This is a genomic window from Bacillus taeanensis, assembly GCF_003318295.1.
Taxonomy (GTDB): domain Bacteria; phylum Bacillota; class Bacilli; order Bacillales; family UBA6769; genus Maribacillus; species Maribacillus taeanensis.
In genome coordinates, this window is the sequence record NZ_QOCW01000003.1 from 57,672 (window position 1) to 115,342 (window position 57,671).

Sequence of the window (57,671 nt, forward strand, 5' to 3'; positions counted from 1 at the left end):
CATCTTCTGCAGACGTTCTGCTTCTTTTAACGAAATCTCTAAAAATTCTTCTGCTTCTTCCTCTGTTACAATTCCTTCTTTCACCGCTTGAATTAAACCGCTAATAGAGGCAACCGGCGTTTTTAACTCATGAGTAACACCCGCTAATAATTCTGTTCTCAGTCCTTCAAGCTGTTGAAGTCTTCCCGCCATTTCTTTAAAAGAATCAACAAGTTCATAAATTTCCTTTTCTGCTATATCCTCTGCTAAATCAACTTCATAGTTTCCTTCGCGAATTTGCTTTGCGGCTGCTGCAACATCTTGAATCGGTCCGGCAAGCTTTTTAGAAAATAAATAAATAACACCCCAGCCGAGCAGCGCTAAACTTAGCAGCAAAACCGTTAATAAGCCGTATTCATAGTTTACTTTAGTTAAGTCCTTTTTGCTCTGCGCTATAGATACCCAGCCAATTACTTCATCATTATATTCAATCGGAGATAATACAACATAAAGAGTTTCTCTGTTTCCGAGCTTTACCTTTTGAACCGTTTCTTCATTATTACTCGGAACTATTGGAACAAGCTCATTCTTTCCAGACATCTCAAACGCTGGTTTTTGAAAAACAATTGTGCCGCTTCTATCCAAAATTTGAATAATTGAATGCTCACTTGAAAGCAAAAAACGCTCCCGTTCTTTAATAATTCGCGGAAGTGTCTCGCGATACTGCATCCCGCCCTGTTCATTGACAATGCGATCTGCCACTTCTGCCGCAAAAAAACGCGTTAAATCAAGCCGATTTTCGAGTGTTGTTTGCCGAATCCAGAGCACTGATAAAATCGCAATAATCGCTAAACCAATACAAAGCGTTAACACATAGCGGCGCGTCCAATAGCGCAAGAGAGGTACTCGTTGTTTCTCATTAATACGCACAGAACTTATACCCCAATCCTCTTAATGTTTTAATTTCCCCTTCTGTTTCCGACCAGTTATAAAGAGATTTACGAAGCCGTTTAATTGCTAAATCAACTGCGCGATCACTGCCATCATAGTCCATTCCCCATACATGTTCAATAAGCTGCTCTCTCGTAAATGTTTGATTAGGATTCTGACCTAAAAATAAAAGCAGCGCTAAATCTCTCGGTGTGATATTAAGTTCAATTCCATTTAAAAAAGCTGAATGTGATTTTAGATCAAGCTTTAAACTTCCGTAATGTTTCACTTCTTTGTTATCAATCACTCCGATCGAACGGCGCAGTACGGCATTTACTCTTGCGACCACTTCCGCTCCAACAAATGGTTTTGTCATATAATCATCTGCGCCTTCGTTTAATCCTATTAATTTGTGATTGACGTCACCAAGCGCAGTCAGCATAATAACGGGACAAGAGCTTTTTTCACGAATATATTTTAAAATGCTCCATCCATCACGATCCGGAAGCATCACATCTAACAAAACAAGAGCCGGCTGAACGATTTCAAATTTTCCAACTGCTTCGCTGCCGTTATACGCGTGCTCAACTAAAAAATCTGCTTTTTTAAGGTATGCACCAAGTACACGGGCAATCGCCATTTCATCCTCTACAATTAAAATTTTCTTCAAACTATACGCCCCCCTCTCTTTCCAATTATACAACAACAAAAATCCTCAGTTCATAACCGAGGATTTTCATTTCAATTATAATGCTGTATCTGTTACTGTTTCTTCTTGTTCTACCTGTTCGCCTTCACTGCCTGAATCAAAATCTCCATCATGCTTGCCGCCAGGTCCGCCAAACCCTTTACCGCCGTGTCCATGTCCTCTGTCATGCCCAAAGCCTTTGCCTCCAAAACCAAATCCTTCATCTTTATTTGGGAATAAACCCAGCTCTTCTGCTTCATCCGCATAATTTGTACGGATTTCTTCCATTAATTCTTTTGCTGTTTTATCTGTTGTATCAATTCCTAACTGTTCAGCAGCATTAAATATCTTTGCTTCCTTTACTTCTTTACTTAACTCACGAAGATCTTTATCTGTTGTATCAATTCCAAGCTCTGCCGCTTCTTTTTGAACTTTTGTTTCCATTACTTCTCTTTGCAGGTCTCTTATCTCTTTATCCGCTGTTTCAATGCCTAGTTCTTCAGCCGCTTGAATTACCTTCGCTTCTCTTACTTCTTCTGCAAGATCTTGTAAATCCTTACCTTCTGTTTCAATCCCGAGCTCATCTGCAGCATTTTTAATTTTCGTTTCCATAATTTCTTCCTGAAGATCGCTCACATCTTTATCAGTTGTATCAATTCCTAGTTCTTCTGCTTCTTGTAACACTTTCGCTTCTCTTACTTCTTCTGCAATCTCTCTTACATCTTTACCGTCTGTTTCAATTCCAAATTCTTTGGCATGATCATAAATATGCTGTTCAAAATTGCTGTAAGATGGTTTTTCTGTTGTTCCCTCTTCAGATTCCGCTGCGAATGTTACTAGTCCGCCGCCTAATGCTCCAAGTGAAATCGCTCCTGCTAATGCAAATGTTAGTACCTTTTTATTCATTTTCATGTAAAATTCCTCCTTAAGGATTTTAATGTTTTTTGGTTGTCCTTCTTACAAGTCTTATATTAAAGAGGAAATGTGTCAGGAGAATGTCAGGAGCAAAAAAATATATTTCCCTTGTTAATTTAAGTGCTTTTAGTTTGAAAATAGCTATAAAGCGCAAACGGACTATATAAAATTAAAAATGTAAGAAGTGTCACCACCTCTAACGGCACAATATACCACGGCCAGGGACCAAGATAATCTAAGATCGAACCTGTACTGGGCTTTTCCATAATATAAAGATAATTTCCATCTAATAATAAATTGATACCAAACACGATAATTATATAAGCATTTAACAAGAAAAAGGTTTTCCAAAGCGATTTTAACGTTGGTTTCATCTCTTCCACAACTACCATAAACACACAAGCAGCAGCAATCCCCCCATGCGAAATATAAAAATGGACATAACGAAAATGAGGAAAAGAATACATGCCTAAATCTGGAGTGAGCATCGCCTGCAGCGCACTTCCAAGTCCAGCAAAATACATCAGCTCAAACAAAAAATAACTTTTTGAAACAAGCATAATCGTTGAAAGAATAAGCGAAATACTGCTGAGATGAAGCGGTAAAGCGGATGTGATTTGCCACGTTTCTGCATAAAGCAGCCAACTATGAAGACTAATTTCAGAGAGGATTAAAAGAAGGGCTAAAGAATAACGAAACAATCTATTAGGGAGCTGATTCTTCAGATGTTGTCTAAATAAAAACATCAATAGAAAAAGTATAATAACCGTAACTAGTGTAAAAACATGAGCTGTTGAAAATAATTGAAATGGACGTCCTTCATATGCTGGAATAAAAAACTCATTCATAAAATTCCTCCACCTTTAAGTTCATATGTTTAGTTTAATCTTTGAAAATAGAAACATACCTAGAGAAATATCCAGTTTTATTCCTAGTTTTTACACTAAATAAAAAAACTCAAACCTTCTCCTTTAGTAAAGGGAGCGGTTTGAGCAGTTCGATGTCGAAAGTAACTCTTCACAAGCTCATTCGATTGTATTTCTATTATAACTTGTGATGTTTTTTACTTCCCAAGCTCTTCTTTCTTGATTACATCTTCAAGTGCCTGAAGTGCTTCTTCAGCGTCAGATCCTTCTGCCGCAATTGTAATTTCAGCATCACTCGGAATTCCTAATGACATTACACCCATAATTGACTTTAAGTTAACAGACTTTTCTTTGTACTGAAGTGTAATATCTGATGCAAATTGACTTGCTTGATTAACAAGCTGTGTTGCCGGACGTGCGTGAATACCAGCATCAGCTGTAATATAAAATGTTTTTTGTGCCATAATCGTTTTCCCCCTTCATTATGTAAGTGACTGACTCTATGTTTTTGAGTCAATCCCTTCGTTTCCTTTACGCTTGTACTTTATTTTTTAAGGTTTCATACTGCTTTACAATAAGCGCTGTAAGCGGATGATCTTCCGTTAAACCGCTGTACTTTTTAAGCGCTCCAATGACATCTTGTGCTGCAATCGTTTCCTGTACTTCAACAGCTTCAGGGTCACCTTCATAATTATAAAGAAGCGCTGCTGCTATCGCAAGAGCAAGGTATGTTGGCTCTTCTTTTAACATCTCAACAATTTGTACAGCCGGACCGGCTAAGCGATCATTCTTCCCAAGCTTACGAATTGGCGCACGGCCAACGCGTGTGACTTCATCTGAAATATAAGGATTTTCAAAGCGTTTTAAAATTTTGTTTATATAAGCTGTATGTTCCTGTAAGTTAAAGTCGTATTTTGCAACGAGCAGTGCACCCGTTTCATGAAGCGCTCGTTCCACACTTTCACGAATTTCAGAAGTATCCATTGCTTCTTTAATGGTTTTCACACCAAATTGATAGCCTACATAAGCGGTTACCGCATGACCGGTGTTTACAGTGAAAAGTTTGCGTTCAATGTAAGGTGTTAAGTCCTTTACGTATGTTACACCTTCAACTGGCGGCTTTTCACCGATAATCTTTGACTCATCAACAACCCACTCATAAAACGGTTCAACCGAAACCATCAATTTGTCTTCATTTTTTTGATCAGGGACAATGCGGTCAACGGCTGAATCCGGGAAACCGAACTGTTTATCAAATGCCGGCTTTTCCTCATCAGATAGCTTTTCATAAACACTGTTCTTCAGCATCGTACTGCCACCAATCGCGTTTTCACATGCGATTACATTTAACGGCTTCTCTGTTTCATTGGCACGTTTACGTAAACCTCCTGCAATAAGATCCGCAATGAATTTTAAAACGTTTGGACCAACCGCTGTTGTGACAAGATCTGCTTTTGCAATCATTTCTACCACTTTTTCAGGATTCGTTTGACTGTTAATTCCCTGCACGCCTTCAATATAAAGTTCTTCTTTTGATTCATCGGCAAGCACAACGCGATAAGCTTTTTTCTCATTTAACGCATCAATTAACTCACTGTTAATATCAACAAAATAAACGTCATAACCAGATTGACTTAACAAGCTGCCAATAAAGCCGCGTCCAATGTTGCCTGCTCCAAAATGAACAGCTAACATCTTAATTCACCTCTTCAAAGAAAGAGAGAAGTTCACTTTTGGATGATGCATTAATAATTTGGTTTACTTTGTCTTCATCTGCGCATACAAGGGCAATTTTGGAAAGAATCTCTAAATGCTCACCGTCTTTACCTGCAATCCCAATGACAAGCTTTACAATTCCGCCGCCAAAATCAACACCGTCTGGAATTTGGACAATCGAAAGACCTGAGGATTTTACAGCTTTTTTTGCATCTTCTGTTCCGTGTGGAATTGCGACAAAGTTACCCATATAGGTGGATGTTAGTTCTTCGCGTTCCATCATTTTGTCAATATAGGCTTCTTCAACATATCCTTGATCGACTAAAAGATTTCCTGCGATTTTAATTGCTTCTTCCTTTGTTGCTGCATGTGCGTTTAATAAAACATTTTCTGTTGATAAGATTTGTTTTTCCATTTTTTAACCTCTCCTTATTTCTTTTAATTTTTCGTTAAAATAATTTTCAAAATTGACGCTTAAATAGGATGCAATTAATTCAGCGTTTTGTGATTCAAACAATGAAATGCTTGCATCACTTTCAATAATTAATGAACTAATTAAACTTAACAGCTCTAATCCTTTTTGCGGCATCTCCTCAGGTGAAAGGAGGAGAAGGATGTTTTTCACTTCTACAATCGAGCCGTCCATCGCTTTTGCTTCAAGCGGAGTTTCAAGTGAATAAATCGTAAAGGATGGCTCATGAATGCATTTATTTCTTGTATGGAAAAGTGCAAGAGATGTATTGGGAATCCCCAGCCCACCTAACTTTTCACGCTCCATTAAGGCATCGACTACTTTATTTGGCTGTTCAATAATTCTTTTTCGAAACAACTCATAACACGCATCTGTTAACGTATTCTCAAATGTATCCTTATTGTGAAGAGCTTTATAATGAAATCCTTCTAAAATCTTTAAAATATAATAAGAATATTCATGAATAGATTGAAATGATTGGATTACTTTTTTATGGTTTTTAAACTCGCTTGCTGGTTCCCCTTTAAGCGCTCGATCAACAAACTGTTTTTTCTCAACATTTTGTTTAATATAAGCATGAATCTTTCCAACTTCTTCTTCTGTTAAAAATGGATTTACTAAAATATACTCTCTCTCAAAATTAGAAAGCGGGATAGTAGAAAGAACCATATCATAGTCATCAAGATTAAGCTGTTTTAATTCAAATAAGGACGCATTATGGAGCGTTTTAATCATTGGAATTTCTTTTTGAATTCGACTTGCCAGCATTTTGGATGAGCCAATGCCGCTTGAACAAATCACTAAGGCACTTAAATGACTTTCACGCTTTTCTCTTTCAAGCGATGAACCAAAATGCATGACTAAATAACCTATTTCTGCATCGGGAACATCAAGCGTATCAAAAATTCCAGCTACACCTTCTTTAATAATTTGAAAGAGCTCTCCATAATCCTTTTGAATCTTTTCCAGCAGTGGGTTGTGAATACGCATTTGCTGCCTCATTCGGTAAATTGCTGGTTTTAAATGAGCTACCAAACCTTGAAAAAGTGATTGATCATCTCCTAAATCTTGGCCAACTCGCTCACTTACATACTGCATTAACTTTCTCGCTTTTACCGCAACTTGAAAGCTCGAATCTTCTAAAAGCAGTTCATTGTCATGGCGAAGCTTGGCACCTCTTAAATGCATGGTAATATAACCTATTTCTGCGTCAGGAATTTCAATATTAAATACTTTTTTTAACTTAACAATAATTTTCTCTGCCACTTCGTATTCTTTTGTTTCCTGAAGGTTTTCTAAATAACTTTCATCAAATTCAATTTTTTCGCCCTGCAAAATACGCTCAATCGCAAGCGATAAATGAACAACTAAGCCAATATAAGCGCTATCTGCAATCGAGTATGGAAGTTCATTATTTGCTTCTTCAATTGCTTTTTCCACAATAACCAGCTTTTCTTTTTCAACAAGACCTAAAAGTCGTTCAGAAATTGTGTTAATTTGCTGGGTTGACTTCTTTTGAATGTTTTCCCGAATAACCGTTAAAAATTCTGATTCATCAAAATTTGATGAAATTAAACTGCTCATCGCACGACGCTTTGCCTGTTCTGAACCCGTAACCTCTACCCCATAACCACGCCTTCGGATAAGCGACAAATCAAAAGACTCGAACCAATCATTTAATTTCGTTAAATCATTGCTTACTGTTGCAACGGTAACATTTAAGTCATTCGCAAGCGCAATTAGCTTGATCGGCTCTGCAGCTTCAAGCAAGGTACATAAAATTAACGTTTGCCGCTCTTCCGGTGTATATTCTGAGTGTGAAAGATTGTATAAAAAAAGCTCTAAGTCTTTTTTCTTTTCATCTTCCCCTACAATTTGAATACCAACACCTGATTGCTTTTTTAATTCAAGCTCATAATCATGAAGTAAATCTTCTACACCTTTTAAATCTCGATGAACCGTTCGTTCACTCACTTCGATGTCTTGGGCGATTTCTTTTACAGTAATTCCATCTTTTCTTGAAATTAATCGTTCAAGAATTTGACGTTCTCTTGCAGAAATATACATGCTTGCTAATCACCTCAATGAACTGCCCATTTAAGAGCAGCTCTCAAATGGCTTACTTTAAACGATCAATTAATTCGTCATATTTTGGACTTGCTAAGAAATTGTCTACTGAAATATGGTTTGCATTCGGTAGTTTTGCTTTTGCGCGATCTGTTAAATCTTTATGTGTAAAAACAATGTCTGCATCATTTGGCAAATTGTTAATCGATGTGTTTGCTACTTCGATATCTAGTCCTGCTTTTTTGACTTTATCTCTTAGAATTGATGCTCCCATTGCACTTGAGCCCATTCCGGCATCACACGCAAATATGATTTTATTCACCTCTTCTTTTTTAATATCCTTTGAAGCTTCCTGCTCTTCTGAAACACCTTCTGCTTTTAATTCGCCAATAAGTTCATCATATTTAGGACTTGCCAGGAAATTATCAACAGAAATATGCTCTACATTTGGCAGCTTTGCCTTTGCACGATCTGTTAAATCTTTATGTGTAATGACAATGTCTGCATCATTTGGCAAATTGTTAATCGATGTATTTGCTACTTCGATATCTAGTCCTGCTTTTTTGACTTTATCTCTTAGAATTGATGCTCCCATTGCACTGGAACCCATTCCCGCATCACATGCAAAAATAATTTTATTAACATTTGCGCGAGCTGTCTTTTCTTTGTTTTCTACTTTAGTTTCTTCAGCCTTTGTTCCTAGAGCGGCTGCAGCACTGCTTTTTTTGCCTTTCATTTCCTGCATTTTTGCTGCTGCTTCTGATAAATCTTCCTCTTCTGCTTTACTCGCTTTTAAAATCACGGAGGCTACTGCAAATGAGACAGCTGTTGCCACGACTACTCCTGCAAGCACCGCAAAGTATCCACCACGTGGTGTCATTGCAACTAATGCAAAAATACTTCCTGGTGACGGAGGCGCTACTAATCCAGCTCCTAATAAGCTAAATGTAAACACTCCGCTCATACCGCCGGCGATTACTGCTAAAAGAAGAAACGGCTTCATTAAGATGTAAGGAAAGTAAATTTCATGAATCCCGCCAAAGAAGTGGATGATGGCCGCACCTGATGATGACTGTTTTGCCATTCCTTTACCAAAAAACATATATGCAAGTAAAATTCCTAAACCTGGCCCAGGATTTGATTCTAATAAGAACAAAATCGATTTTCCAGTTTCTGCTGCTTGTTCAATTCCTAATGGACTTAAAATTCCGTGGTTAATGGCATTGTTTAAAAAGAGTATTTTCGCTGGTTCAATAAACAAACTTGCAAGAGGTAAAAGCCCTTCATCAACAATCACTTCTACACCTGCCGCAAGTGCCTTGTTTAGCCCGAGGACTACAGGACCAATTGCAAGATATGCAAGAAGTGTTAAAATGCCCGCAATGATTCCTGCTGAAAAGTTATTCACAAGCATTTCAAAGCCTTGACGAACTTTTCCGTGAATTGCTTGGTCAAACTTTTTAATCGCATAACCGCCGAGCGGTCCCATAATCATGGCTCCTAAAAACATCGGAATATCTGCTCCGACAATCACTCCCATTGTGGCAGTGGCACCTACAACCCCGCCGCGGGCATCATATAAGATCTTACCGCCTGTAAAACCAATTAATAATGGCAGTAAGTACGTAATCATCGGTCCAACTAGTGCTGCTAAACTTTCATTTGGCAGCCAGCCTGTTGGAATAAATAAAGCTGTAATAATTCCCCATGCGATAAATGCTCCGATATTCGGCATAATCATACCGCTTAAATAACTACCAAAACGCTGTATTTTCACTTTAAATCCTGCGCTGCTATTTTCCGCCATTGATATTTCCTCCTTTAATATTCATTTAAAACAAGATCTCCTATTCCATGATCCATTGTTGACATGTTTGAAATAATAATTTCTACACCCTTATGATAAAGCGTTAACAATGACGATTCAATGAAAGGAAAATGCAATTTCGTCAATGAAGTTGTTGACATCATTTAAATAAAGATCTTATTTATAAATTACCCTTAAAGAATATTCATTACTCAAATAAAAAGGGATTGTATGTTTCTTTTTCCAGAGGGGGATAGTATATAGAAAGATAAGAAGAAAATTCAAGGAGACGTTCTTATGGACTATAAGTTATTTAAAGCAATTAATCGTCTAGCTGGTCGTCATAACACGTTAGATACAATCATGATTACTATTACATATGGAGCTCGTTTTCTGTACATTTTTTTAACAGTGTTAATGTGGCTTCGCAGCAATACATACAAGAAGATTACCTTATATGGAGCAATATCGGTTGGGGCTGCTCTATTATTAAATCATTTAATTAGATTGTTTTACTTCAAACCACGTCCATTCGTAAAGCACCGCGTGCGTTATCTAACTCCTTCAAAAAAAGATTCTTCATTTCCGAGTAAACATACGATACTTGCATTTGCTTTAGCTACTTCTGTTTTACTTCAAAAAAGAATAGTTGGTACTGTGATGTGGATATTAGCTTTACTAACGGGGTTCTCTCGGATTTGGGTTGGTCACCATTATCCAGTTGATATTATCGGCAGCGCCTTTTTAGGAAGCGTTATTAGTATCATTATTGAAAAATCTGCACGTTCTTTTACTTCTTTTTTCAATTGGATTATCTATCACTATTATTTTTTTTGTTATTTAATCCGAAGAAAATCTACCAATCCTTAGGGAAGTATTTTATTGACTAAGAATTTTTTGCGTTAGATAATATTCCCTTTTTTAACTAAAGAATTATTTAAGCTGTTATGATAAAAGTAATTTATAATAAGGGGGATATTGAATGAAGGAAACCTTAAAAATTGAAGGTTCAAAAACAGTTCTTGATTCAATAAGGATTCCTGCGTTTCAGCTCACCATTCCAATGATCTTACAATTTGTCTTAAATACTTCACTCATTATGCTGGCCGCAGTATTATCCGTTTTAATGACAAAAGAAGTTTTGTATTTTATAGAGTTCGTGATTATCTCTGAAGAAACGAACTTTCATCATTTCCTCGAAAAAATCCTTGTCTTTTTCCTTTATTTTGAGTTTATTTCGATGATCGTGAAATACTTTCGAGAGGACTATCACTTTCCGATGCGCTACTTTCTCTACATTGGCATTACCGCTATGATTCGCTTAATCATTGTCCATCATCAAGATCCGTTAAACACGTTATTATACTCCTGTGTCATTTTAATCTTAATTTTAAGCTACTATATTATTAATAAAACTCCTTCAAAAAGAACTCAACCTAATCATCATTAACCTTTACATGGTGGTATTTGGAATTATAGTAATAAACGAAAGAGAAAGTTGAAGAAATAGAAGTTCAAGAGAAAAATACATCAGGAGCAGTTGTTTGCTCCTGATTAAATTTTATTTTTATTAGAATTTATATGCCGTACAACAATAGGACTCTCCACATTAAGTGAACGCTGTTTAGATGTTAAATACGCATAAAGCGCTCCTACGAAAAAACCTCCTCCAATAATATTACCTGCTGTCACAGGAATAATATTATGAATCACTCCGGCAACATTAATTGTATCAGCATGTGGAATGGCTAATGCTAATGTAAAAAGTGATAAATTGGCGATGCTGTGCTCATATCCTGAGATAAAAAAGGTAAACACGAGCAGCATGATTATCATAACCTTTGCTGCATCTCCTTTGGCCTGCATCGGAATCCAAATTGCTAAACAAACAAGCCAGTTACATAAAATCGCCCGGAAAAACAGCTCAGATGCCGGTAAACTCATTTTTATTGAAACAATATTTAAAAGTAAATGATCATAGCTGATTGAATCAAATAATCCTGTCAATGAAATTAACACTGAAAAAAAGACAACTCCAAGTAAATTTCCAGCGTAACATGTGACCCAATTCATTAGGGCATCTTTCCAAGTTGTTTCTTTCTTTAGAGAAGCAATCGTAAAATACATCGTATTACCTGTAAAAAGTTCAGCCCCTCCATAAATAATTAAAATAAGGGCAAGTCCAAAGAAAATACCGTTTAATAAGGAGGTTGCTGGTGAATGAACTTCATAAAAGAACTGACCAATTCGAAAACAGAGCACAATGGCAAAGCCAATATAAATCCCTGAGAGCGCTGCACGGATGATATATTGCAGTGGATTTACATGAAGCAGCTCTTTCTTCTTTAGTGCCATTTGACATACCTTTGTAATCGATTCCTTTTCCACTTTTCATCACCTTTTTTCTATTTAAAATGCTCTTTTACGAGTTTCTTTTAAGACTTTGGCAGAATGTTTGAATTGATTAAGTTCAGTTTCCTGTAATTCAAGCTCCATCACCTGCTTAATACCGTCCTTATTAACGATAGCAGGTACACCAATGTACACATCGTCTACCCCATATTTTCCTTCAAGAAGAACAGATACGGTTAAGATTGAATTTTCATCTCCTAAAATAGCTTTTGTTACGCGTACAAGCCCCATTGCAATTCCATAGTATGTTGCACCTTTACCATTAATAATGTAATAGGCAGCATCACGTGTATTTACGAAGATATTTTTCATATCAGGATGCTCAGCCACCTCTTGCAAACTATTTACATTTAAGAACTTTTGAACTGGTACGCTGCCGATTTTAGTATGACTCCAAACAGGCAGTTCTGTATCACCATGTTCTCCCATAATATAGGCATGTACATTACGCGGATCTACTTTGAAATAATCACTTAACAAGTAACGGAAGCGCGCTGAATCTAAGATTGTTCCTGAACCAATAACTCGTTCTTTTGGCAGTCCAGATACTTTCCAAGTAACATAAGAAAGAATGTCAACTGGGTTTGTTGCCACTAACATGATTCCATCAAATCCGCTTTCCATAATGCTTCCAACGATTTTCTTGAATATCTTTACGTTTTTATCCACTAAATCTAAGCGCGTTTCACCAGGAGCTTGATTAGCACCAGCAGTAATGATCACTAAATCAGCATCTTTACATTCTTCATAACCGCCAGCCCATATCTTCATCGGAGATGCAAACGGCATACCATGATTTAAGTCGCGGATTTCACCTTCTGCTTTTTCTTTATTTATATCAATTAACACTAATTCATTTGCAATTCCCTCGTTCACCATAGCGAATGCATAACTTGATCCTACAAACCCTGCACCAACAACCGCTACTTTTCTGCGAATATTCTTCATAATCTCCTCACCTTTCTCTCACTTGTGATTATTTTCACAATTACAATATACTTGATAAGAAAAAGGAATGATGTGATAAAAATCACTTTCTAATCGCTTACAAAAAAGTTTTTCTTTTCCCAGCTGTTACTCAGTTGACAAGTAAAAACTTCCACTTCTTCGGTTAAGCATAAAAATACCACAGCCCTTTTATAAAAGGACTGCGGTATTTTTTGGATTTGTTTTAATGTGCGGATTTGATTTCTTTTATCATTGTTATATGTGGGATTCCAGCTTCTATAAATACGTCAGAAATTGTTTCATAACCTAACTTTTGATAAAATCCTTCGGCATGTGTTTGACCGTGAAGTTTCAATTTAGTGAGACCTTTTTCTTTTGCAGCCTCTTCAATTTTGTTCATAATGAGTTTGCCGCTTCCTCCTTTACGATGAGTAGAGAGCACACAAATTCGTTCCACTTTACCAACACCATCAACTACACGCAAGCGGCCTGCCCCAACTGCTTTCTCTCCATCATAAAGCAAAAAATGTGTAGACTTGTCTTCAAATTCATCAATTTCTTCTTCTGCTGGTACTTTTTGTTCATCCACAAAGACAGCTACTCTAATATCGAACGCCTTTTTTAATTCTTCTTCACTTTGTACAACTTTTGCTTCCAATTTTCCTAACCACCTTTTACTACTTCCTACTTGCTGCAGTGTTTAGCAGGAATGTGTATGTTATTAACACTTCTCAAACATATTATACTGAAATAATGGAACATTTAACAATGAATAGCACAATCCATTTAGAAAGCAAATCATAATATTTTTTATTATGAAGCATACAAAAAAGCTCTGTTTTGAACACTCAAAACAGAGCTTTTTCCAAGTGAGGGGGCAGCTCACGCTTAAAGATTACGCTTTTCATATTAAAATGGGGATAGCAGCTGACAGTAATAGTTAATCCCCATTAATGAGTGAATCAAACATTTTTCTTTGTACTTTTTTGTTTTCCCTTTAAAAAATCTAAAATAACACGGGCCGCAATTCGACTGGTCATATCACGAAAATCAACGGTTGGATCAATCTCTACAATTTCAAGTCCTATAACTTTTTCTTGCTGTGCCAAATATTCTACCGCCTCAAACAGTGTCACTGCATCCATCCCCCCTGGACCAATTGCAGGGCAACCTGGTGCCTGCGATTGATCTAATACATCCATATCAACTGATAGATAAATCGCATCTACCTCATCTTTAACTTTATTTAGCGCTTCTTCCATAAGGGCTTGAATATGACGTTGACGCACTGTTTTCATCGTATAAACCGTTACACCTTGTTCCTCAACATATTTACGATAAACAAGACTGTTTGCATAATCACGAATTCCTACTTGAACAAGATGTTTTCCCTCAATAACGTTAGACTCCAATAAACTACGAAATGGGGTACCGTTTGATGGTCCGCCGTCTTCTAAATTACGAACATCATGATGGGCATCAAATTGGAAAACCGCTACTTTTCCTTTTGCTTTATGAAAGGCTTGTATTGTTGGATAACTAATTGAGTTATCACCACCTAGAATGATTGGTAGAAAATGATTATTATCTGCATACAATTGCTCTAATGTTTCATAAACACGTTTTTGTGACAGCACTTGATCCGTGACATGCATTGTAATATCACCAAGATCATCAATGTTCCAGTTCCCTAAATCAAGATCGTCTTCTATTGAATAGGTTGTAAAGGCGCCAAGGGCTTTACGAATTGTCCCTGGAGCAAAGGCTGCACCCGAATGACTGATAGATGTTTTGGAAAGGGGTACGCCGATTAAACCAACATCATGTATTTTTTTTTCATCCCAAGGTTTAACTAAATCAGCCGCTTTTGTAACATAACGATCAATAAATGGCGTGTTTGCTGATTTAAGATAACGATATGTTTTCACAAACCTCACCTCTTTTTGCCACAATTTCTCCTTTCTTTAACACCGTATTCATATGATTCACTCCATAATGATAAGGAAGATACATATAATTTAGCGCATCCCAAATGACAACATCCGCATTTCTTCCGACTGCAAGCTGACCTGCCGACTCGCCACGATTAATCGCATAAGCTGCATTTATCGTAACAGCATTCCAAATCTCTTCTGGTGTCATCTTTAAGTGAAGCGCGGCCAGCGTCATAATAAACTGAAGATTTTCTGTTGGAGAGCTGCCTGGGTTAAAGTCTGTTGCAAGTGAAACGGCAGCCCCTGATTCAATCATCTTGCGTGCTCTTGCTGTAGATTTACCGAGGTAAAACGTTGTACCAGGCAGAAGCACAGCAATGGTACTACTGTTTGCAAGCTTCCTTATTCCTTCATCTGATGCTCCTACTAAATGATCAGCAGACACAGCTTCAAGCTCAACAGCAAGTTCTGTGCTGCCAAGCGGATCAATTTCGTCGGCATGAATTTTAAGATCAAAGCCTTTGTCTTTCGCTTTTTGTAAATAGTTTCGTGATTGCCCCACAGTAAATACACCGGTCTCTGTAAAGATATCAACAAACTCTGCAAGCTCTTCTTCGCTAATCTTGTCTAATAACGCAAGCATTTCCTCTAAAAAATCGTCTGAACAATGTTGATAGGATCTTGGAATTGCATGGGCGCCAAGAAATGTTGAAACAATATCCATTGTATGATTTTGGCTAAGACGTTTTACAACTCGCAGCTGCTTTAATTCTGTTTCCTTCTCTAAGCCGTAGCCGCTTTTCGCTTCAATTGTGGTAATTCCATAGGATAACATTCGATCAAGATGAAAAGCTGCCTTTTTATAAAGCTCTTCTTCTGATGCTTTTTTTGTCGCTTCAACTGTTGATAGAATTCCTCCACCTCTTTTTAAAATTTCAAGATACGGAATACCTTGCTGTTTAAGTGCTAATTCATGTTCACGAGAGCCGCCGAATACAAGATGTGTATGGGGATCAACAAGTCCTGGTGTTACAAGCTTTCCTTTACAGTCAATGGTACGAGCTGCATTTAAGTGAACAGCCTCTTCACGTTTACCGACAAAAATAACTTTTCCATCTTTAATACCAAGCGCCGCCCCTTCAATCATCGGCAATGTTTTCATGTCACTACCTCGTCTTGGACCATCCGCTTCCATCGTTAACAGCTGACCGATATTTGTTAGCAATAGATCAATAGATTGCATCCTCATTCCCCTTTCAAGGATAGAAAAACCTGCACGGCCCATTTTTTCGATGAACCGTATCCAATTGTTTTATGTTTTACTTGTCATCCATTGGAATAATTACGCCGCGCTCTTTGGCAACTTCTTTCGCTCGTTCATATCCTGCATCTGCATGACGGATAATTCCCATTCCAGGATCTGTCGTTAGTACACGATCAAGGCGCTCTTTTGCTAGATCGGTACCGTCTGCAACAACAACCATTCCCGCGTGAAGAGAATACCCCATCCCAACACCGCCACCGTGATGAACAGAAACCCAACTTGCTCCTCCTGCGGTATTAATAAGCGCATTTAAAATCGCCCAGTCTCCTACTGCGTCACTGCCGTCTTTCATTGCTTCTGTTTCACGATTTGGAGAAGCAACAGAGCCGCAGTCTAAATGATCACGTCCTATCACAATTGGTGCTTTTAGTTCACCGTTTTTCACAAGTTCATTAATCGCAAGCCCCATTTTTTTACGCTCACCGTAACCTAACCAGCAAATGCGAGACGGCAGTCCTTGAAAAGTCACTTGTTCCTGCGCCATGTCAATCCAGCGGCATAATGCTTCATTTTTTGGAAACAACTCTTTAATAAGCGCATCTGTACGGTAAATATCTGCCGGATCCCCTGACAATGCTGCCCAGCGGAAAGGTCCTTTTCCTTCACAAAATAGCGGCCGAATATAGGCTGGAACAAACCCCGGAAAATCAAATGCGTTTTCTAATCCTTCATCTTTTGCAACTTGACGAATGTTATTGCCATAATCAAACACAACAGCACCACGTTTTTGAAAGGCAAGCATTGCTTCGACATGCTTTTTCATGCTCAAATTAGCGAGCTTCACATAACGATTCGGGTTTTCTTTACGAAGTTCAGCAGCTTCAGTAAGTGTCATTCCCTCTGGAACATAACCGTGAAGCGGGTCATGCGCTGACGTTTGATCAGTTACAATATCAATATGAATATCGCGTCTTAACAATTCATGATGGACTTCTGATGCATTCCCAACAAGGCCAATCGAAAGCGTTTCACCCTTTTCTTTTGCCTCCAATGCCCAGTGAACTGCTTCCTCTAATGAATATGTCAGACGGTCGCAATACTTCGTCTCTATACGCTTTTCAATTCTTGATGCATCAACATCAACAGCTATGACAATCCCACCATTCATCGTTACCGCCAAAGGTTGAGCACCGCCCATGCCGCCAAGACCAGCTGTTAACGTAATTGTTCCTCTTAAACTGTTATGAAAATGCTTTTTCGCAAGTGCGGCAAATGTTTCATATGTTCCTTGTAAAATTCCTTGTGTTCCTATATAGATCCAGCTTCCTGCTGTCATTTGCCCATACATCATTAATCCTTTTTTCTCAAGCTCATGGAATTTTTCCCATGTTGCCCATTTTGGAACAAGCACAGAATTTGATAACAATACTCTCGGCGCATGACGGTGACTTTTAAAGCGACCAACAGGTTTTCCTGACTGAATAAGAAGTGTTTCATCATCTTCAAGCATACGCAGTTGGGTGATAATTGCATCAAATGCTTCCCAGTTTCTCGCCGCCTTTCCAATACCTCCATATACAACTAAATCTTCTGGCTTTTCGGCAACTTCCGGATCTAAATTGTTATAAAGCATTCTTAATACCGCTTCCTGTTCCCAACCTTTACACTCAAGTTCTAACCCTTTTTTAGCGCGAATCGTTCGTTTTGTTTCTTTCATTTTTTACTCCTCCTTTAGCTTTATAATGTTGGATGTGTTTGATCCGTTATCATTACTTCATTTTCTTTTAACCACTTATTCATTGCTTCAATATCTTTTGAAAAAACACGGTCCTCTTTAATAAACGCCACAATTTTACGGCCTTCCTCGAGCATTTTTTTTGTTAAAGAAGCCATGTTTTCTTTCCCTCTTATTTCGGCTGCCTGCATCGCACAAATCGCTTCAATTGCAAGGACAAGTCTTACGTTTCGAATTATTTGGTACGCATGCCGTGCCCCGATTGTTCCCATACTAACGTGATCCTCTTGATTAGCTGATGACGGGATCGAATCTACACTCGCTGGATGAGCAAGTGTTTTATTTTCAGAGACGAGTGAAGCAGCGCAATACTGCATAATCATTGCTCCTGACTGAAGCCCTGGCTCTGCGCTTAAAAACGGCGGCAAGTCATTTAACTGTGGATTAACAAGCCGTTCAATACGGCGCTCTGAAATATTAGCAAGCTCAGCCACTGCAATTTTCAAGAAATCCATTGCAAGTGCAATCGGCTGACCATGAAAATTTCCGCCTGAAATCACTTTTTTACCGTTTTCAAAAATAAGCGGGTTATCAGTTGCTGCATTCATTTCAATTTCAAGCTTTTCTTTCACATAGTTAAGGGCCTGCCATGATGCCCCGTGCACTTGTGGAATGCATCTTAATGAATAGGCATCTTGAACACGCAGTTCACCCTGTTTTGTCATCAGCTTACTTCCTTTTACGTACTCTCTAACACGCCTTGCCACCTCAACTTGTTCTTTATAGCCGCGGGCAAGGTGAACATCTTCATCAAATGCATCAATAATACCGCGTAAACCTTCGAGCGTAATAGAGGCAATAATTTCTGCCTGATATGCGATCTTTTCGGCTTCCAGATAAGCAACAGCCCCCATTGCAGTCATCGCTTGCGTTCCATTAATAAGCGCTAAACCCTCTTTTGCCGTTAATGTCACCGGAAAGATCCCCTCTTTTGTAAGAGCTTGTAACGACGGCATACGCTCTCCTTTGTAAAACACTTCCCCTTCTCCGATTAAAACAAGTGCAAGATGTGATAATGGTGCTAAATCGCCGCTTGCACCTAGTGAGCCTTGCTGAGGAATAACAGGATGAATCCCCGCATTTGCAAGCTTTAATAAGTTTTCAATAAGAAGCGGTCTTACTCCTGAAAAACCTTTTAACAGTGCGTTTGCACGAAGGACAATCATCGCTCTTGAAACAATTTCAGGAAACGGTTCGCCCACCCCGCAGGCATGGGAATGAATTAAATGAAGCTGGAGTGCTTCTACATCATCTTTATTAATAAGCACATCACTAAATTTGCCAAAGCCTGTTGTAATTCCGTAAACAACTTCTCCCTTTTGAACAATTTGCTCCACCGCTTTTCGACTTGCTGCTGCTTTTTGCATACTCCCAAGTGAAGCTTTAACATGCTCTTTATCGTATAAAATTCGCTTAAGTTCCATTAATGTCAATGTTTCCCCTGTTAATGTCACCATCTTTAAACACCTTCCTTTTTTACCTTATTTATAAAATGTAGAAGATTCATAGATGTCTAGTTTTAATGCCTAATTTTCAGATTTTCAGAAAAAAATAATCATTTTTGCTTTTCCCAACTAAAGCGACAAATAAAAAAGGGGCTGCACCTAGAAATCATAACGATTTCAAGATACAGCCCCCTTCTAACTAACTACTAAACTATGGGCCTAGTTTTTATTTAAATGTGATTAATTCCTAAACCTATTGCTTCATGCTCAGAGCCGCGTACCGGAGCACCAATTGTGCCATATAATGAAACAGCAAGCCATTCGCCTTCCTCCTCATTTTCATAAGGATTGCCGCGAAGTACTGCAAATTTCAAACCTACTGTTCGCTGTACACTTCCTAACTGTACCTGCCCTCTCGTTACACCATGAAGCGCTTCCATAATAGCATGATACAATGCATGAGATTCCCTGTAAACGCCACCATTAATAATCCCGTGACGTTTTGCCGCTGTTTCAATTGCAGCCACCACTTTATTTGATTCCATCGATCCGACCTTTCCGACACAGCTTTTCCAGTTAAGCTCACGGAGTACATCTTCTTCACTTTCTAACACGAGAAGAATAGCATGCCGGCCAATACGACGTTCTGTACACAATGACATACCTGCACGCTCTTTTCTAATAACTATAATTTCTAACTTCACTAGTAACTACCAATATTGTAAGCGCTTAAAAAATAATTGTCAATATTTTTATAAAAATTAAATGATCTATTATCACCGTAAAAAAATAGCGAACTGTCCCTTTTTCTTTAGACAGCTCACTATTTTTTACGATGATTTTTATGACTGTTCTGATTGAAGTTCAAAAAAACACTCCTTTGCAGCTCGTCTGTTTAGCTTAAGCGATGTTGTGCTTTCATATGCGCAAAGCGAATGTAGCGTTGGGCGATTTTGATTTCTTTGTTTACAACTTCTGTTAAATTATAAGAATCAACGATCGCATAAACAGCAATGATAAAAAAGAGAGAGGCCCAACCGCCAACAATAGAAGTTAATAATGGAATAAAAAGTGCAATACCAATTAATATAGATCCTTTTGTTGTACGACCTAAATAAAAATGACCTAATCCAGGCAATAAAAATGATAATATAAAGGCAAGCCAAGCTTTTTTCACGTCCCTATCCTCCTTTCTTCATTAAATAACGAAAGATAACCTTTACATTTTATGGTGATTCCACAATTTTAAATTATAACAGACATTTCGACAAATGACACTATAATTTTTGAGCTCTTTTACGAAGAAAACAACATTTCTACTCTTATATCTTTCGTCTTTAGGCGACCATTTCCGTCCTTATTTTTTAATATCCTTTTTACATAATAAGATAAAGAATCTGAAAAGAAAACCATAAAAAGTGATCATAAGGTTATGAAAAAAACAACTACAAAAACGCCCTTAAACGTTTTTTATTTACCAATTAGGTTTTTGTATAAGCTTTATGAACAAGCCATTTCCGAATCCATCCTCCAATTATAAATCCGATAATCATCGCTGTAATAGGAATAAATGTCGGCGCTAAAAAACGATAAAATACAGAGTAATCCGAAAATATCACGCCAATAGTTGAGAAATAAGCAGCCGTCACAAATGGAATACTAATAAAAGAAGGAGAATTCTGCTCTGCTAATTTTAATGCATCCATATAAGCATCAAACATTGCGAATATGTAAAGACAAGGATAGAACAGCGCCCACTGATAATTAGTTACTGCCACTGCTTCTTCAAACTGCCCTTGAAAGCTGTGCTTAATATTTAAGTTAAGATTTGAATTTACATTAACTAAAAACTCTAAAAAGACAAAAGTAAGTCCTTTTATAAGATTCCCATTTAAAAACTGTCCAAAGCCTGGAAGTGCAATGCTCCATAATAATATTTCAACCGGATAATATTCTCTCTTTTTCATAAAAACCCTCTTTATACATTTTTTTACATATACCTTTATATTTATTAACATTTAAAAAAATATAATTCAGGAAAATAATGGAGATAACAAAAAAAGACCCACTGCATCTTATTGAGCAATGAGTTATTTTAAGCACTGACGCCTTCTTTTTCTTCACATCACACCGACATCATTAGATTAATATTAATTGTTCTTTCCTCAAACTTATTTAATAACAGAAATTAGAAAAGAGATAATTTTTACTATTAAATACTGAAAAGATTTTCTTTTATTTTGTCAGATGGTAAATAAAAAGTGAGATTAAATTTTAATAAAAACGATTATCCGGCAGCTTTTTCAGCTGTTTTCTTTAGGAAGCTTTTTACTTCAGCTGCAAGTTGAGGGTATTTATTGAAAAGAATGGAATAGTGATTGGAACCGTGAATTTCAGTAAAACGGCTGTTAGGAAGCTTAGCTGCGAGGACTGTTCCTTGTTCTTTGTTTACCATAAATGTTTGTCCATCAAGGAAACAGTTTGGTGCAGCTGCAATTAATGTTGGAACATGAATGCGGTTATAAAATTCATCAATCGATATCATGCTTAAGGCCTTAATTTCTTCAAAAACAGCATAACTGCTTACTTTTGAACAAACTGTTCCATTTGGGTGATGATCAATATCCGTATAAAAAAATTGTTCACAATAATCGTTCCAATTACTATAAAACGGGTTTTTCTTCATTTCAGCAATATAAGTTTTATAATCAGGAAAAACGGTTCCTAACCGTTCTATAGATGGGCGAATTTTTTCAATAATACGAGGGTCTGTGTCGACGCCGCCGTCAACGAGTATTAATTGTGAAAGATAATTAGGATAATTGGCTGCAAAACATGCACCAACCGCGGCTCCAAGGGAGTGGCCAACAACAATTGCTTTTTTTACTTTATAAAAGTTAAGAATAGCTAGAACATCTTCCGCATGCTGGTAAATATGATAACCTTCATTTGGTTTTTGACTGTCTCCTCTTCCGCGTAAATCAAAAGCCAAGACATGATAGTCGCTTATCATTTGATGAGCAAAAGCATCCCAACAGCGGCTGTTTGCAGTTAAACCGTGAATACAAATAATCGTTTCTCCTACACCGCCATAGTCCACCACATGTAAATCAATGCCGTTAACATGCATCTTTAAATCTTTCACTTTAAAACCTCCCCTTCATATTCATATTTTTTATACTATTCTTTATTTTAACATAATTAACCAAAAACAGACTAGTTATATGCAAAAAGAAAGCACTGCAAGTTTGCAGTACTTTAATAAAGTCAGAGGAGAGATATTCTTCTCTCATAAATAAATCGTTTAGTAAGTAGTCAATTTAAGGAGGGGTGATATCAGCTACAATAATAATGATAATCATTATCAGTATTGTTGTCAATAAAAAATTTAAAATTTTTAAAAATGTTTAAAGTTATGGATGAATCTCCCCTACTTACCTACGGTTGAAGTAGGGGTTTCTAATGTTTCTCAATGGCTCTTAAACGTTCTAAGTGCCATCAAGCTTAACACTAGTGGAGGTGACACAGCGGCGTGCTGAAAACGCCCACCCCCTCTATACCGTCTGTCATGATTACCATGCATTCGGTACTTCTTTTAGATGATTTTTGATTGCGGATGCCATACATGGATGGTTTCTTTATGAAAAATCGCTTCTTCTTTTAAACGTAAAAACGCTTTTTTCAAAATGTTCGCTGCTCCGTTTACATCGGCATTGATAATGAAGCCTGCTTTTGAACGATACAATCCTCTTTTGATCCGTTTTCCGGAAAACGTCTTCTTTGACTCGCATTCCCCATAAGTTGGAATCTCATCTCCATCCAAGAAGCTCGCTTTGGACGTATACGATTCTTCGGTTACGATCACCTTGATTCCCTGTTCCTTCGCTTTGTATTGAATCATACGAATGAACAAGCTGTGCGGAATACTTACAAACGATTGATTGTTACATTTCCCGATGGTTGAGGACTGCTTCCAATCGTTGTTTTTGCCGATGATGATTGTATCAATGTTCTCTTCTTGGGCATGTTTTATAACGGAAAAGCTGACTTTATGGAAAAGATCCTTTAGTTTTTGATGTCTGATTTGATGAAGTTTTTCCAACCGTTTTGATGTAAAAGGCCCTTCGTTTGGCTGCTTTCCCCGTCTTAAAATGCCAAGATAATGAGCTTTCATTTTATTATAATATTGATTAATGGATTTGACATGCCTGCCCTTGACTAATACAGGTCCACTTCCCGTATTCGTCACTATGGTCGCAAGGTTATCAATTCCTAGATCAATCGCCATTAAACGGTTGATTTCTTGACATTCTTCCTTTTTCAGCGGAACATCCATCACTAATTCAACGACATATTGTCCGTATTTAGGAATAACCCGAACTTGTTTCAGCTTTCCTTCCCCAGCCCCTAATTTTCCAATATTTAAGCGTTCCTTTGTTTTAGGAAACTTTAAAAACTTCTTTTCTTTGATGACACAATCTTGATTCGTAAACAGCACTTCTTTTTCACTCGCCCGGCTGTACTTAGGAATTCTCGGTCTTCCTTTGTATTTAGCCGGGTTTTTCTTATACTCTTTTAAACTCGAAAAGAAGGACTTCCAGTTCTGAAAAACGGTTTTCATAATCGATTGACTTGTTTGTGTAGGAAGGGAGCGATAATCGTGTTGAGCGGTCACTTTAAATAAACAATCTAAGAAGTTGTAATCCACATAAGGATGTGCTTTCGAAGGGGCTTCAAATACATGACAGGTGAATGATTTTTGTTGTTCTTTCGGTTTTGTTTTTTCTTTTTCGATCTTTTTTAAGTAAAAAGATTTTTGCACGCCATTCATGTTATCAAGATTTTTCTCAATGATTGCTAGGACTTCTTTTTGCAGCGGTTGAAGTTCTTTTTCCTGGGTCAAACCTGTATACACTTGTCGGATGTAAAAATTCGTGGTGTTGGTCATGTTTTTCGCGTTCTGGGCCATTTCTTTAAAATAAGGATACATCCGATGTCCTTTTTTAATCCAGATTTGATGCGTTTTATAATGTGTTTCTTTTCCTTTTTCCATGATTTCACCCCCTTTAAGATCATTATACCAAACATATGTTCTTAAACAAAGATTCAGGAAGATTTTTCTAAAAAATAAGGAATAAGACCTATGAAGACTTGTCCATTCACCCCCTCCTTATCGTTTTCACGCTTGAAGAAGGGTACTCTGGACACCCTTGATAGATACGCTTTTCTTCTCCCTCTATCTTTCATATAAAAAAACAGCGAACACCTTAAGGCGTTCGCTGTTTTTTTATTTAGTGTAACATGCTTTGCATGCCGCTTGCTTTTTAATCAAATTTCTAATGTATGAAAAATGAAATCTTAACAAGCCTTTTTGTGTAGGTGTGTAAGGTGATGTGTTGTTATTATCTTATCAACATCCATGCAGCTTGCACACAAATGTGTAAGGTTTTATTACATAGTTTTTTAATAACGATCTGCTATCCAATTGGTAGAGAAATAACAAAATTGGTTCCTTCCTGTTTCTTTGAAAAAACGTTTAAAGAGCCTTTATGAAGTTCAATAATACGATGACATATAGCTAATCCAAGACCTAGACCTTTTTCTTTTGTCGTAAAAAAGGGGGTGGAAATATTATTTATCTGTTTCTCACTCATTCCCTCTCCCTCGTCACAAACATGAACTTCAACCTTATTCTTGTCAAAGTTTCTTTTAAGAGAAATTGTAATCTTTCCCCCGTCAGGCATCGCATCGATTGCATTTTGTATTAAATTTATAATAACCTGTTTAATTTGCATTTCATCAACAGATAAAAAGAAACCATTGCCTTCTGCCGTTAATATAATTTTAATATTATGAAGAAGTGCTTGACTGTTTAACAGTTGAACAGTCTCCTCTATAACCTTATATAAATTTGTCCGCACTCGTGTTGGCTTTACCGGTTTTGCCATCATAAGAAATTGAGTAACTAAATGATTAATCCGCTGAAGTTCGTCATTTATAATTTTAAGATGATATTCTGTTTGCTGCTCTTCTCCCCTATTTTCTTTAAGCAGCTGTACAAAACCAATGACTGCAGCAAGAGGATTACGAATTTCATGGGCAATGCCAGCGGCAAGTTTTCCAACTGCAGATAATTTTTCAGAAATAATAATTTTATTTTCCAGATGATATCGATCTGTAATATCCCGCAGCTGCGCTAGAGCACCAATCATGTTATCATGTTCATCATAAATAGGAAGGGCATCAAGCAAACATATAAATGTTTTTCCAGACGAACAAACTTCTACTTCGCAATCTTTAAATTCCTGCTGTTCTTTTAATACAGCAGTAATATATGAACTAATCTCTTCAAGATTTTCAGCAGACATGGAAATAACCTCTTCTTTTTTACATCCAAATAAGGTTTCCCCAGCTTTATTAAATTCAATAATATTTCCCTGCACGTCTGTCATTACCACACCATTTTTAGTTGTATTCATCATAACTTGATTTAATAAATTTAATGTTTTATTTTGTCTGCGTAATTTAATTTCTCGTTCAATTGAATCAACAGCAGAAGATAATAGTCCCATATGAAATGAAGTAGCAAAGTCACTCGTTGTCATAATTGATATTGTGCCTACTATATTTTGGTGACTTAAATCATAAAAAGGCACTGTCATGCATGCTGATTTATGTAAATATGTATGATAATGATCTTCTCCTATTAATTGAATGGGCGTCTTTTCCTCTAATGCAAGGGAAATAGAATTTGTACCAATATCCTCTTCTCTAAAACACACTCCTGTTCTAATTCCTAAAGATTTCATATGATCTTTTATCATTTCATCTCCATACATCTCGAGAAGGTTTCCCTCTGCATCTGAAACTCCAACTAATGTTGGTGTATCTTTCATATAATAAAGGAGTTTTTTCATAAAATGGCGAATAACAGACAATATTTCTTTATATTCATTTAACCTTTCATAAAGCTGCTCATTTGTAAGTGCTGCTTTTGGGAGCAGGACTTTATTAGGATCCATTTCATATTTATATTGACAATTATCTCTTGATTTTTTTAAAAACAGCGGCATTTCTGCCATATAAAAGGACCCCCCTTCCACTTCCTAAAACTTATTCTCTCTATAATAATGAAGTGTATTAACGCTCTTTTTTACGAACTCATATTTTCCCTCATTATATCATAGAAGGTTTTAATTAAAGCTATTTTTGTTAATCTTTTCTCTTTTTCATGCTCCATCATTACGAAAATCGTATTTATCCATCCACCTAAAAATAGTTGAAATAATAGGCTAAATGTCCTTACAAGATATTCAACCTCTGCTTTCTTATCAAAAATCCGCTTTTGTCCCTCTTACAAATGACCTCTAACTACATATTGTAATAAAGAAGAGAGAAAAAAATAAAAACGAAATGGAGAGAAATATGCATGGAAAATAATATGCCTAACCCTTATCACGGCACAATGATGGGCAATATGCCAAATGAAGAGATGATGCCTCAAATGACTGCACCATCTATGATGGGTCCTAACAATATGATGCCTCCAAGTCCTACAGCTACAATGCCTTATTATGGAGCTCCAACTTACGGACATGGTTACAGAAGTGGTTTTGTGTTAATTGTTGTATTATTTATCTTGTTAATTATTGTGGGTGCCGCTTGCCTTTAAAAGATAATTTTCCCTGTTAAGCGAAATGCTTAACAGGTTTTCTTTATTTACTTATCATTTAAAAAGCCCCCGCCAAAACTAATTGCAGGAGTGTTAGGATGAAGTATTCATTAATTCAAAATGCCCAGCACTTATTAAAGAATATTGCTTATATGACCCCAATGGATTATGGAGAAACATTTAGTAAGTTGTCTGGAAATAATGTTTATTTAAAATTAGAAAACCTCCAAAAAACAGGTTCATTTAAAATCCGTGGTGCTTATAATAAAATCCTTTCCTTAAACCATAAAGAACAACGCAATGGTGTAATTGCAGTATCAGCAGGAAATCATGCCCAAGGTGTTGCTTTTGCAAGCCGATTAGCAGGCATTACGAGTACAATCATTATGCCAATTAGTGCCCCGCTCGCAAAAGTACAAGCAACAAAAAATTATGGATCAGAAGTTGTTCTCTACGGGGAAACATTTGATGATGCACTTGAGTATGCAAAGACACACCAACAAAAAACAAGTAAAACATTTATTCACCCTTTTGATGATGAACTAATTATTGCTGGTCAAGGAACAGTTGGACTTGAGATAATGAGTCAGCTTCCTGAAATTGAAGCAATCGTTTGTCCAATTGGCGGCGGAGGGCTTATTGCAGGAATCGCAATTGCCGTTAAAACCTTAAAACCATCCGTTAAAATTTATGGCGTAGAATCTGCCGCTTGTCCAAGTATGACAACCTCATTAAAGGAAAATAAACCAGTAAAAGTACTCTCTAGTGATACAATCGCAGACGGAATAGCTGTAAAACAGCCAAGTGACCTTACTTATACGATTGTAAAAAAATATATTGACGATATTGTTTTAGTGGATGATTTGGAAATTTCAAGCACAATGTTTTATTTGATGGAGCGAGGCAAGCTTATTGTTGAAGGTTCCGGCGCCGCTGCACTAGCTGCTCTTTTATATCATAAACTGCCGTTTAAAGGGAAAAATGTAGTCCCGATTATTAGCGGAGGCAATGTCGATATGAATTTTCTTTCAAAAATTATTGAGCATAGTCTAGCTGAAGACGGGAGATTTATAACCATTTCCATCATTAGCAAAGATAAGCCTGATTGTTTAGATGATGTGCTCCAAATTATTTCAAGAGAGAAAGCTAATATTACTTCACTTAGACATCATCGCACCGCTCCTCATATCCTGCCAAATCAAGTAGAGGTGGAACTGTCCTTAGAAACACGTAATCATACCCATATTGATCAAATTAAAAAAGCTCTTTTACATGCAGGTTTTCATTTTAACTCAAAAAATTAATACCTATAAATAACAGATTAAATCCCCTCTTTAACTGCCATTCTAAATGGTGAAAGGAGGGATTTTTTAATGACAAAGATACCAATTATTTATTGTGCGGCCTTTACACTCTCTGTTATTGGTTTAGCTGGATGTGCCGCAGATAACGAAGCACTGGATCGTGACAACGGCCCAATTACAAGCGTTAATTATGAAAATCATGCTGATAATGTGAACTATACCAATTATCAGGATATCGTAAACGATAGATCCGGTGTGATAAATCGACGAGATTTAATAAGAGATGAGCGTCCATATAATCAACCAAATATGGAAGGGACAAGACCAATTGCTTATGAAAGAAGAGTAGAAAATGAAATGTCTCCTTTAACAAACATTAGTGTCAACAATGCTCTTGCAGCACGCATTGCCAATAGGGTTGAAGAAATTAATACAGTAAATGACGCCAACGTAGTCGTTTCACATAACCGTGTTCTTATTGAAATTGATTCAGCACAAAATACTGAAGAAATTAAACCAAAAATTTATAATATGATTAGAGACATGGTTGGTAATAGAGACATTACAATTGTTACCGATGAGCTAGGACGTTAGATGAATAAATGGAAGTTCAAATATGTCCTTCTGAAACGGACATTATGATAACTTTGTCCATTTGCGGGGTCTGACCCCAAAATGTATGACCCAAAAATGTAAATAAAAGGAGTGATTGTGAATGGCAAACAACAGCAATAACCAAAAAATGAGTAAAAAACTCGCTCAGGCTGTTCAGCATGCAAATGAAACAAATCCTGGTTCACGTTCTCGCAATAAACCGAATACTTCATGGAGTGAAAAAAAATATCATTAGGTAATATGCCCTGTTAACTGCAGGGCATATTTTTTGTTCAAAACATTTCAATAAATGTTAAAATTAAGAATATGAAAGGAGTGATGAAATGGATGCTGTTTGCTTTTTTAATTAGTACCTTTTTAACAATAATTATGGCTTTATACAGCATTAGTTTAAAAACGAAAGGAAAAAGCATGAAATTTGCTTTAATCGTAACTGGTGGTGCTTTATTTTTAAGCGCCTTTTCAATGGGATATATCATCGGGAAAGATCTCTGGGCTCATTAAATCTTCTTTTAATTCTTTTTCAATATAGATAGACATCTGCTTCGTTTAGTTATTATTACAAATACTACTCACCATACATACAACCTAACATTAACTTCCTGCTTAAAAAGCCGCTTTCATCCTGCAAGCGGTTTTCTAGGCTTCCTTTATTTTAAATTTATTAATAACAACATTTACAATCCCACCTAAAATAATAATGAATGCTGAAATATAAAACCAGAGCATTAAAATAATAATCCCGCCAAGACTTCCATAAGTAGCAGAATAATTGCCAAAATTATCAACATAATAACCAAATACAAGTGATGCAAGCTGCCAACCAATTGTTGCCATAACCCCACCAATTAACACCTCTTTAAAAGGCAGTCGTTTATTTGGAGCGAAATAATAAAGACACGTAAACACTGTGACAATAATAGAAAAACTTATAACCCAGCGCAAAATGTTCCATACCATTAAAAAGCTGTTAGATAACCCTAAATAGTTAAAGATAAAGGTACCAATTGCTTTCCCGAAAACAGGAAGAAGAAGTGCAATCACGATAACTAAAATCATCGACAGAGTTAAACCAATAGCTAACGCACGTGCAACGAGAAAGTGCCTGCTCTCATTGACATCATATGCTCGATTTAATGCTCGAATTAAAGCATTAATAGCATTGGAAGCAGACCAAATAGTTACCAAAACACCAATGGATAATAACCCACCACGCTTATTATCTAACACCGATTGAAGGTTTTCTCGAACAAGATCCATTGTTTCCCCAGGAGCATAGCGTTGTACGATCTGAAGAACATCTGTGGTGGTGACACCTAAGTAAGGAAGCAGTGTCACCGTAAAAATTAAAAATGGAAACAGCGATAGTAAAAAATAATAGGCAAGTTGGGCAGCAAGTCCAGTTGCATTATCTTCCTTAATACGTGTGCCAACTTCTTTTCCGAACTCTTTTATTTGGATCTTCCTCACTTTACCACCTCACTACCCTGAAAATCTCGTTTATAAATAAGTATCATTTGTAGAGCGATTCTTTTGTAACTCTCCCTCCACAGTTTTGCTTTCTGTAGAATCTTCTGTGAGATTTACTTCACTCTCTTGAAAATCCTCTTTGATATCTTCTCCACTTTCTTTGATTTTACTACCAATTTCCTTTAAACCTTCGCCAGCATCTTTTGCTGTATCGACCACATCTTTTGAATTTTCTTTTACTTCGTTTAATTTATTAAAGACACGCTGTAAATCTTCTGAAACGTCCTGCAGTACTTCAGATGTCTTAGAAACTGTTTGTTTCACTTGGTCCATAAGCTCTGATGGATTCTCTTTTACCTCATGAATGAGCTGACTTGATTGAGCTTTCAGAGTAGAAACGCCCTTTTTAGCTTTTGTTCGTGCTTTTGGACTTAATAACATAATGGTCGTAATGCCAGCAACACCGCCGATTAAAACTCCTCGCATGATCTTTTTATTTTTTCCAGTTTGCTTATTCATTACAGGCTGTTTATTCATTTTCCTGCTCCTTTCTAGAGAATTTTGTTTGTATAGTTGATTCCCACACTTCACTATTTATAAACCCATTCCACACAACAAATGGCCTGCACCTTTTGTGCAGACCACAGTTTTATGCAATATTTGTGTTTTAAAATAACTATTTTTACAACTTCTCGCGATGACGAATAAACTCAAGCAATCTCTTTGTTCCTGATTCTACTAGTTCATATACTTCGTCAAAATTATCTGTGAAATAGGGGTCAGGGACATCTTCTACTCTTGAATCTGGGACAAAGTCTAATAAACGGCCAATATAACCAGTGTTTCGTCTTCCCGCCATTCGATGAAGGTCGCCTAAATTTTGAGCATCCATTGCGATTATATACTGAAATTCATCTAGGTCATCATCAGCAATCTGCCGCGCTTTCATACCTTCTATACTAATATTTCTTTTCGTTAATAATTCTCTTGTTCCTTCATGAGGTAGATTCCCAATGTGCCATCCCCCTGTTCCTGCCGAGTCAACCTCAATTTTATGTTCTAATCCTTCTTTTGTCACTAAATCACGAAAAACAGCTTCGGCCATTGGCGAGCGACAAATATTTCCTAAACAAACAAATAAAACACGCACCATTAAAATCCCTCCATTAATTGCTGCAACTTTTTCTTTATTATAACGAAAAATAAACTTTCATCGTACTGCAACTCACTTTATATGAAATAATAATAAATACTAACTCATCTTCATATAATTATGTTATACTAATTGTAAACGCTTACAAAAAAGTGAGGCGATCAGAATGTTAATCAATGAAACAATGCTTCGTCATCAAGCAATGGATCAATTGAAAGAATCTAATTCTGAACTTCCTGAGAGCGCTCCTAATAATCGTGTGTTTAACTATGTTGTCGTATGTTATGGAATTGCTGCAGTCTTCACACATTATTTATTACAAATGTAGGCAAATAACTCGTATTATTTAAAAACAAAACAAGATACATTCAAACTAATAATAAATATAAGGACTAACTAAAAAACATAGGAACTGTAACCCTATGTTTTTTAGTTAACTTTCTTTTTAATTCTCAATAAATTTTACACAATATGTACGCTGTCTCGGACCATCAAATTCACAGAAATAAATCCCCTGCCATGTACCTAATAATAATCTGCCATTTTCAATAAAAACAGTTTGTGATGTGCCCACTGTACTCGTTTTTAAATGTGAAGCGGTATTTCCTTCTGCATGACGATCTTTCGGATGCTCCCACGGATATACTTCATCAAGACGCATCAGCATATCTCTTTTCACATCAGGATCAGCATTTTCATTAATGGTAATGCCTGCTGTTGTATGCATGGAATGAATAACAACCATCCCATTTTGAATGTCTTCTTCCGCTAATAAACGTTCTACTTCATCAGTTACTTCAATCATTTCATCGCGCTTATTTGTACGTATATTCATCTTATAAAGCATTTCTCTCACTCCCTCATACAAGTTTATTTTTATTGTATCAAAGGAAGATAACTTTAAAAACGTTTGTGGATTAAGAAAGCATGTATTTCTAGATTTTGTATGAGTAGTGACAATCTAATGACTTGCATACAAAATGTTTATGAGGAAATTTTTTTCGGTTACAATAATGGCTAGGACGGAAATTAGAAAGGACGAACAACATGACAGATATCTCACTTAAAGAACTAGAAACAATTCGTGAAGACCTGCTTCATCACCCCATTTATAAAAAGATGAACTCTGCTGACCGCATTAAACTATTAATGAAACATCACGTTTTTGCTGTTTGGGATTTTATGAGCTTACTAAAAAGATTACAGCAATCATTAACAACCGTAACCGTTCCTTGGGTTCCGCAGCCATACCCTGAATATGCACGCTTTATTAATGAAATTGTCTTAGGAGAAGAAACAGATAAAGATGGAGAAGGAAGCTATATTAGTCACTTTGAATTGTATTTAAAATCAATGGAGGAAGTTGGTGCTGACAGTCAGCCAATTAGAGGTTTTATTGAACGTCTTCAGTCTGGAATGGATCCAATTACTGCACTGCAATCAGACGATATTCCACATTCAGCTGCCGAGTTTGTTACACACAGCTTATCAATTGCGATGAACGGAAAAATTCATGAAGCGGCGGCGGCTTTTTTCTTTGGCAGAGAAGATTTAATTCCAGATATGTTTCAGCTTCTCATCGATGAAGTGAAAGAAAAAAATATTAACGCCAAATGGTTAACCTATTTCTTACAGCGTCATATTGAACTAGACGGTGATGAACACGGTCCATTAGCTGAAAAACTGCTCATCTCATTATGTGAAAATGATCCTGTAAAAATAAAAGAAGCAGAAGCAACCGCCAAAGAAGCATTACAAGCTCGTATTAAGCTTTGGGACGGCGTGTTACAGGAACTAAAGGAAAAAAATCTATAACTAAAAAAATACCGACGCAAATGCATCGGTATTTTTTAAAACATTATCGCACTTGTCCGTTACCAGACATGCAGTATTTAATTGTTGTTAAAGCAGGTAAGCCCATTGGTCCGCGCGCGTGCAGTTTTTGTGTTGAAATGCCAATTTCAGCACCAAAACCAAGTGCACCACCGTCTGTAAAACGTGTTGACGCATTATGATAAACAGCAGCTGCATCAACTTGATTTAAAAACTGTTTTGCTGTTTCATTATCTTCTGTCACAATTGCTTCCGAATGCTTTGTACCATATTGTTCAATATGATCAATCGCCTCTTGGACATTATCTACAACTTTAATCGCAACTTCTAAACCTAAATATTCTTCTGCCCAGTCTTTTTCTACCGCTAGAGAAGCACCAGGGATCGTGTCTACAATTGTTTGATCACCATGTACTTTAATGTTGTATTCGTTAAGCTTTGCAATTAATGCATCTTTATTCGCGTTTAACCACTCTTTATGAACAATAAGTGTTTCTGCCGCATTACATACAGCTGGACGATCTGTTTTTGCATTAATAAAGATGTTTAACGCCTTTTCAACGTCTGCTTTGCTGTCAAAATAAATATGGCAATTTCCGACACCTGTTTCAAGAACAGGTACTGTCGCATTATTTACAACCGTTTGAATAAGAGAACCGCCGCCGCGTGGGATTAACACGTCAATGTGCTCTTTCATTGTAAATAATTCTTGTGTGGCACTGCGATCAGTAGAGGCAATAAATTGAACAGCTTCTGCAGGAATTTTCGTCTTCTTAAGTGCTTGATGCATGACATCCACAATTGCCTTGTTTGAATGAATCGCAGAAGAACCACCTTTTAAAACAATTGCATTTCCTGATTTTAATGCTAAGCCTGTCGCATCGACTGTTACGTTTGGACGCGCTTCATAAATCATACCGATCACACCGAGCGGTACGCGCACCTGCTCAACTTTTAAACCATTATCAAGCGTCCAACTTGATAGAATTTCCCCAACTGGATCTTCAAGCGCTGCCACCTCACGAAGCCCTTTCGCAAAATCTTCTACACGCTCTTTTGAAAGAGAAAGACGATCCATGAACGCTTCTGTGTAGCCTTTTTCTCTACCATTGGCAAGATCTTTTTCATTTTCTGTTAAAATGGTTTCATATTCTTTCTCAAGCTCATCTGCCAATACATGAAGTACTTCATTTTTTTCTTTTGTCGTTAATAAAGCAAGAGTTTTAGACGCTTTTTGTGCTTTTTGTGCTTGTTCCTTTACATTTGTAACTTCAACTGCCATTGAATAAACTCCTCCTTAACGTTTTTATCATACTTTCATTTTAAACCTTTTCTGTCAGTTTAACCAACGGGAACAGCAACTTTTTCATGACAAACAATATCTGATCCGTGAATGGCTTCTCCATCCTCAATGATTTTCTCACTTAAAACATGCTTTTCATGTTGGAATTTTTCAAGTTCCCATGATGAATAATTAATAACACCTAAACCGATTTCTTCACCTTTTCGATCACAAATTCGGACGACAGATCCTTTTTTGAACTCTCCCTTTACTTCTACAATATCAGAAGGGAGTAAACTGTTTTCTTCATCAAAGCTGTCTTCTTCATTAAATAATTCACGTCTTACTTCATCATGAATTCTCACTTCGCCTTCAGGTCCTGAATTAAAGGCAATCCACTGCTTTTTATCATCTAAGTTATGTGCATCGTCTTTTTGAATAAAATACGTGCCCTTTGCTTCTCCTTTAACTCCATCATATAAAATGTTTCTTCTAATGGCGTGACCTAGGAAGACTTCAACTCCGGCCGCAAAGGCGATTTTTACAGCATCTATTTTTGAACGCATGCCGCCTGTTCCAACACTTGAACCAGGCTCTCCAGCTGATGCTTCAATTTCAGGTGTAATTTCATTTACTTCTTCTAACAGCTTTGCATTCGGATTTTTACGTGGATCATCATTATATAAACCATCAATATCCGATAAAATAATTAACTGATCAGCATTTACTAGTGCGGCAACTTTTGCTGAAAGCGTATCATTATCACCAAATTTAAGACGATCTGCTGTTACTGTATCATTTTCATTAATAATTGGAATAATACCGCGCTCTAATAAAACATTGATTGTATTACGAGCATTGCTGTAACGGGTATGATCAGAAAAGTCACTACGCGTAATTAAAATTTGCGATGCTACATAGCCGTGTGAGAGAAATAACTCTGAATAAGCTTCAATGAGCAAGCCTTGTCCAACCGCTGCGGCTGCTTGTTTTTCCGGTAAACTTGTTGGACGTTCAATACAGCCTAATTTACGATATCCTGCTGCTACTGCTCCAGAAGAAACGAGTAATACTTCATATCCTTCATCTTTTAACAGTGCAACTTCATCGACAAGACGTTCTAATTTTCTTCTGCTAATTTCACCATGACGACTTGTTAATGAACTGCTTCCTATTTTAATTACAATTCTTTTTCTGTCATGTTCAGATACCATTGTTTCACTCCTAGTTAAATTGTTAATTCTCTATTTAAATCCTCTTCTCAGTTGAAGACGACCGTTTTTCTTTGACTGTAATGATTGTAACGGAGGTTTTACTTAGAAACAACAGAAACTGACGAAATAGTCTGTATAATGGCCAAATACATACAATCTTGGACAATCAACGAGTTATTCTCTCTTCACACACTCTCAGGTACAAATAAGGTAGCTGTACCTCTATATTGAGGAGTGAATAATCACCCTTAATTCCTTTTATTTACATTTTATACACAATTCCGTATGCTCGTATCTTTAAAATAGTTTTAATTGTAAGGGTTTTCATTAAAGCGCTTGCATATTAATTGAAAAATATACAAATCAAAACTTTCACTCTATTTCAATCGTTCGCACGGCTGTATGGAGTATGTTACTATGAAAGTACTATTATAGAGGAGGCTCTCAAGCTATGAGTACAAAAATAGAAAAAGATCCAATCATTAAAATGACTGAAAAACTTTGCGAAACGATTTTAGAACAGCCTGAGTTTAAGGAAATTAAAGAAAGCATTACCGCTTTTACAAATGATCATACAGCATCTTCGGAATACCAAGAAGTATTTAATGAGCAGGTACGTCTTCAGCAAAAACAGCAGCAGGGTCTGCCAATCTCTGAAGAAGAAACAGAAACTTTCCAAAATCGTTATCATGAGCTTATAGGTAAACCGGTTGTTAAAAACTTCATCGATGCACAGCAGGCGATGCATAAAATCGAACAAACAGTTACGCAGTATGTAAATAAAACATTTGAACTTGAGCGTGTTCCAAAAGAAGAGGACTTTGAAGCAGGATCTTGCGGACCAAGCTGCGGTTGTCACTAATATAAAAGAAGATATTCGAAAAGTTCTTTTAATTGAACAACTATCCACGGAGAATTGCCTTCGTGGATTTTTTATATTCTTTCTAACCTTCTCTCTCAAATTCAATAGTCTTAATTTTTTTAAAAAACTATAAATTAAAAGTTGTTTACTGTTTCCAGCTATGTTAAGATAAATTTACGAGTATTATGATCGCGATTTTTATAAAATCATGATTTATTCCCAGCAATAGATAGAACCAAAATTGTAAGCGGTAACAATAAATTGTTTTACTTAAACAATTATTGTTGCTTTATATAAAATTTTAAATAATACTATCAAGCGATACCGGGGGGTTAAAAATTTAGAAAAGTATTTTAATTTTTTCTTACTCACCTCTTATATGTTTTTAAGATTTAGTTACTTATTTTCACAACAATTTATAAAGGAGGCATTAAACAATGAATAATAATAAAAAAGTTGATATTACCATTATTGGTGGGGGACCTGTTGGGTTATTTACCGCTTTTTATGGTGGAATGCGCCAAATGAAAGTAAAAATTATCGAAAGTATGCCCCAGCTCGGTGGACAATTGGCTGCACTGTATCCGGAAAAATTCATTTATGATATTGCAGGGTTTCCGAAAGTAAAAGCACAGGATTTGGTAGACAATTTAAAAAAGCAAGCTTTTCAATTTAACCCGGAAGTTGTGCTCGAACAATCTGTTATTCATTTTGAAAAAGAAAACGAGACGATTATACTGACGACAAATACCGGTGAAAAACATTATACAAAAGCAGTCATACTTACAGCTGGAGCAGGAGCATTTGAACCAAAACGGCTTGACTTACCAGAAGTTGCACAATATGAACATCAAAATCTTCATTACTTTGTAAATGATATGAGCACTTTTAAAGGGAAAAAAGTTGTTGTTTGCGGCGGAGGTGATTCCGCAATTGATTGGGCGTTAATGCTTGAAGAAGCAGCGGAAGAAGTAACGGTTGTTCATCGCCGCAACAAATTTCGAGCTCATGAACATAGCATTGAAAAATTAATGAATTCAACTGTAAAAGTGAAAACACCATACAACATAAAAGAAGTTATTGGAAACGTTGAGAAAATTGAATCCATTGTTCTTGAAGAAGGAAAAGGGAAAGCAGAAGAAATAATCGAGCTTGACCATCTAATCGTAAATTACGGATTTGTTTCTTCAGTTGGCCCGATTAAAGAGTGGGGATTAGAACTTGAGAAAAATACAATTGTCGTTAATTCAAAAATGGAAACAAACATTAAAGGTATTTATGCAGCCGGTGATATTGCTACATATCCTGGAAAAGTGAAATTAATTGCAGCTGGTTTTGGTGAAGCACCAACAGCCGTTAATAATGCAAAATCCTACATTGATCCAAATGCCCGGGTTCAACCGATGCATAGTACAAGTATTATGGGCGAAAAAGAAAAGAGCAAAGCAACAACCCTTGCTTAAAATATCCTAAAAAAAGAAAAAAACTAAAATATATGATTTTGGAAGAACTAAGCAAAAATAAGGCTTCGATATAGAAGTAAACTAGGGTACTCGTTGTAACCTTTTAAGGGGGAAGGGTTTGTGGAAGCGAAATATTGCAGAGAATCGCGAGTTATACGCACAAGCCGCGTATTTCCAAACGATGTAAACAATCATAATACACTATTTGGTGGTCGATTAATGAGTGATGTGGACCAAGTCGGGTCAATTTCTGCAGCACGTCACAGTAGAACAGAATGTGTGACTGCTTCAACTGATTCAATTGATTTTTTATTTCCAGTTCGAACAACAGATTCAGTCTGCTTTGAATCGTATGTTACATGGACAGGGACGTCATCAATGGAAGTGTTTGTAAAAATCGTTGCTGAAGATTTAAAAAGTGGTGAGTGTAGAATTGCAGCCACTGCCCTATTAACATTCGTTGCACTTGATCAACAGAAACGACCAGCTCTTATTCCCAAAGTTATTCCGGAGACTGAAGAAGAAATAAAATTACACGAAACAGGGGCATATAGAGCAAAAATGCGGAAAGAAAGGAAACAAAAAAGCAAAGATTTAGCTGCATTTTTAACAATAAATCATTATGCATATTGACCTATTCAGCAAGGAAACAAGTGAATTTAGATATTAAATTTATTAAATTCGACTCAATTCATTGTAAAAGAAGCGATTCAAGGATTAGGATATAAAAACAATATGTATTAGTTATTATGGTTGGAATAAGAAGAATGTTATAAAAACGTTATATAGCCCTTGTTGCAGTAAAGTTGAAAAAATATTTATGAATCATGAATCTTATGTGTGTGAGCGGGAAAAGTTAATGCTAATTCATATATCTTTTTATTAAGGAGTGAATTTATTTGTTTAAAAATAATAGCGTTTTCATATCGTCTGTTTCTTTAACGTTTATCTTTATCATACTTGGTATTTTCTTTACCGATTTGTTAAGTAAAGTATTTTCAGCTTCTTTAACTTTTATTCTTAGTTATTTTGGATGGTTTATTATTTTAGGAAGTTTCTTTTTTCTAGCCTTCTGTGTTTATTTGGCATTTTCAAAATTTGGTGCAATTCGATTAGGGGACGATAATGACAAACCATCTTATAGTACAGGATCTTGGCTTGCTATGCTATTTAGTGCAGGTATTGGTGTTGGTTTAATTTTTTATGGTGTAGCAGAACCTGTAATGCATTTTGTAAATCCACCACTTGGTCAAGAAACCTCTGCGCCTGCTGATATTGCAATGAAATATACGTTTTTACATTGGGGACTTGGCGCATGGGCCCTTTTCGGTTTCGTTGCATTATGCGTAGCATATTTTCAATTTCGAAAAAAGCTTCCTGGCTTAATAAGCTCAACCTTTTATCCTATTTTAGGTGAAAAAATTTATGGACCTATTGGGAAGAGTATTGATAGTTATTCTGCATTTATGACAGCTTTAAATACTTCTGTTGTTTTAGGAATGACAGCTTTACAGGTAACAAGTGGTCTTCACTTTTTATGGGGAATCCCAAATACTCTAACCACTCAAATTTTAACAATTGGAATCGCGACTGTATTATTTTTAATCTCAGCCTCTACAGGGTTGGACCGTGGAATTAAATACTTATCAAACTTAAACTTTACTCTTTTTTTCTTATTAATGGCCTTGGTACTTTTAATTGGTCCAACGATTAAAATTCTTAATATCTTTATAAACACAACAGGAATTTATTTAGCAGATCTTATTCCAATGAGTTTGCACTTAGGAACATTTAACAAAGATGAAACAGGCTGGATTGAATCGTGGACAATCTTTTATTGGGCATGGTGGGTTGCATGGACTCCTTTTGTTGGAGGATTTATTGCTCGTATTTCAAAAGGAAGAACAATTAAAGAATTTGTTATTGGTGTCTTTATCGTTCCATCTGTTTTAAGCTTTTTATGGTTCTCCATTTTTGGTGGCGGTGCTCTACACATGATTCAGGAATTAAATTATACTGGTTTAGCTGACACCGTTTCTCAAGATGTTACGTTAGCTATGTATGCATTTTTAGATTATTTACCTGGTGGTGCATTCCTAAGTATCATAGCAGCTCTTTTACTAATAACCTTCTTTGTTACATCTGCAGATTCAGCAACTTTTACATTAAGTGTGTATTGTACAAATGGCGTTTTAAATCCTTCTAACAAAATTAAGTTGATTTGGGGAGTTTTAATAGCAATTGGAGCAGTTGCCTTACTTATAAGCGGAGGTCTTTCCACTGTACAAAGTGTTGCTATTGTAACTACTTTCCCGTTTTTCTTCTTTATGGTATTAATGAATGTAGCAATTGTTAAAGATTTAAAAGGTGAGGTAAAGAAACAAGTAGTTAATGATATGAAAACTTCAGTTGAGTCAAATATAAATATGCATAAAAAAGCAAAATAAGAGAGGGTATCCTTACTTCATAAAAGTGCCAATCGTCTCGTTATTACAATTATATAACGAGACGATTGGCACTTTTTAAGATAAATCAAGTAAATCCTTTCATAAATACACTGGATTAATCCCAAAAAATTGGACACATACTCTCTTAATCTTATGATTTTAGCTTTTTTTACAGTCGTACTTCTTTGATTGGTATGTCTTCTTGCCGATTTCGTTTATAAAACTCAACAGGAGCTAAAAAGCCAATGCTTAAATAAATTCATTTTGTGTTGTAAAAGTGTATAAATTTAGCTACAGCTTGGTATGCTTCTTCATAGCTTTGACATTCATAACGAGACAAATATTCATCTTCTAAAAGCGGAATTCGCTCATGTTCAACCGAGAGCGATTCGCACCCTTCCACAAATACATGTGATTTATATTGTGGATCGGTTATCTGAACGAATGATTGGTTTCGTCTCACATTCAAACTGCTGGCGTTTCAGTAAAGCACAATTTAATTTAATGTACTGAAACGGCATCTTTTCCTTCAAAACGCAGCACAATCATTTTTAGAACCACGTTTGTTAATCAATTTTTCATTTTATCTACTAAGTATTTAAATACGGTTCTAGTGCAAAGATGATTTCAAAAAACATAGGACATGCATCTCTTGCTGACTTACGGATTATGATGCAATGCCAAACAGTTTATCAATAAATTCTTTTTGACTTTTTGCAGACTTCCCCTTTAGTTAACTTGCCCTTGTTTAGATTGATAGTATCAGTATGCCCAAGTTTACTAGATTCCTTACACCAGAACCTTCAAATAAATATCCCTTAAAAAGGAGCTTTTCTCCTTCTTAAGGGATGAGTGCTATTAACCTTTTACAAAGACTGTTTTAATATTTGTGAAAAATTCGATGGCTGCCTGGCCTTGTTCACGTGAAAGAGAGCTAGATTTTTTCATACCACCAAATGGAGCTTGTAGTTCTACTCCGGCACTTTCAGCATTAATTCGCACAAGACCTGCTTCCATTTCGTTAATAAAGGAAAGCATTTTCTGAATATTTGTTGTGAAAATAGAAGCGCTAAGTCCAAACTCTACATCATTTGCTACCTCTAACGCTTCTTCAATTGTATCAACTTTCATTAAGGCTAGTACAGGTCCGAAAATTTCCTCTTGAGCGATCGTCATTTTCGAGTTTACATTTTCAAATACTGTTGGTTCAACATAGAATCCATCCTCAAAACCATTACCCGCACATTTACTTCCACCATATAAAAGCAATGCACCTTCTTCTTTTCCTTTTTCAATGTAACTTAATACCGTATTTAACTGAGCTTCACTTGCACATGGTCCCATCCAAGTTTCACTATCAAGTCCTTGGCCTACTTTTATTTCTTTTACTTTAGCTAACAGCTTTTCCTTAAATACATCATAAACAGAGCTTTGAATAATAACACGACTTGTCGCCGTACATTTCTGACCCGTTGAACGAAGACCGCCGCTGATTGTTGCTTCAACAGCAAGATCAAGATCAGCATCCTCAGTAACAATGACTGGGTTTTTCCCACCCATTTCCAACTGATATTTAGCACCACGTGCAAGTGCTCCTTGACCAACTCGCTTTCCTACACCATCTGAACCAGTAAATGTAATACCATTAATATCAGGATGATCAATAATGCCTTGGCCAATAACGGATCCTGAGCCTGTCACCATATTAGTAACACCATCTGGCAATCCTGCTTCATGGAAACATTCGATTACTTTTGCTGCTGTAACGGCTGTTTCGGTTGCAGGCTTTAAGACAACTGTATTCCCATATACAAGCGCCGGGGCCATCTTCCAAATAGGAATCGCAACTGGGAAATTCCACGGTGTAATTACTCCTACAACTCCTAAAGGTGTTCTGCTTGTGAACATAAACGCTTCACTATCTGTAGAAGGGATAACATCTCCTACTTTACGCATCCCTTCTCCAGCATAATAACGAAGAATGGCTACACCACGAGCCGTTTCACCTTTCGCTTCTTGGAATGTTTTTCCCATTTCTCTTGTCATTGTTTCGGCCACTTCTTCTAATCGTGCTTCTAACACATTTGCAGCTTTATAAAGATACTCCCCTCTTGCAGGAGTGGATAACTTTCTCCAAGCAATTTGAGCATGTTTAGCAGCTGCAACTGCATGGTCTAAATCTTCTTTCGTTGATGTTGAAACATAACCAACGATTTCATTTTTATTAGCTGGATTAATGCTAGCCTGAACTTCATTAGTAGATGAAGCTTTCCACTCACCATTTATATAATTCACATATGTTTTAGTTTCTGCTTGCACTGTCATCAAATCAACCCTTTCTGTCATTTCACCTTAAATTTTTAATAATATCACTATTAATTTTTAAAAAAATTTACTTCCTAAAAAAACAATAAAAGGAACTGTTAATATTGCACAAATTGTTGAAAAAACAGTTGCCTTTACCCCAATTTCTTCATCTTGTGCATAACGTGCTAATAATATTGGAGCGATTGCCATCGTAGGCATTGCTGTTTGAATAATAATTACTTGCTTAATGATTATGGAAAGGTTAGTAAACCCAACAAGTAATATGGTTATAATTGGAAATATAATTAACTTCAATAATATAGGTACTGTTAATCTACTAATTGACATAGGTCCCTTTTGTTTAAGCATCATCCTTATAAGAATTCCAATATACAGCATTCCAAGAGGCGTAGCCAAATTGGCTAACATCCCATTTAATTGTTGAATAATTTCTGGCGGTTTAATTTCAGTAATAATAATAAATAAGGCTATTACTATTGAAATAATTGGAGGATTCATTATTTGTTTTAAAGATGCAAGTGAAAACTGATAATTTTCTTGCAATAACGCAATGGCTACTGTAAATAAAATAATACCTAATCCTGTATCAAATGCAGCAGCAAGAAGCGCCCCTTTTGGACCAAATATTTCCGCACATAAAGGAATTCCAATAAAACCTGTATTTCCTAATCCAGCAATAAAAGCGATTTTCCTTGCATTACTAGGAGAATAGTTAAATATTCTTGCAAAGATCCATCCTAATAGTAAGCCTAATAAACTGATGATTATTGAAAAAATAAAAATAAGAATTAGCTGAGAAATTAGTTCTTTTCCTACCTTCGTTTTAAAGGCACCATCTAAAATAAGGCATGGAATGGCAATATTAAGCATAATACTTATAAGCAGCTGCTTCGATTCTTCTGTAATTTCATTGTTTTTTGCAATCATATACCCAATTACAGATATAACCACCATCATAAACATAGGACCTAAAATCGATAGAAATACCAAGTAAAGCTCCCCTCTTGAAAAGCAAAAGTTAACATTTTATTTTGTGAATGTAACTTTCACTTCTCCTAAATGTTCAAATACAGCTGTAAATTCATCTCCTGGTACGACATCAATCGTAGTGGCAAGAGCACCAGAAAGAATTACTTCTCCAGCTTGTAATGTTACACCAAACTCTGCTAATTTATTAGCCAGCCATGCAACACAAGCAGCAGGGTGCTCCATCGCATTTTTTCCTATACCTTCTTTCATTAATTGACCATTTTGATATACTTTCATAGTGATATCAGGAAGGTTCACCTCATCCACTGAAACAGATTGATCTCCAAGAACATAAAGACCAGAAGATGCATTATCCGCAACTGTATCTTGTAATTTCACCTTCCAATCTTTTATTCTACTATCAATTATTTCAATAGAAGGAAGAACATAATCTGTCGCTTGAAGAACATCTTCAACGGTAACATTAGGTCCCTGTAAATCGTTTTTTAACACGAAGGCAATTTCAGCTTCGATCTTCGGCTGCATAACATCATTAAAAGACACCTCACCGTTATTTTTAACGCTCATACCTTCAAATAAATGACCACAATCCGGCGTATCAATACCATACATGATTTGCATGTCGCGAGAAGTTAAACCAATTTTTTTACCAACAATTTTAATTCCCTGAGATAATTTTTCCTGAACAACTTGCAGCTGCACTTCATAAGCTTCGTCTAACGTTAAATCTGGCCTCACTTCAGTTAAAGGATTAATTGGTTGTTGATTTTTCTCAGCTTCAATTAAAGCAACTGCAAGATCTTTAATTTCTTTAGACACTACTTTATTCAATAGAAAAACCTCCTTAAGTATGAACTAAATCTTCGTTTCATTTTGCAAGATGACTTTCCCGAATTTTTCTGATCTTTTAAAGTATTCTTGAGCATCTCGCGCTTTTTCTAATGGAAAAACCTTATCAATAAGAGGTTGAACTTTCCCTTCACGAATCGCAGCTAACATGTAATTGAATTCTTTCCGAGTACCTAACGTACACCCTATTATTGAAAGATGTTTTAAATAAACTGTACGAATATCAAGCTGTGTAACCGCCCCACCTACAGCACCAGATATTGCTAAACGCCCCCCATTCCTCAGTACTTTCAAACAAGTCGAAAATAAAGGATCGCCCACGACATCCAATACAACATCAATCTCGCCATCCGCAGCCTTTAAAATATCGTCTGCTAAAGTTGTTGATTTGTAGGATAAAACTTCATTTGCTCCTAGTTCGATCATTTTTTCTTTAAAAGATAGATCTCTTGCTAAAGCAATAACTTCTGCACCAAATACGTTTGCTGCTATTTGAACCGCATAGGAACCAACGCCGCCGGTAGCTCCTGTAATAAGAACTTTTTCCCCAGGAAGCACTTTACTTTTTTCAAGCATATGCCATGCAGTAAAACAGCTAACAATAAAAGAAGAACTTTCAACATAACTAGACAGCGGCATTGGTCTGCACAATTCCTTTGGCCATGCAACATATTCAGCATAGCCGCCATCACGCTCAGAGCTCATTAACGTTATATCTTCTGCCATATGTTCTAAACCATCAGATCCAGAAGATATAAAAGGAAATAATACTACCTTTTCTCCCACACATGCTGGATCGACATTTCCACCTGCAGCTACGATTTCACCTGCAACATCTGTTCCAGGAATACGCGGAAAAGAGATCGCCTCTCGTTTCCAACCTGCTTTTTCGCTTGATGTCGTATCAGTGCCGTAACCACCTTCACGCATTAAAATATCTGAATTATTCACAGCACAAGCATATATTTTTACCAGCACCTCATCTTTTTTAGGAATTGGTACAGGTATTTTCCGCTCCTCAAGCTTTTCTAATCCTCCATATTCTGTTACAACTACAGCTTTCATGTGTGATGGAATTGACTTTAACAAATCACTTTTCCCCAATTTTTTCTCTCCCTATCATTTCATTAATTTATGTTGCAAAAACCCTCACTGATAAGGTATTTAGAGATTGTTATCCAGCTTTGCAAGGGTTACCATCAAAAGGTACTGAAGCTACTTTAATAGATTCAGTTGGACACCCTTCAAAAGCATCAATCATATCTTCCTCAAATTCATCAGGTATGCTGGCTGTTCCGGCATTATTATCTAATGTAACAAACGCAACACCCTCTTCATCGTAATCATAAATTTCAGGAGCTGCAGCACCACATGCTCCACAAGCAATACAAGTTTCTTTATCTACGATCGTATATTTAGCCATTCTGGTTCGCTTTTCTCCTCTCCAATATTTCGCACAATATGATCACGATACAAATATGATCATGATCATATTGCGACAATAAAAAAATTTTATTTTTTTAAGATACAAAACAAGCATTAGTTTCAATTAATGAAACGGTTTTTGGCTCTTTATTAAGATACAGAACAATAGAATTTCCTTCTTGACGCACATCATAAGTCTTTAATTTACATTTTTCTGCATCAAACAAAGATTCCCCTGTTTTAATATCAAATCCCCATCCATGTAAAGGACAGCGTAACACCTCATTATGTTTTCCATATTGATACGTATGAGGATCACTTGGTAACATCGCTCCATCGATCGAGCCATATATCATGGACACTCCCTGATGGGGACATTTATTTCGCACGGCATATAGCCGGCCGTTAAGATTAAAGATAGCAATTTCTGATCCATCCACTTTTACTAATTGTCGTTGACCAGGTTGTAAATCCTCTGATGGACAAACGGTAACACTTTTTAATTCATCCATTTTTCATTCTCCTTTCTATTATCGAGTGAAATGATACGTATTTAAAGCGTTTTCATAAAAGATCTTATTTTTTAATTCTTTCGGAAACGTATTGAATACCCGATCTGCTTCATCTCCATCCCAGTGTGGATAATCACTGCAGTAAAGAAGCATATCCTCAATCCCAGCCATTTGAATGATTTCTAATAAATCTTTAGGACGATACGGTTCTTCAATTGGCTGCGTTCCTAAGCGGACATTTCTTTTAATGTATTCGCTAGGCAATTCTTTTAGCCAAGGTACTTCCTCACGAAGCGTCTTCCAATTTTTATCTATTCTCCACAAAAGCGGCACAATCCCAGCGACACCATATTCGACAAATACAAATTTTAGTTTAGGGAACTTCTCAAAAACCCCTTCACAAACTAAACTCACAATATTTCTTTGCGCATTAAATCCTAAACAAGTATGCCATTCCATGTAAGTTGATGCCGGACCTACTGCTTGTGCCGGGCCGTTCTCCCCTGACGCCTCAGAATCCGGGTGTATAAGCATTTGCAGTCCATAGTGTTCCGCAGCTTCATAAATAGGATATAAATTTCTATTGCCAAATGGAGTAGTCGTCGTTTGTAAATTAACTGCTACAACTCCTGGTTTTTTCCCGACTCTTTCAATCTCCTTTACTGCCGCCGCAGGATCAAGAGGTGATACAAGCATAGACATCTTATACCTGCTGTCTTTTTCAATCCAATTCTCATATTGCCAATCATTAAAAGCTGTATTAAATCCGTTAGCGATATCTATATTGTGAAAAGCACCCATTGTTGCATTACATGAATTCAAAATGCCATATTGTGTGTTTGAACGGTCAAACAAATCTTTCGCTACAAATGCAGGATCAGAACCTGGGATCGCCCCTTCGGGTGAAAAAGCATCTCCACGTACAACCGAAACTGGGTTGATATATCTACATTCTGGGAAGCGAAATTCTGCTGCAGAGATTAATTTGCCTTCAAATGCTTGTTTTTTAAATTTACCAATATTTAAACGCTTTTGAAGAGACTCATCACAATATGGTACAAGGTCATTAAGTGAATTTAAATAAGAATGAACATCCGAATCAATCACCAACTGCTTTGTCTTTGCAGCACCTTTAATACTCTTTTCGTTAATTGCATGAACCATTTTCATTACTCCTCTCATAATAAACGTTTGTTAATTTTTAAGATTAATTTTCAATGTTTACTAGACTATCTTCTACATCAACGCCTTTGAAAATGCTTTTAAAGATCGTGATATTTTTATGATCTCGATTTCCTAACCACAGTATAATTCGTTTTTTAGTTTTTGTAAATATCTAAAAATAAAATTTTTTCGATTATTTTAGTATTATCTCGCCTTAAATTTGAACAAAAAAAGAGGCAGGAAAACAAAAGCTGTTTTCTGCCTCACTTTGATAGTTTATATGTTAGCGTACCGGTTCCGGGGTCATTTGATAGACCTTCAGAAGCGCGCTCAGCGATTTCTGACACCAACCTTCAGCACATTTCTCAGATATGCGATGCTCTCCTTGCAAGCCTGAAGCTCTCTTTTTCTCGCCTCTTCCAGCGGTTCATCCGGACGAAGGAAGGGAATTTCATTCTCAAAAATGACGCGATCCAGTGTAGATTGCTCTCTCAGCACCTTAAGAACCTTCGGCAGGTCGATATCGCCGGTACCGTGTGGAACGCCGATCCAGTGTGCACCAAGAGGATCGATCACCAGCGCATTGTCACAGAAATGGCAGCAGAACGCACGGGACGCGAGCTTCTTCACCGATTCCTCCGGGCTCTCTGTGACGGAGATGGAGTTGACTGTGTCCAGGCAGGTGCCAATCATTGGCTTGTCGATCTGATCGACAAGCCAGATCACCTCATCTGCATAGGTGTCGCAGTGATTTTCAATCGCCACTTTCAGGCCAAGCTCTTCGACTAGAGGCAGCGCTTCTTTGAATTCTTCATAGCGGACGGCAAGCTGCCGCATAACATTCGGATGGAAGCAGGTAGCGTAGTAGGGGCGCGGGCGCTTCACATCAAGACTGAACTTTGCCAGATCGGAGCCAATTGCCTTGGCGATTTGCAGCGCTTCCCGTACAGTGCAGTTTACCCGCGAATCACTGGGTGCATCGAACGAAGCGTTGAACTCCAGAAACAGATCGCGTTCTTCAGCAGCAGCCTTGATCTTTGCAAGATGTGCCGGTTCCGTATTCTGCAAATCCACCTTTGTGATTTGCAGGCCGTCCAGCCCCCATTCGACTGCATAATCCATCAGCTCCATCAGATTCATAGTCTGAGGAAATGCATAGTCCTTTCCAAATCCCCAGCTTTCTCCCAAACCGAAAAAGTGCAGGGTGTAGGTGTGCATGCCGAGCTTGATTGGTCTGTCATTGTTATTTAACGTCACATTTACCCCCTTCATAATAAACGTTTGTTAATTCCAAAGTTTCAATGGTCACAAAAAACTCCGCACTCTTTTTTGAAAACGTTTATAATAAATCTCGATATTATTATGATCACGATTTATTAATTGGAGTATAATCCGTTTTGTAATTTTTGTAAATATTAAAAAAGGGTAAAAAACAAATAGTGTTTTTTACCCTTTTTTAATATTAATTATTTTTGTTGAGTGGTAACTCAATTTAATAATACTACTTTAATCTTTTATTATAGGATCTATATTTGCAGCATTGAATGTTATATCTCGTATATATTCCATCGTCTTTCTTGAAGCTTCTTCAGGCGTATAATTTACTCGATTGTTAAGAAGAGATATAATCATTCCTTGCCATATCAAGATTGTAATTTCATTAAGTTTTTCAATATCTTCTTTTTTAAATACACCTTTTTCTGCATATTTTTCTAGAACTTCTTTACTTCTTTTACTTAGATTTTGCTCAGTAAAAATTATCTCTAATTCTTCATCAAGTTGAATAGTATCAAACTTATACATTGAAGAGTAATATTTTAAAAGTTCTTCCGGATGTTCTCCTAGATCTGCAATAAATATAGCATGATATAATTCAGGTTCCTTAAATGAATGGTCACAAAAACATTCCCACCCTGATAAATATTTTTCTAATGGATCTTTTGCTCTTGCACTATATTTAGGTAAATCTTCAATATAGCTTTCTACAAAACGCATTCCTGCAAAAAAGATGAGATGAGAAACTTCTGAAAAATAATTATAAATTGTAGAACTTGTGTATCCTGCTTCCTTTGCAATTTTTCTTATACTAATATTTTTAATTCCTTCTTCTTTTATTAATTTAGCTGTTGCATCAATAAAATAATTGATCATTCGTTCAGTTTGTATTTCACTTCTTGCCATTAATACTTCCTCCCTTAATACACCTTAAAACTATTTATCTTTCTCTAAAAAATAATAGGTAATCTCTTACACCATTCAAGATCGAAATTATTTAAAGATCACGATCACAATATTTACTAAGATATTACCACAGTTCATATAACTTAACAAACTGAACATACTGCATTGCAAGCCATTAACTAAGAAATTAAGATAGTCTTTTACGTTTAAAGTTACTTTCATTTGATTAAATTCAATATAAAAACCCACGAAGTTAATTTAAATTTCTTCATGGGCTTTGTATAGTTAAAAGAGATTTTGCAGCAGCTGCTTTTTTAATTTTTCATCCGGGGATCAAGCGAATCGCGAAGTCCGTCGCCCATTAATTTAAAGACTCATAATGCTCTTACAACAAAAAAGCTTAAGGTTCAAAACCTTAAGCTTTCCCTTTTTGTTCTTCAATTTCTTCAATAATTTCCGAAAGCTCTGCCCAGCGTTCAATTACTGTTTCCAACTCTTCTTCTGCTTGCTGCTGCTCTCTAAAAAGATCCTGCACTTTTCCGTAATCACTGCCCGATGTACTAATTTCCTCTTTTAATTTTTCAATTTTTTCTTCTAAGAATGGGATTTTCTCATTCACTTCTTCCCATTCACGCTTTTCTTTAAAAGATAATTTTCGGGTTTTATTACCTGCAGGCTGTGGTTTTTCGATTTCAACTTGAGCTTTCTTTTCTTCTTTTTCCTCTAATAGTTCTGTTTCTTTTTCAAGCTTTCGAACTTCAAGATATTCTGAATAAGTCCCAATAAAATCTCGAATTTTCCCGTTTCCTTCAAAAGCAAAAACATGATGAACAACACGATCTAAAAAGTAACGGTCATGTGAAACCGTAATAACCGCACCAGGAAAGCTTTCTAAATAATCTTCAAGAATGGCTAGTGTCTCGGTATCAAGATCATTTGTCGGTTCATCTAAAAATAGCACATTAGGCTCCCCCATTAAAATACGAAGCAAATACAATCTGCGTCGTTCTCCACCTGACAATTTTGAAATCATTGTCCAGTGCATATGCGGTGGAAATAAGAATCGCTCAAGCATTTGTGCCGCTGTAATCGCATGACCATCCTTCGTATAAATCACTTCGGCGCCTTCTTTAATATACTCTAATACACGCATCGTTTCATCCATCTCAATGCTATTCTGTGTATAGTAAGCAATGTTGACAGTTGAACCGGTGTCAATTGTACCGCTATCTGGCTGCACTCTTCCGGCAAGCATATTTAATAAAGTAGACTTTCCACTTCCATTTGGGCCAATAATACCAAGTCGATCATTTGGCATTACAATATAAGTAAAATCTTTTATTAAAGGACGATTATCATAAGACTTACTAATTTCGTTGACTTCAATGACTTTTTTCCCAAGTCGGCTTGAACCAATCGCCATTTCAATTTTGTCATTGCTAAGGTCACTTTTTTGTTCCTTTAATGCTTCTACACGCTGAATACGCGCTTTTTGTTTCGTTGTTCGTGCCTTTGCGCCGCGGTGAAGCCACGCTAACTCGCGGCGTAAAATATTTTGGCGTTTTTGTTCCGATGATTGTTCTTGTTCAATACGTTCGGCTTTTTTCTCAAGAAAATATTCGTAATTGCCGTCATAACTATAAAGATTGCCGCGATCAAGTTCAAAGATGCGGTTCGTCACGCGATTTAAGAAATAGCGGTCGTGCGTAACCATTAAAAGAGCACCTCTATACTGCGCTAAATAACGCTCTAACCATTCAACCGTTTCATTATCAATATGGTTGGTCGGCTCATCTAAAATTAATAAATCAGATGGTTGAATTAACGCCCGAGCAAGTGCTACCCGTTTTCGCTGTCCCCCAGAAAGCTCCTGAATCGATTTTGTAAAATCAGTAATCCCAAGACGTGTTAAAATTGATTTTGCTGCCGCATTTGCTTCCCACGCATTTAAACTGTCCATTTTTTGCTGTAGGGCAAATAAGCTCTCCTGTTTCTTCTCGTTGTTTGGATCGCTTTCAAGTTCGCTTAATGATCTTTCATACTGCCTTTGAATCTGCATAATCGGCGCATCACTATAAAAGATTTGATCTAATATTGATGCTGTTTCATCAAATGTTGGTTCCTGAGGTAAATATTCAATGCGAAACTGATTAGCATGCGTAATCTGTCCGCCTTCTTTCCCTTCAATTCCAGCAATCGTTTTTAATAGGGTGGATTTACCAGTGCCATTTATTCCAATAATTCCGATACGCTGACCTTCTGAAATTGTAAAAGAAAGATTATCGAACAGTACCTTTTCCCCGTAACTTTTTGATAAATTTTCAACTGAAAGAATACTCACATTCATATCCCCTTACTCTTAGCTGTATGTTTACTATCTTAAAACTTCTATTATGATGCCATGAAGCAAAAATTACTCTTTCTCTATTTTAGCTAACCGTTTTAAAAATGTCTGTTTCCAGTCACTTGAAAGCTCATCAATTTCTAATAATAACTTAATCGCATCTTTATTTTGCTTGTCATGATGCATAATCTGATTAGCAAATGAAACGGTTACTTCTTTAGGATGCTTTTTTATAAGGTGAAGTACAGAATTTTGTGAAATAGCTCCTTCCGTTAACACACGGAAATAAAACCCTGTATATCCTGTTTGCTGAACACGCAGTGCTAAATCATCGATTCCATGTTTTGCAGCTAATTTATAACACGGTTGTCTCGGCTGACTCACCTGCACAACAGCTTCTCCTAGCTGATAAATATTACCAATGCAAACCTTTTCTTCAAGTAATCCAAAGGTTGTTAAATTTTCCCCGAACGCACCATAATCTAGAGGAAGGTCTGCGTTTTCTTCCCAATAACGATAATGTTCATATGGATAAACACACACCGCCTTATCTTCTCCACCATGATGAACAAGATCTGCTTGTTCATCTCCTTCTAAACGATGGGCTGTTAAATAGACCTTCTTTTCAACTGGTGTTTTATAAATACTTGTAAGAAGTTCTTTTCCTTTATACACCAGTTTTTGTGTTTTTCCTATATTAACTGCCTTAATTTTAAGTGTCATTTTATCACTTCCTCTACCCATGTCTTCTTTGCTTTTAATATACCACACTCTTCAATAAACAAGGCTTAATCAGCATAATTTCATCCCCTCATTGACAAACTATGGTCGAAACAACTTTATTTTTAAAAGGAGTGAATCAGCATGTCAAATTCAAAAAAGCGCGAAAATCGTCAAAGCGGAAGTCAAAAAGGAAAACCTTACAGTGAAGCTATGGGCTCAGCAAATGTTCTATCAGAAGAAGAACTTTCAAATGCCATTTCTCCAACAAAGGGACAAAATACACCTCAATAATTAAACAAACATAAGAAAATCGATAATCAATTCCCAAAATGAGAAAATAGGCTGCTTTACGGCAGCCTATTTTGAAGCTTCTATTTATTAGAAAGTGAACGATATAGAGGAATGTATATGGAAAAAGTCGTTCCTTTTCCTACTGTACTCTCTACTTCAATTTTCCCCTTATATTTTTCAATAATATTATAACAAACCATTAATCCTATCCCTGTTCCTTTTTCCTTCATAGAATAAAAAGGTGTGCCAAGGCGTTCAAGCTGCTCTTTTGTCATCCCGCTTCCTGAATCAATAATTTTAATCACAACAAATTCAGGCTTCTTATAAGCATGAACTGTAATTTCCCCTCCTAGCTGCATCGCTTCATAGTTGAATCTTTTTTCCTATTTGTGTAAGTCATTTGGCGTCCAACCATGATCATTTGTAATCTTTAAAGTATTCATTTTATACTGCTCCCTTGGTGTTATTTTAGGAACAGTATGGACAGCTTTTTCTAAGATTAAGCATGCAGAAAAGTTAAGTTTAATTTATATACAAATACTGACCCTATTGCACTTGCAATACATTCCATTAGGAGTAGAGAAGAGGGATCTAAACTACGATATACTGAAAGAAACTTACAAAACCTGTCATCACTACAATGAAATTCGCGATTGAGGACTTAAATTCTAAAGCACATGCCAGGAACATATACGACATCAATTTAAGACTAAATTATAATCAATGTACGCTATATCTATAAAATATATATCCGATTATAATAATATATGTAAATAAAATCCGGCGGAACTGTTTTTCTTGCATCAGAACCTATTATCCTATTGATAGATTTATCCTTATCCGTTCTAGGTCTTTTTTAAGGGTTTTATTCGTTTTAAAAAGGAAAAGTCACAATTCACAAAATGTTCCCGCGGAAAATGGAGGTTTTAAGGAAATAGAAATGAAAACCGGAAAGAAGTCGTAAAGAAGCGTGCATACATTATACTGGTTTTAAAAGACTAGAAATCTTATAGGGGGGTAACACACATGAAATGGAACAAAGTTAAAAAAGGCAAATCTTTTATAACAGCCTTTATAGGAGTTTCTACTATATTAACACTAATTGTTAGCTTAAGTGTTTCTTCAGTTTCTGCACAAGAAAATGTAGATACATTCGACTGGACACGTGAAAATGTGAGTAACCTTACAATAACTGATCAAAATACAGCACCAAAAATTAATAAAGATGAGCTTGTCGGAATTACATCAGACTCTTATATTTGGGATTCTTGGCCACTGCAGGATATGAATGGTCATCCAGCTGTTGTTAACGGCTTTAAAATTATTTTCGCACTATCAGTTCCAAAAGATGTGCTTCCAGGAAAACGCCATGATACAGCTGAAATTCATTATTTTTATTCAAAGGATGGAAAGACATGGGAGTCAGGTGGTCCAGTTTTTAAAGATGGAAAAGCATTGGGTTCTAGACAATGGGCTGGTTCTTCTATCGTTCATAAAAATGGGGAATTACAAATATTTTACACTGCTACAGGACAAAAAAATGAAACTCAACTAAGCTATGACCAGCGGATAGCAACAGCAACTGCAGATATTAGTACGACGAACACTAGTGTGACATTTAAGAATTGGTCTAAACATAAAATCATTCTTGAGGCTGATGGAGAATACTATCAAACTAAGGAACAAACAGGGAACAAAGAAACTTCTTATGCGTTCCGCGACCCGTATTTTTTCCAAGATCCGAAGACTAGAGAGAAATATCTTTTATTTGAAGCAAATTCTGCAGGGAAACTTGAAAACCGGCCGTATAAACATGCCTATATTGGTTCGGACGAATTTCGTCAAAACCATGTAAGCCCTGAAAGTTCAAAAGCCTATAATGGCAGCATTGGAATTGCCAAAGCAGCTAATAACGATTCATCTAAATTTGAATTGATGCCACCTTTATTAGAAGCAAATTATGTAAATGATGAACTTGAGCGACCAAGTGTAATCGTAAAAGGAAACAACTACTATCTTTTTGCGAAGACACACAGTGAGAAATTTGCATCTGGCCTTAATGCTCCAGAAGGATTATATGGATTTACTTCAGAGTCTCTCTTTGGAGGTTATCAACCTTTAAATGAAAGTGGACTAGTTATCGCAAATCCAACGGATAATCCGTATCAAGCTTATTCTTGGATGGTTATGCCGAATGGCACTGTAACTAGTTTTGTGAATTATGTTAATGTGGATGAAAAAGATATTTATGAAATTGGCGAGCAATCCACAGAATATCAAATGGAACATTTCGGTGGAGTGCTTGCACCTTCATTAAAAATATCCATAACACGTGATGAAACAAAGATCCTTCACGAAAAGAAGCAAGGGGTTTTTAAATAAACGATAAGGGCAAGCAATAGCGTTCAGCATTTTACTTAGCGATACTTTAGTGCAGAGAAGGAATTTGTAGGCAATCAAATCCTGGGTGCAGTGATAGGTGGGATTTTACCTCATCCTTCTCTATTAAAATAGAGAAATTGGGCTCTTTTTCGTTATTCCATTAAAGACCCGATTACGGAATATTGAAAAATGGCATACAGCTGCCAAAATAGTTTCTCAGTTATTTTACTAAAGCCCCTGTTAGTGAAAAATCTATGTATTCTTATTTAGATTGTCATTGAATATTTGTATCATATTTTTTCGCTTAATAAGTAGAATAGTAATTAATACCGCTTCACTTACGACTATCAAAACGAATCCCGAAAATATTCCAATAATGAATATTTTCGGGATTCATTAGTTCCCCAAGTGAAGTACGCCCATCCTATTATTGCTAATACATCTATCGTTTTTGGAAAGAGTACCCCTTCCTCAAGGAATGTGAAGGGCGATCGCCCAATAAGTAGGGAGAGGGTGAATTTCCATCATTTATTGCGAACACAAGTACGTAATAAATGATATAATAATAGTTGTACATCCTTGTACATGCTCATTGAAAACTGAACATATAAGGTTGCAGCAGGAAAAGACGCTCTGCTGCGTAAAATGTTCAAGCCTAGAGAAGCCGAAGATGCGTGATACATGACTAGCACAACGTGTGAAAATGGTGCAGTAGGCTTATTAAAAGAACTCCCAAAGGCAAGACCGATGGGATAGAGGAGTTGGGCGTATTTAGACCGCCAATGTGTCAACTCCACTAACGTTAAGCGTTCAGAAATGGTCGATACGTTAGAAACCCCCACTTCAAATTTTCGTTAGAAAATTAAGTGGCGGGAGTATTCATGATTATTGTTCCTGAAATAAATAATTGCGGGAAAAACAATCCTGTATTTCTTATCATATAGGAACTATATTTATAACTTATAAAAAACCCTAAAACTAGAATAATAATAATATAACCCGTGGTGCTAGATAAAAAAGCATAAAAATAGCCCTTGATCGGAATATCCTCCAAAATGAAAGTGACCAAACCCCATTTTGGAAGGAGTTTTTCCGATGCAAGAGTTACTTTCATTTTACCGAAAATCCGTTAAAACTGCAAAAACAATTAAAAATGATTCTGGGTGTAGTAGAAAAAGAACTGGTGAAGTTAGAATCTCTATTTCAACGTAAAAACCGACATTTATTGAAACAATCAGATGGACAAATCATTAGTGTGCATATTTTAGGAAAGTTACTGGGCTTCTATTCAGAGAGATCCTGGCACCGATTTATCATTGGAAATTTATTTGAGAGATCACAGTTTCCAGAGCGCTCTCGTTATAATCGACGTTGTCGTGATTTACTGCAGATGATCAAATGGATTCGCTACCGAATTGTCCAATCTCAGCCTGTTGGTGCGTATACGATCATTGATAGTTTACCAATTCCACTTTGTCATAATGTTCGCATCCCACGTATTAAACGTTTTAAAGGAGTGGCGGACAGAGGCTATTGAAACCTACTTTTATGGATTTAAAGCACATATTCAAGTCACCAATAAAGGGCTTATTACCAGTTATGTCATTTCCCCAAGTTCTTACCATGATATTGAAGTGACTGAAGACTTGATTGCCCAAAATCCTCATCCAGTAACCTTAGGAGATAAAGGCTATATTAGTCAGACTCTCAAACAAAAACTTCAAGAGACATATAGCGTTTCACTTTGGACACCGTTACGGTCGAACAGTAAGCAGCCTGGCTTACCGAAAGTGATACAAATATGGATGAGGCAAAAGAGGAAACGCATTGAAACCATATTTTCAGTACTTGTTGAGCAATTTTTAATCACATCGATTCGTGCCAATAGCCTAACTGGTTTTGAAACATCATTAGAAGCGATTCTCATGG

56 protein-coding genes and 1 pseudogene (2 of these 57 cut by a window edge) are annotated in these 57,671 nt (G+C 36.5%); 16 read left to right on the plus strand and 41 right to left on the minus strand.

Going from position 1 to position 57,671, the window contains the following annotated elements; all coding sequences use genetic code 11:
- The 9 genes from DS031_RS04305 to DS031_RS04345 form a co-directional block, all read right to left on the minus strand.
- Window positions 1–909 carry the 5' portion of an ATP-binding protein gene (locus DS031_RS04305; RefSeq protein ID WP_113804704.1) on the minus strand. Its footprint begins 516 nt before the window's first position, so 909 of the gene's 1,425 nt are visible here — the first part of the coding sequence; it begins with the start codon at window positions 907–909; the stop codon falls past the left edge of the window.
- Entirely contained in the window at window positions 899–1,579 is a 681-nt protein-coding gene (locus DS031_RS04310; RefSeq protein WP_113804705.1) for a response regulator transcription factor, read from the minus strand. The genes DS031_RS04305 and DS031_RS04310 overlap by 11 nt, the downstream gene beginning before the upstream one ends.
- Before the next feature lie 75 nt (window positions 1,580–1,654).
- Window positions 1,655–2,509 (minus strand): hypothetical protein, encoded by an 855-nt coding sequence (locus tag DS031_RS04315; protein WP_113804706.1) that lies wholly within the window; start codon window positions 2,507–2,509, stop codon window positions 1,655–1,657.
- 119 nt (window positions 2,510–2,628) lie between these two features.
- Entirely contained in the window at window positions 2,629–3,360 is a 732-nt protein-coding gene (locus tag DS031_RS04320; RefSeq protein WP_113804707.1) for a YwaF family protein, read from the minus strand.
- 215 nt (window positions 3,361–3,575) lie between these two features.
- Window positions 3,576–3,842 carry a phosphocarrier protein HPr gene (locus DS031_RS04325; RefSeq protein WP_113804708.1) on the minus strand — a complete coding sequence of 89 codons (267 nt, stop codon included), beginning with the start codon at window positions 3,840–3,842 and terminating at the stop codon, window positions 3,576–3,578.
- A gap of 67 nt (window positions 3,843–3,909) precedes the next feature.
- Window positions 3,910–5,073 (minus strand): mannitol-1-phosphate 5-dehydrogenase, encoded by a 1,164-nt coding sequence (locus DS031_RS04330; RefSeq protein WP_113804709.1) that lies wholly within the window; start codon window positions 5,071–5,073, stop codon window positions 3,910–3,912.
- A 1-nt stretch (window position 5,074) separates the two neighbouring features.
- Window positions 5,075–5,509: a PTS mannitol transporter subunit IIA gene (locus tag DS031_RS04335; RefSeq protein ID WP_113804710.1), complete on the minus strand. Its 435-nt coding sequence runs from the start codon at window positions 5,507–5,509 to the stop codon at window positions 5,075–5,077.
- 3 nt (window positions 5,510–5,512) lie between these two features.
- Window positions 5,513–7,633, minus strand: coding sequence for a BglG family transcription antiterminator (locus DS031_RS04340; RefSeq protein ID WP_113804711.1), 2,121 nt, complete (start codon window positions 7,631–7,633; stop codon window positions 5,513–5,515).
- Between the two features lie 52 nt (window positions 7,634–7,685).
- Entirely contained in the window at window positions 7,686–9,440 is a 1,755-nt protein-coding gene (locus DS031_RS04345) for a PTS mannitol transporter subunit IIBC (protein ID WP_113804712.1), read from the minus strand.
- A 297-nt stretch (window positions 9,441–9,737) separates the two neighbouring features.
- Between DS031_RS04345 and DS031_RS04350 the strand changes: the two genes are divergently transcribed.
- A complete protein-coding gene (locus tag DS031_RS04350) occupies window positions 9,738–10,310 on the plus strand; it encodes an undecaprenyl-diphosphatase (protein WP_113804713.1) in 573 nt (190 codons plus the stop codon).
- Between the two features lie 112 nt (window positions 10,311–10,422).
- The gene (psiE, locus tag DS031_RS04355; RefSeq protein WP_113804714.1) at window positions 10,423–10,890 is read left to right on the plus strand and encodes a phosphate-starvation-inducible protein PsiE; all 468 of its coding nucleotides are present in this window, start codon (window positions 10,423–10,425) and stop codon (window positions 10,888–10,890) included.
- 104 nt (window positions 10,891–10,994) lie between these two features.
- On the opposite strand, the gene DS031_RS04360 is transcribed toward psiE, so the two are convergent.
- The 13 genes from DS031_RS04360 to DS031_RS04420 all read right to left on the minus strand — a co-directional run bounded on the left by DS031_RS04360 (window position 10,995) and on the right by DS031_RS04420 (window position 26,320).
- The gene (locus DS031_RS04360; protein WP_113804715.1) at window positions 10,995–11,828 is read right to left on the minus strand and encodes a formate/nitrite transporter family protein; all 834 of its coding nucleotides are present in this window, start codon (window positions 11,826–11,828) and stop codon (window positions 10,995–10,997) included.
- Between the two features lie 21 nt (window positions 11,829–11,849).
- The gene (locus tag DS031_RS04365) at window positions 11,850–12,800 is read right to left on the minus strand and encodes an L-lactate dehydrogenase (RefSeq protein ID WP_113804716.1); all 951 of its coding nucleotides are present in this window, start codon (window positions 12,798–12,800) and stop codon (window positions 11,850–11,852) included.
- A 223-nt stretch (window positions 12,801–13,023) separates the two neighbouring features.
- Window positions 13,024–13,458, minus strand: coding sequence for a GNAT family N-acetyltransferase (locus tag DS031_RS04370; RefSeq protein WP_113804717.1), 435 nt, complete (start codon window positions 13,456–13,458; stop codon window positions 13,024–13,026).
- A gap of 304 nt (window positions 13,459–13,762) precedes the next feature.
- Window positions 13,763–14,728 carry a formimidoylglutamase gene (gene hutG, locus DS031_RS04375; protein ID WP_113804718.1) on the minus strand — a complete coding sequence of 322 codons (966 nt, stop codon included), beginning with the start codon at window positions 14,726–14,728 and terminating at the stop codon, window positions 13,763–13,765.
- On the minus strand, window positions 14,706–15,983 hold the full coding sequence (gene hutI, locus DS031_RS04380) for an imidazolonepropionase (RefSeq protein ID WP_425451923.1): 1,278 nt from the start codon (window positions 15,981–15,983) through the stop codon (window positions 14,706–14,708). Before hutI ends, hutG begins: the two co-directional genes overlap by 23 nt.
- A gap of 70 nt (window positions 15,984–16,053) precedes the next feature.
- Complete coding sequence (hutU, locus tag DS031_RS04385) at window positions 16,054–17,715, minus strand: urocanate hydratase (protein WP_113804720.1); 1,662 nt, start codon at window positions 17,713–17,715, stop codon at window positions 16,054–16,056.
- Between the two features lie 20 nt (window positions 17,716–17,735).
- Window positions 17,736–19,250: a histidine ammonia-lyase gene (gene hutH, locus DS031_RS04390; RefSeq protein WP_113804721.1), complete on the minus strand. Its 1,515-nt coding sequence runs from the start codon at window positions 19,248–19,250 to the stop codon at window positions 17,736–17,738.
- A 218-nt stretch (window positions 19,251–19,468) separates the two neighbouring features.
- A complete protein-coding gene (gene hutP, locus DS031_RS04395; protein ID WP_113804722.1) occupies window positions 19,469–19,900 on the minus strand; it encodes a histidine utilization transcription antiterminator HutP in 432 nt (143 codons plus the stop codon).
- 233 nt (window positions 19,901–20,133) lie between these two features.
- Entirely contained in the window at window positions 20,134–20,415 is a 282-nt protein-coding gene (locus DS031_RS04400; protein WP_113804723.1) for a DUF6677 family protein, read from the minus strand.
- 304 nt (window positions 20,416–20,719) lie between these two features.
- On the minus strand, window positions 20,720–21,205 hold the full coding sequence (locus tag DS031_RS04405; protein WP_113804724.1) for a hypothetical protein: 486 nt from the start codon (window positions 21,203–21,205) through the stop codon (window positions 20,720–20,722).
- 320 nt (window positions 21,206–21,525) lie between these two features.
- The gene (locus DS031_RS04410; protein WP_113804725.1) at window positions 21,526–22,383 is read right to left on the minus strand and encodes an alpha/beta fold hydrolase; all 858 of its coding nucleotides are present in this window, start codon (window positions 22,381–22,383) and stop codon (window positions 21,526–21,528) included.
- A 450-nt stretch (window positions 22,384–22,833) separates the two neighbouring features.
- The gene (locus tag DS031_RS04415; protein WP_113804726.1) at window positions 22,834–24,291 is read right to left on the minus strand and encodes an RNA-guided endonuclease InsQ/TnpB family protein; all 1,458 of its coding nucleotides are present in this window, start codon (window positions 24,289–24,291) and stop codon (window positions 22,834–22,836) included.
- A 424-nt stretch (window positions 24,292–24,715) separates the two neighbouring features.
- The gene (locus DS031_RS04420) at window positions 24,716–26,320 is read right to left on the minus strand and encodes an ATP-binding protein (protein ID WP_113804727.1); all 1,605 of its coding nucleotides are present in this window, start codon (window positions 26,318–26,320) and stop codon (window positions 24,716–24,718) included.
- A 482-nt stretch (window positions 26,321–26,802) separates the two neighbouring features.
- Between DS031_RS04420 and DS031_RS04425 the strand changes: the two genes are divergently transcribed.
- From DS031_RS04425 to DS031_RS23350, 5 genes are all read left to right on the plus strand, one after another.
- Entirely contained in the window at window positions 26,803–26,910 is a 108-nt protein-coding gene (locus tag DS031_RS04425; protein ID WP_113804848.1) for a YjcZ family sporulation protein, read from the plus strand.
- A 98-nt stretch (window positions 26,911–27,008) separates the two neighbouring features.
- Window positions 27,009–28,214 carry a threonine ammonia-lyase gene (ilvA, locus tag DS031_RS04430; protein WP_113804728.1) on the plus strand — a complete coding sequence of 402 codons (1,206 nt, stop codon included), beginning with the start codon at window positions 27,009–27,011 and terminating at the stop codon, window positions 28,212–28,214.
- Window positions 28,215–28,283: 69 nt separating this feature from the next.
- The gene (locus DS031_RS04435) at window positions 28,284–28,808 is read left to right on the plus strand and encodes a YhcN/YlaJ family sporulation lipoprotein (protein WP_113804729.1); all 525 of its coding nucleotides are present in this window, start codon (window positions 28,284–28,286) and stop codon (window positions 28,806–28,808) included.
- Between the two features lie 121 nt (window positions 28,809–28,929).
- Window positions 28,930–29,064, plus strand: a complete 135-nt coding sequence (locus DS031_RS24405) for a hypothetical protein (protein ID WP_281269096.1) — start codon at window positions 28,930–28,932, stop codon at window positions 29,062–29,064.
- A 92-nt stretch (window positions 29,065–29,156) separates the two neighbouring features.
- The gene (locus DS031_RS23350) at window positions 29,157–29,333 is read left to right on the plus strand and encodes a hypothetical protein (protein WP_181833010.1); all 177 of its coding nucleotides are present in this window, start codon (window positions 29,157–29,159) and stop codon (window positions 29,331–29,333) included.
- Window positions 29,334–29,468: 135 nt separating this feature from the next.
- On the opposite strand, the gene DS031_RS04440 is transcribed toward DS031_RS23350, so the two are convergent.
- The 3 genes from DS031_RS04440 to DS031_RS04450 all read right to left on the minus strand — a co-directional run bounded on the left by DS031_RS04440 (window position 29,469) and on the right by DS031_RS04450 (window position 31,452).
- Window positions 29,469–30,299: a YihY/virulence factor BrkB family protein gene (locus DS031_RS04440; protein ID WP_425451924.1), complete on the minus strand. Its 831-nt coding sequence runs from the start codon at window positions 30,297–30,299 to the stop codon at window positions 29,469–29,471.
- A 30-nt stretch (window positions 30,300–30,329) separates the two neighbouring features.
- Window positions 30,330–30,836, minus strand: coding sequence for a YtxH domain-containing protein (locus DS031_RS04445; RefSeq protein ID WP_113804730.1), 507 nt, complete (start codon window positions 30,834–30,836; stop codon window positions 30,330–30,332).
- Between the two features lie 145 nt (window positions 30,837–30,981).
- Window positions 30,982–31,452 (minus strand): low molecular weight protein-tyrosine-phosphatase, encoded by a 471-nt coding sequence (locus tag DS031_RS04450; RefSeq protein ID WP_113804731.1) that lies wholly within the window; start codon window positions 31,450–31,452, stop codon window positions 30,982–30,984.
- 166 nt (window positions 31,453–31,618) lie between these two features.
- On the opposite strand from DS031_RS04450, the gene DS031_RS23505 reads away from it, so the two are divergent.
- Window positions 31,619–31,780, plus strand: a complete 162-nt coding sequence (locus DS031_RS23505) for a hypothetical protein (protein ID WP_181833011.1) — start codon at window positions 31,619–31,621, stop codon at window positions 31,778–31,780.
- Window positions 31,781–31,897: 117 nt separating this feature from the next.
- On the opposite strand, the gene DS031_RS04455 is transcribed toward DS031_RS23505, so the two are convergent.
- Window positions 31,898–32,299 carry a secondary thiamine-phosphate synthase enzyme YjbQ gene (locus tag DS031_RS04455; RefSeq protein WP_113804732.1) on the minus strand — a complete coding sequence of 134 codons (402 nt, stop codon included), beginning with the start codon at window positions 32,297–32,299 and terminating at the stop codon, window positions 31,898–31,900.
- Window positions 32,300–32,499: 200 nt separating this feature from the next.
- Here DS031_RS04455 and DS031_RS04460 point away from each other — a divergent pair, with 200 nt between their 5' ends.
- Complete coding sequence (locus tag DS031_RS04460; protein WP_113804733.1) at window positions 32,500–33,267, plus strand: DUF3050 domain-containing protein; 768 nt, start codon at window positions 32,500–32,502, stop codon at window positions 33,265–33,267.
- A 43-nt stretch (window positions 33,268–33,310) separates the two neighbouring features.
- On the opposite strand, the gene DS031_RS04465 is transcribed toward DS031_RS04460, so the two are convergent.
- On the minus strand, window positions 33,311–34,567 hold the full coding sequence (locus DS031_RS04465) for a glutamate-5-semialdehyde dehydrogenase (protein WP_113804734.1): 1,257 nt from the start codon (window positions 34,565–34,567) through the stop codon (window positions 33,311–33,313).
- A 59-nt stretch (window positions 34,568–34,626) separates the two neighbouring features.
- A complete protein-coding gene (proB, locus tag DS031_RS04470) occupies window positions 34,627–35,781 on the minus strand; it encodes a glutamate 5-kinase (RefSeq protein WP_113804735.1) in 1,155 nt (384 codons plus the stop codon).
- Window positions 35,782–36,232: 451 nt separating this feature from the next.
- Here proB and DS031_RS04475 point away from each other — a divergent pair, with 451 nt between their 5' ends.
- The 4 genes from DS031_RS04475 to DS031_RS04490 all read left to right on the plus strand — a co-directional run bounded on the left by DS031_RS04475 (window position 36,233) and on the right by DS031_RS04490 (window position 40,553).
- On the plus strand, window positions 36,233–36,643 hold the full coding sequence (locus DS031_RS04475) for a YlbF/YmcA family competence regulator (RefSeq protein WP_113804736.1): 411 nt from the start codon (window positions 36,233–36,235) through the stop codon (window positions 36,641–36,643).
- Window positions 36,644–37,080: 437 nt separating this feature from the next.
- Window positions 37,081–38,106, plus strand: coding sequence for an NAD(P)/FAD-dependent oxidoreductase (locus tag DS031_RS04480; RefSeq protein ID WP_113804737.1), 1,026 nt, complete (start codon window positions 37,081–37,083; stop codon window positions 38,104–38,106).
- A 120-nt stretch (window positions 38,107–38,226) separates the two neighbouring features.
- On the plus strand, window positions 38,227–38,739 hold the full coding sequence (locus tag DS031_RS04485; protein ID WP_113804738.1) for an acyl-CoA thioesterase: 513 nt from the start codon (window positions 38,227–38,229) through the stop codon (window positions 38,737–38,739).
- Between the two features lie 266 nt (window positions 38,740–39,005).
- Window positions 39,006–40,553: a BCCT family transporter gene (locus DS031_RS04490; protein ID WP_113804739.1), complete on the plus strand. Its 1,548-nt coding sequence runs from the start codon at window positions 39,006–39,008 to the stop codon at window positions 40,551–40,553.
- Between the two features lie 259 nt (window positions 40,554–40,812).
- On the opposite strand, the gene DS031_RS23510 is transcribed toward DS031_RS04490, so the two are convergent.
- From DS031_RS23510 to DS031_RS04545, 12 genes are all read right to left on the minus strand, one after another.
- Complete coding sequence (locus DS031_RS23510; RefSeq protein WP_181833012.1) at window positions 40,813–41,016, minus strand: hypothetical protein; 204 nt, start codon at window positions 41,014–41,016, stop codon at window positions 40,813–40,815.
- Between the two features lie 395 nt (window positions 41,017–41,411).
- Window positions 41,412–42,878 (minus strand): alpha-ketoglutaric semialdehyde dehydrogenase GucD, encoded by a 1,467-nt coding sequence (gene gucD, locus DS031_RS04495; protein WP_113804850.1) that lies wholly within the window; start codon window positions 42,876–42,878, stop codon window positions 41,412–41,414.
- A 57-nt stretch (window positions 42,879–42,935) separates the two neighbouring features.
- Window positions 42,936–43,871: an AEC family transporter gene (locus DS031_RS04500; RefSeq protein WP_113804740.1), complete on the minus strand. Its 936-nt coding sequence runs from the start codon at window positions 43,869–43,871 to the stop codon at window positions 42,936–42,938.
- A gap of 36 nt (window positions 43,872–43,907) precedes the next feature.
- Complete coding sequence (locus DS031_RS04505) at window positions 43,908–44,702, minus strand: 2-keto-4-pentenoate hydratase (RefSeq protein WP_245947201.1); 795 nt, start codon at window positions 44,700–44,702, stop codon at window positions 43,908–43,910.
- Window positions 44,703–44,726: 24 nt separating this feature from the next.
- A complete protein-coding gene (locus tag DS031_RS04510) occupies window positions 44,727–45,824 on the minus strand; it encodes a zinc-binding dehydrogenase (RefSeq protein ID WP_342767227.1) in 1,098 nt (365 codons plus the stop codon).
- 70 nt (window positions 45,825–45,894) lie between these two features.
- Window positions 45,895–46,143 carry a ferredoxin gene (locus DS031_RS04515; RefSeq protein WP_113804741.1) on the minus strand — a complete coding sequence of 83 codons (249 nt, stop codon included), beginning with the start codon at window positions 46,141–46,143 and terminating at the stop codon, window positions 45,895–45,897.
- 97 nt (window positions 46,144–46,240) lie between these two features.
- A complete protein-coding gene (locus DS031_RS04520; RefSeq protein WP_113804742.1) occupies window positions 46,241–46,657 on the minus strand; it encodes a Rieske (2Fe-2S) protein in 417 nt (138 codons plus the stop codon).
- An 18-nt stretch (window positions 46,658–46,675) separates the two neighbouring features.
- Window positions 46,676–47,821, minus strand: coding sequence for an amidohydrolase family protein (locus DS031_RS04525; protein WP_181833013.1), 1,146 nt, complete (start codon window positions 47,819–47,821; stop codon window positions 46,676–46,678).
- 330 nt (window positions 47,822–48,151) lie between these two features.
- The gene (locus tag DS031_RS04530; RefSeq protein WP_220182073.1) at window positions 48,152–49,078 is read right to left on the minus strand and encodes a sugar phosphate isomerase/epimerase family protein; all 927 of its coding nucleotides are present in this window, start codon (window positions 49,076–49,078) and stop codon (window positions 48,152–48,154) included.
- A gap of 249 nt (window positions 49,079–49,327) precedes the next feature.
- Window positions 49,328–50,002: a TetR/AcrR family transcriptional regulator gene (locus DS031_RS04535; RefSeq protein WP_113804745.1), complete on the minus strand. Its 675-nt coding sequence runs from the start codon at window positions 50,000–50,002 to the stop codon at window positions 49,328–49,330.
- 415 nt (window positions 50,003–50,417) lie between these two features.
- Window positions 50,418–52,343 (minus strand): ABC-F family ATP-binding cassette domain-containing protein, encoded by a 1,926-nt coding sequence (locus DS031_RS04540; RefSeq protein WP_113804746.1) that lies wholly within the window; start codon window positions 52,341–52,343, stop codon window positions 50,418–50,420.
- A 72-nt stretch (window positions 52,344–52,415) separates the two neighbouring features.
- Entirely contained in the window at window positions 52,416–53,069 is a 654-nt protein-coding gene (locus tag DS031_RS04545) for an MOSC domain-containing protein (RefSeq protein WP_113804747.1), read from the minus strand.
- 141 nt (window positions 53,070–53,210) lie between these two features.
- Between DS031_RS04545 and DS031_RS23515 the strand changes: the two genes are divergently transcribed.
- A complete protein-coding gene (locus tag DS031_RS23515) occupies window positions 53,211–53,360 on the plus strand; it encodes a hypothetical protein (protein ID WP_181833014.1) in 150 nt (49 codons plus the stop codon).
- Between the two features lie 80 nt (window positions 53,361–53,440).
- Here the strand turns inward: DS031_RS23515 and DS031_RS04550 are convergent, their stop codons facing one another.
- Window positions 53,441–53,719, minus strand: a complete 279-nt coding sequence (locus DS031_RS04550; protein ID WP_113804748.1) for a sensor histidine kinase — start codon at window positions 53,717–53,719, stop codon at window positions 53,441–53,443.
- Window positions 53,720–54,386: 667 nt separating this feature from the next.
- Between DS031_RS04550 and DS031_RS04555 the strand changes: the two genes are divergently transcribed.
- A complete protein-coding gene (locus DS031_RS04555; RefSeq protein WP_113804749.1) occupies window positions 54,387–55,742 on the plus strand; it encodes a glycoside hydrolase family 68 protein in 1,356 nt (451 codons plus the stop codon).
- Between the two features lie 1,153 nt (window positions 55,743–56,895).
- Window positions 56,896–57,671 (plus strand): annotated as a pseudogene (locus DS031_RS04560) (IS982 family transposase); it runs 38 nt beyond the window's last position.

Bases quoted from the DNA above. Each gene is read 5' to 3' on its own strand.
- DS031_RS04315 (WP_113804706.1), bottom strand. From the start codon at position 2,509: ATGAAAATGAATAAAAAGGTACTAACATTTGCATTAGCAGGAGCGATT.
- DS031_RS04320 (WP_113804707.1), bottom strand. From the start codon at position 3,360: ATGAATGAGTTTTTTATTCCAGCATATGAAGGACGTCCATTTCAATTA.
- DS031_RS04325 (WP_113804708.1), bottom strand. From the start codon at position 3,842: ATGGCACAAAAAACATTTTATATTACAGCTGATGCTGGTATTCACGCA.
- DS031_RS04330 (WP_113804709.1), bottom strand. From the start codon at position 5,073: ATGTTAGCTGTTCATTTTGGAGCAGGCAACATTGGACGCGGCTTTATT.
- DS031_RS04335 (WP_113804710.1), bottom strand. From the start codon at position 5,509: ATGGAAAAACAAATCTTATCAACAGAAAATGTTTTATTAAACGCACAT.
- DS031_RS04340 (WP_113804711.1), bottom strand. From the start codon at position 7,633: ATGTATATTTCTGCAAGAGAACGTCAAATTCTTGAACGATTAATTTCA.
- DS031_RS04345 (WP_113804712.1), bottom strand. From the start codon at position 9,440: ATGGCGGAAAATAGCAGCGCAGGATTTAAAGTGAAAATACAGCGTTTT.
- DS031_RS04350 (WP_113804713.1), top strand. From the start codon at position 9,738: ATGGACTATAAGTTATTTAAAGCAATTAATCGTCTAGCTGGTCGTCAT.
- psiE (WP_113804714.1), top strand. From the start codon at position 10,423: ATGAAGGAAACCTTAAAAATTGAAGGTTCAAAAACAGTTCTTGATTCA.
- DS031_RS04365 (WP_113804716.1), bottom strand. From the start codon at position 12,800: ATGAAGAATATTCGCAGAAAAGTAGCGGTTGTTGGTGCAGGGTTTGTA.
- hutI (WP_425451923.1), bottom strand. From the start codon at position 15,983: ATGAGGATGCAATCTATTGATCTATTGCTAACAAATATCGGTCAGCTG.
- hutU (WP_113804720.1), bottom strand. From the start codon at position 17,715: ATGAAAGAAACAAAACGAACGATTCGCGCTAAAAAAGGGTTAGAACTT.
- hutH (WP_113804721.1), bottom strand. From the start codon at position 19,250: ATGGTGACATTAACAGGGGAAACATTGACATTAATGGAACTTAAGCGA.
- hutP (WP_113804722.1), bottom strand. From the start codon at position 19,900: ATGTCATTGTGTACAGAACGTCGTATTGGCCGGCATGCTATTCTTCTC.
- DS031_RS04405 (WP_113804724.1), bottom strand. From the start codon at position 21,205: ATGAAAAAGAGAGAATATTATCCGGTTGAAATATTATTATGGAGCATT.
- DS031_RS04415 (WP_113804726.1), bottom strand. From the start codon at position 24,291: ATGGAAAAAGGAAAAGAAACACATTATAAAACGCATCAAATCTGGATT.
- DS031_RS04420 (WP_113804727.1), bottom strand. From the start codon at position 26,320: ATGGCAGAAATGCCGCTGTTTTTAAAAAAATCAAGAGATAATTGTCAA.
- DS031_RS04425 (WP_113804848.1), top strand. From the start codon at position 26,803: ATGCCTTATTATGGAGCTCCAACTTACGGACATGGTTACAGAAGTGGT.
- ilvA (WP_113804728.1), top strand. From the start codon at position 27,009: ATGAAGTATTCATTAATTCAAAATGCCCAGCACTTATTAAAGAATATT.
- DS031_RS04435 (WP_113804729.1), top strand. From the start codon at position 28,284: ATGACAAAGATACCAATTATTTATTGTGCGGCCTTTACACTCTCTGTT.
- DS031_RS24405 (WP_281269096.1), top strand. From the start codon at position 28,930: ATGGCAAACAACAGCAATAACCAAAAAATGAGTAAAAAACTCGCTCAG.
- DS031_RS23350 (WP_181833010.1), top strand. From the start codon at position 29,157: ATGCTGTTTGCTTTTTTAATTAGTACCTTTTTAACAATAATTATGGCT.
- DS031_RS04445 (WP_113804730.1), bottom strand. From the start codon at position 30,836: ATGAATAAACAGCCTGTAATGAATAAGCAAACTGGAAAAAATAAAAAG.
- DS031_RS04450 (WP_113804731.1), bottom strand. From the start codon at position 31,452: ATGGTGCGTGTTTTATTTGTTTGTTTAGGAAATATTTGTCGCTCGCCA.
- DS031_RS23505 (WP_181833011.1), top strand. From the start codon at position 31,619: ATGTTAATCAATGAAACAATGCTTCGTCATCAAGCAATGGATCAATTG.
- DS031_RS04455 (WP_113804732.1), bottom strand. From the start codon at position 32,299: ATGCTTTATAAGATGAATATACGTACAAATAAGCGCGATGAAATGATT.
- DS031_RS04460 (WP_113804733.1), top strand. From the start codon at position 32,500: ATGACAGATATCTCACTTAAAGAACTAGAAACAATTCGTGAAGACCTG.
- DS031_RS04465 (WP_113804734.1), bottom strand. From the start codon at position 34,567: ATGGCAGTTGAAGTTACAAATGTAAAGGAACAAGCACAAAAAGCACAA.
- proB (WP_113804735.1), bottom strand. From the start codon at position 35,781: ATGGTATCTGAACATGACAGAAAAAGAATTGTAATTAAAATAGGAAGC.
- DS031_RS04475 (WP_113804736.1), top strand. From the start codon at position 36,233: ATGAGTACAAAAATAGAAAAAGATCCAATCATTAAAATGACTGAAAAA.
- DS031_RS04480 (WP_113804737.1), top strand. From the start codon at position 37,081: ATGAATAATAATAAAAAAGTTGATATTACCATTATTGGTGGGGGACCT.
- gucD (WP_113804850.1), bottom strand. From the start codon at position 42,878: ATGACAGTGCAAGCAGAAACTAAAACATATGTGAATTATATAAATGGT.
- DS031_RS04515 (WP_113804741.1), bottom strand. From the start codon at position 46,143: ATGGCTAAATATACGATCGTAGATAAAGAAACTTGTATTGCTTGTGGA.
- DS031_RS04520 (WP_113804742.1), bottom strand. From the start codon at position 46,657: ATGGATGAATTAAAAAGTGTTACCGTTTGTCCATCAGAGGATTTACAA.
- DS031_RS04525 (WP_181833013.1), bottom strand. From the start codon at position 47,821: ATGGTTCATGCAATTAACGAAAAGAGTATTAAAGGTGCTGCAAAGACA.
- DS031_RS04535 (WP_113804745.1), bottom strand. From the start codon at position 50,002: ATGGCAAGAAGTGAAATACAAACTGAACGAATGATCAATTATTTTATT.
- DS031_RS04545 (WP_113804747.1), bottom strand. From the start codon at position 53,069: ATGACACTTAAAATTAAGGCAGTTAATATAGGAAAAACACAAAAACTG.
- DS031_RS23515 (WP_181833014.1), top strand. From the start codon at position 53,211: ATGTCAAATTCAAAAAAGCGCGAAAATCGTCAAAGCGGAAGTCAAAAA.
- DS031_RS04550 (WP_113804748.1), bottom strand. From the start codon at position 53,719: ATGCAGCTAGGAGGGGAAATTACAGTTCATGCTTATAAGAAGCCTGAA.
- DS031_RS04555 (WP_113804749.1), top strand. From the start codon at position 54,387: ATGAAATGGAACAAAGTTAAAAAAGGCAAATCTTTTATAACAGCCTTT.